This is a genomic window from Streptomyces minutiscleroticus (assembly GCF_014650875.1).
Lineage (GTDB): Bacteria > Actinomycetota > Actinomycetes > Streptomycetales > Streptomycetaceae > Streptomyces > Streptomyces minutiscleroticus.
The window spans coordinates 1-46,104 of record NZ_BMVU01000053.1 but is presented as its reverse complement, the minus strand read 5'-3'; the positions used below and the strand labels follow the sequence as shown (position 1 = coordinate 46,104).

The following is a 46,104-nucleotide window of genomic DNA, read 5'->3' as shown; positions in this document are numbered from 1 at the left end:
CGACATCAGCCACGGTGACCTGGTCCGCAACAACCCCGACCAGACCATGACCGTCGACCCCTGCAACCTGCAGTTCCTCTACCAGGGCAAGTCCCCCTCCGCGAACGGTCCCTACGACCAACTGCCCTGGCGGCCGGGTGTCCTCACTCTGCGGCGCTGACCCGTCCGGTCCGCGGTGACCGCGATGGGGTGCGGTCCGCCGACGCGTGGACGAGCGGTTCACGGCGTGGGCGCCTCCACCTGTTGACGGTACTCACCGCCTCGGGGAACCCCGGCCGTGCGCCGGCCGGGGTTGCCCGCTTTACGGGCTGTCGTCCCCGCTGAGCAGGGGCCGTCGTCCGCGCCGGCCGTGGCGGGGGCGGTCAGCCTGCCCGGATGAGGAATCGCTGGTCGGCCGCCCCGGTGCAGCGTTCCTCGACGGCTTCGGCTCCCTCGGGGGCGTGGTCGTCGGCGATGCCGATGCACCTGCCGCTGTGGACCGGGCGGAGCCGGAAGCCCTCGGCGCTGTCGGACGCGGTTGCCTCCAGCCGGAACAAGGTGGCCCGGCCGCAGTCGTCGCGCGGTTCGAGCATGCCCTTGACCGGTCCGGTAGTCATGATCGCCAGGCAGCCTCTGCCCTCCTGGGGGTGGTGCCACTGGACGCGGTGGAGGCCCGCGCCGGCCGGTTCGAGGTAGGTGCGCGGCACGGGGGCCTGGGCGCAGGGCAGGAGGGCGGCGATGGCACTGGCGTAGGCACCGTCCCGGTCGCGTCCGTCGGTCAGGCACAGGCCGGGGGCGCGGGCGGAGCGGATGGTGACCCATCCGTCGGCGGGAGCCGGGGAAGTGCCGCCCGCGGCGGTCGGTGCCCCCGGGGAGTCGTCGGGGAGCAGCCACCAGACGAGCAGGGCGAGCAGGGGGACCACGAGGGCGAGGGCGAGTGCGACCGGGCGGACGGGGGTCCGGCGTGGGGGCGAGCCGGTGGACGTCGCGGCGTGCGATGGAGACTCGGCTTCGGCTTCGGCCTCGGTCTCGGGGGCGGGTGTCGCCGGCGGCACGGTGTCGAGACGGGCGATGCGGTCCCTCGCCTCCAGCCAGGCGTCGAGGCGCCGGCCGTCGCCGCAGGCGCGGACGAACGCGGCCAGCACGTCGGGGCGTGGCAGGCTCGTGCGGCGCAGGATGTCGGCCAGTGTGCTGCGGGCCAGTACGTCACCGTTGCGGGCGGCCCGCTCCTCCAGTTGGCGGTAGGTCAGCCCCGTGTGCTTCTTGAGCTGCTGCATCGACGCGACGAAGTCCGCGGCGTCTCGGGCTTCATGCGGTGACAATTCCCCCAGGTTCCCCACGAGCATTATTTTGCTGCGCTCATGACATGAGGGACAACCGTGGATCTCGCCAGGTCCGTGCTGTCCGAACGCATCCCGGACAAGGCGCTGACCGGCCCGGACAGCAGCAGCCTGTCCGGGACAGCCCCATGCTGTTGCTCTGGCCCCGTCCCCATCGGCAACCTCTTGTGCAGCTGGTCGAGTCGACTGTCGCAGCGCAGGCCGGCTCCGGGGGAAGCCCGTCCGGGCGAGGACCGCAGGACGGTCGGGGGGCTCGTTCGGAGGGGACGGGGCGGTCGGTGTCCGCCGTGCGCAAGTGCCGGCGGACACCGACCGAAAAGAGGGGCGACACCGCGGGGCGGCCGACCGTCCGCCCTCCGGCGAAGCACGGACTGCAGCCGGTCCTGCCGAGCGTGTTGTCAAGCGGCTCCGCCCGCCGCTGCGCACTGTCACGAGACGGCGTGGACGGCCGCGTCGAGGGCGGGGTGTTCGATGGGGGTGAGGAAGTCGAGGCTGTCGAGCGGCTGGTCGGTGAAGTAGTCGGTCACGAGGCGGGAGAGCTCCTTGGGGCGTTCCAGGTTGGGCAGGTGGTCGGTTTCGCGGATGAGGGTGAAGGCTCCGTGTTCGATCGTCGCGGCGACTTCGCGGACATGGTCGGGGGTGGTGAACTCGTCGCATTCACCGGTGACGCACAGGGCGGGCACTCCGGTGATACCGCCGTCGGGCAGGCGCTCACTGGCGATCAGGCGTTCCAGGAGGGCGAGATGGCGGGCCGTGTCGGCCGGGGAAACACTGCTCATGACACGCGAGAGCACGCGGGCCACGACGGCACGGTTCCGGACGAGGCGCTCGGGGCCTGCCATCAGTGCGTTGACGCTTGCGTGGCCGTAGGCCTCCGCATTCTTTCCGGCAATGAGGTTGTCCGCCATGTCCTGAAGCCCGTTCCGTCCTTCCTGCGGGTACTCCATGGCGGCGCCGAGCAGCATGAGGCGCTCGACACGGTCGGGGTGCTGCTGGGAGAGGAGGTAGGAAATGGGGACGCCGTAGGAGGCGCCGAAGAGATTGACGGGGCCGCACACGACCTGTTCGAGAAGGTGGGCGAGTGCCTCGGCGAGGAAGGCGAATCCGTGGCGTCCCGGCAGGTGGTCGGCCATGCCCGACCCGGGCAGATCGGCGGTGATGACGGTGGCCACCTCCGTCCACGGCTTCTCCAGGCGCCGCCAGGCGTACATGTCCTGGAACGCGCCGCCCATCACCACGACGGGTTCGGTGCGAGCCGCGGGATTCTCGACGATCCGGCAGCGGTAGTTGAACCCTCTGAACATCAGATGACGCACGATCTCGTCGGGCATGAGCGGTGAATCCCTCCAGAACGGGACTGACGGCCGTTTCGATCGCTTCGGTTTTCGTGGGCGGCTCACCGGCAGGACCATAAGTTCACCCGCCCCGGGCGAGGTGCGCCGCGCAGACCGGTGACGGTGGTCTCCCGGTGCCGATCGCGATGTCGCCGACCGGCGACCGCAAGGGGCCGGCCGGAACTCCCGACGGGGGTGCCGCGGGCGGAGGTGCGCCACTGCCGGTACTGGCCGGGGTCGGACCGGGACGTCGACAGGACGCGCTCCGTCCGATGGCCGTGGCCGGTGCTGTGCGTCGGGAGGTCGTGACGCGGCGGCGTTCGGGTCATATCCCGAGGCGGCCGAAGAGCATGCTGCCCGGGGCGCAGGGGTCGGAGGAGTAGAAGAACTCCCGGGCCGCGTGGACGAACTCCCGGCGGCTGACGACGCCGGCGCCGTCGATGTCCAGCTGCCCGAACATGTTGATGGCGTACCGATCACTGACGCCCCACACCTGCAGATACCGCCGGAACTCCGCCTGGCCGATGGAATCGTCCCCATCGGTGTCCATGATGTCGAAGACGGCGTGCGGGATGCCTTCCACCATGTTGAAGCGGCTGGTGTCCAGGCTCAGTGCACGGTTCGCTCTGCGGTACTGTTCCCTGTCGAGGCGGCTGCCACCGCCGGCGTGACGCAGCAACTCGATCCAGTACATCTGGTACGCGACCACCAGTGCGTGCGCCCTGCGATCGTCCTTTCCCACCTTGTAGGTGTTCAGATAGCGGTCGATGAGCCGCTGGTGATCGCTCCAGTCGACGTGGCCGTCGCGATCGGTGTCGATGGCGTCGAACATGAGATCCAGCTTGGCGGTGATCGCGCGGGCGGTGGCAGTGGCCATGGTGGTCCTCTCACGGAAGCGGCATGAGCGCGGGGGATGCGGTGACAGGTCGGACAACCCCGTCATGAGATTTCCCGTAAAAAGCCCGAAAGGTTCAATGCGGGCGCACAGCCACTCGATGAGGCGCGGCCCGCTCAGCGGAACGCTGTCCGGCATCAGGGCGACGCGCACACCGGACGCCCGGTCCGGCCGGGACGACCGCCCCCACCCTTCCGGCGGCCACCCCACTGACACTGGGGTGCGCGAGTGGACGAGCCGACCGCGTTCGCCGCCTCGTCGTCCCCGTGGCGTACGGATGCGGGCTACTCCCGGAGCCGGACGACGCCCTGGCGGTCGACCGCCGGGTCTTCGCCGGGGCGTCCGGCACCCGATCGCGACCGGGAGGGGTTCGTGGCACGCCGGTACCCGCCGGGAGTGAACCCGGTGGTACGGGCGAAGGCGTGGCTGAAGGAGCTTTCGGAGGCGTAGCCCAGGCGTGCGGCCAGGACGGCGAGAGTGGTGTCCGATTCGCGCAGAGCCTGTTTGGCCAGATGGATCCGGAAGTGTGTCAGGTAGGTCAGCGGCGGCTCGCCGGCGACCTCGCGGAAGCGGTGCGCGAAGTGGCTGCGTGACATCCCCGCCGCGGCCGCCAGTTCGGGAAGGCTCCAGCGGCGGGACGGCTCCTGGTGCATGAGGGCCACCGCGGGACGCAGGTGCTGGTCCGCGAACAGGCGCAGCCAGCCGCGTCGGGTGAGGTTCTCGTCGTCCAGGCAGAGGCGCAGGACCTCCAGCAGGAGCAGTTGAGCGTGCTGATCGGCGGCGAAGCCCGCTCCGGGGCGCATGCCGGCCGTCTCCTGGCCGATGCGCTCGATCAGACGCCGCATTTCCGCCGCCTCGCTGCTCGACGGTCCTACGTGCGTGACCGCGGGCAGTGCCGAGGTGAAGACCTCGTCCGCCGCGGCGTCGAGCTCCACATGGCAGCCGATCAGGGCCACCTCGTCCGGTCCGCCGTCGGAGGCGAGGTCCCCGACGGCCTGCGCGGGCCGGTCGGCGCCCTCGGCCGGACGCAGGTCGGGGGACGTGCAGAGAACGACGGACCGGACTCGGTTGAGGACGACCGCGTCACCGGCCTTCAGCCTCACCGGGGATGCGCTGTCCGCGATGAGCCAGCAGGATCCGCGGACGATGGCATTGAGCTTGACCACCGTGGACTCCTGGAACCGGTACGACCACTCCCCGTGCGCCCGGAAACCCCCTGCCAGCGTGCAGCGCGCTTTGACCAGGGTGAGCATCTGCGTCAGTGGGTCCGGCGTCATCAGCGGACTCTAGCGCAAGAACCGAGGACCCTGGAGCATTCACAGTCCATCACATGGGGGAGAGGGTAGGTACTGGAGCGGCTGCACACCACATTCCCGCGTGCGCCCGGCGGCCGCTCGCCACTCCGGGCGACGCTGTAGGGACAGGCGGCCCCATGCACAACGTCACATTCAGGAACGGCGGGATCACCATGGCCGGACAGGTCTTTCTGCCCCCGGGCTTCGATGCCCGTGCGCACACGAAGCACGCCGCCCTGGTCTGTGTCCATCCCGGCAGCGGAGTCAAGGAGCAGACCGCGGGCCTGTACGCCCGGCAGATGGCGTCGAAGGGCTTCGTGACGCTCGCCTTCGACGCCTCCGGCCAGGGGGAGAGCGGCGGTGAGCCGCGGCACGCAGAGGTGCCGGCTGCACGGGTGGAGGACATCCGCTGCGCGGTGGACTTCCTGACCACACTGGACCACGTCGACGAGTCGAAGATCGGTGTACTGGGCATCTGCGCTGGTGGCGGATATGCGGTGAACGCCGCCATGACCGATCACCGGATCCGCGCGGTCGGTGTCGTGGCCGCGGTGAACATCGGCCGGGCACGCCGCGCGGGCGGACCTGACTCGGTCGCCGAGATGCTCGAGGCGGTCGGCCGGCAGCGCACGCTCGAAGCACGCGGTGGGGCTCCCCTGATCACCCGGTGGATCCCGGACAGCCCCCAGGAGGCCGCCGCGGCGGGGGTGACGGAGCCGGACGCCTTGGAAGCCGTCGACTACTACCGCACGCCACGAGGACGGCACCCGCGGTCGGACAACCGGCTGCGGTTCACCAGCGTGGCCGACGTCATCGGGTTCGACGCCTTCCACCTGGTCGAAGAACTGCTGACGCAGCCCCTCCAGGTCATCGTGGGAAGCGAGGCCGGCGAGTTCGGCTCCTACCAGGAAGGAGTGGACCTGTACCGGCGGGCGCCGGGCAGGAAGGACCTCCACGTCATCGACGGAGCGAGCCACTACGACCTGTACGACCGACCCGCATACGTGGGTCAGGCGGTGACGAGGCTGGAGAGCTTCTACGCCGAAGCGCTGTCCCTTCAGCCGCACTCCGCATGAGGCCGACATGCGCGTCGGGCCGCCACGGATCCGGTGGGGACTCCCGCCCGTGCCGGACTGAGCGGAGGCGCCGGCGTGCCCTGAGTACCGGGTCGTTCGGTTCTGCGCCGCAGGCGTCCTGCGCTCCGCATCGGGGCAGCCTCAGCAAGCGCACTGCACCCCGGCACTGAGACACCCTCGTCAAGCGCACTGCCCCGGCACTGGGGCACTGTCAACGAGCGCACCGGTCGAGCACACAGGGGCGCCCCTCTCGCGGGCCGAGCGGAGAGGGGCGCAGCCCATTGCGGTGCGAGATGCGCGTGAAACGTTTTTACCCAAGGCATTGTCGCCGTCCGGCCAACACCCTACGGTGAGGGCCGTCACCGCGTAGATCGATCTACGCGGTGCGACGAGCGGCGGGGGAGCCGTGCTCCCCAGCTCTTCTCGGGGGACGCGACCGTGGACGAGGCGCTGACGCGCATGGACGACGCCGTCGAGACCCACTGACGCCCGCGCGGCGGCCGCACGCGGCGGGAACCCCTGCGAGGGGATGACACCTTGAGGGCGTACGCGGGAGGGCCCTCCGTCCTCGGCCCGGTGCCCCGGCGAGGTACGGAGAGCCCTCCCGCCGACGACGGACAGGGTCTCCCCTTCGGCCGGCAGCGGTCCCTACGGGATCGCCGTCACGCCGGGGCGGGGTCCGGCCGGGCCGTCTCGGGCACGCGGTCCGCGGTCCCTCACCCGGTCGCGCACGCCGAGCCGTTGAGCGTGAACGACGTGGGCGCGGGGTTGGCCGTCGACGCCGTACCCGTGAAGCCGACCGTGACCGAGGAGCCCGCGGAGATCGTCGACGTGTACGACGCCGCGGCCACCGTCACGGAGGAACCGTTCTGGGCCGGGGTGCCGCCCCACATGTTGCTGACGGTCTGGCCGGCGGGGAAGGCGAAGGCCAGGGTCCAGCCGCTGATCGTCGCCGTGCCGGTGTTGCGGATGGCGATCTCGCCCTGGAACCCGCCGGGCCAGGAAGCGGTGACGCGGTAACCGACGGAGCAGCTTCCGCCGGGCGTGCCGGCGCTGGTCCCGACGGTGACGGTGGCCGAACGCGGGGACCGGTTGCCTGCCGCGTCCTTGGCGTAGACCGCGAAGGTGTACGCCGTGGCCGCGGTGAGGGAGGAGACGGTGACCGACGTGCTCGTGCTGGAGGCGGCCGTGGTCTCCGCAGTGCCGTTGACACGGACCACGTCGTAGCCGGTGACGCCGACGTCGTCCGTGGCGGCGGGCCAGGTCAGGGTGACGGAGGTGGCGGAGACGTCCGACGCGGCCGGAGTGCCCGGGGCGGTCGGGGCCCGGGTGTCGGGGGCGGTACCGCCGAAGACCGTGGCCTCGCGGGACGTCTGCGCGATGCCGTTCGCGCCGTGGAAGACGCGCTCGCCCCAGGAGCTGAGCCGCGCCGGGTCGAAGTCGATCGCGAGGTCGAGGACCGGATCGGTGTTGCCGCTCCAGGACCAGGCCAGGTAGCCGAGGCCGAGCTGTTCGGCGGCGGCCATCATGGTGTTCTCGTCCGGGTCGCCGTACTGGTCGGCGGGGCCGCCGAACTCGCCGATGACGATGGGGAGCCGGGCGGAGACGAAGGCGTCGAGGTAGTCCGTGATCTCCGCGGCGGTGTCGAAGACGCTGTACATGTGGATCGAGAACAGCAGGTTGCCGGTGGTGTCGGCGTCGTGGACGGCCCGGGCGTCGGCGCGCATGACGCCCTGCCAGTCCTGGCCCCAGTTCGGCGCGTCCACCATGATCGTGTGCTGGAATCCGGCGGCACGCAGCTTCTGGACCGCGGCGGTCGTCGGGGCGGTCCATCCGGCCGGGTCGGTGTTGCCCCAGGGCTCGTTGCCGATGTTGATGACGACGTAGTCCTCCTGGCCGGCCAGGACGCTCTTGAGGCTGATCCAGTAGTCGGCGGCGTGGTCGAGCGTGCCCGCGGCGGCGTCCTCCCCGTAGCCGGTGGTGTCGTGCACCTCCAGGACGCAGATCAGGCGGTTCTTCTTGCAGTCGGCGACGACCGCCGCGACGTCCTCCGCACTGTTCCGGCTCCAGCGGTGGCCGTCGGACAGGACGACCCGCACGGTGTTGGCGCCGAGCGCCTTGATGTCGGCCAGCGACCGGGTCTCGCCCGGGTACCAGGTGTGGGCGTGGTTGACGCCGCGCATCACGAAGTCGTTGCCGTTGCGTTCGAGCAGCCTCCCATTGCTGATGTGCAGGCCGGTGGCGGCGGCCCTTGAGGACGTGGCGGCGGCCTGCGCGGGAGGCGAGAGGAGGGTCAGCAGCCCGAGGAGTGTGGCCAGGGCCGTCAGTAGGACGGTCGCCGGACTCCTGGGTGTCGTGCTTCTCGTGGATCTCACTGCGGCTCCAGGGAGTGAGGCGGAGGAAGCGGGTGGCTGAGGGGCCTTGTAGGTGTGGGAGCGCTCCCATACAGGCACGTCAATCAGGGACACGTCAATATGGGCAGCACAACGAAAGCTCCCCGAAGCTGTCGCAAGTTTTCGTACGGCACCGCCTCGCACCGCGGGTGCCGCCGCATCGGCGATCGGTGGATCCGTCGGCTCCGGCCATGACGGGCGTGCGCACGGTCCCGCCTCCGGTCCCTGTCCGTCCTTCCTCCGCGAGCGTCGCGTCGACGGCGCGCCGCGGGGACGGGCTGTCGGGGGCCGTACGGCTCATGCGGGGCCGTCCGGCCGCGCGGCCGAGGCCGTGGTCGAGGAAGCCGGAAGGTGGCGTGCCCGGCTCCGCTGGACACGGTGTGCTCGTGAAGGGGTGGTGCCGTCGACCGCAGGGGCCGTAGCGCTCCGCCGCGGGGGCGGGGTGTGCGGGCAGTGCGTGCCGGACGAGGCCGGACGTGTCCGCCGAGGCGGGCGCCTGCCCCCGGTGTGCCGCCCCGTACGGCGGAGATGTGGTGCTGCGGTGTCTCCTGGCAGCGGTCCTTGCCCGGTCGCGCCGGACGCGGGCCGGGGTTCGGTCGCGGACCGGGCCGCCGAGGGGCGGCGGCGGGGTGGTCACACCCTCTGTGGCACGACCGCGCCCGGGCAGTCCGCGTGAGGGAGCAGCGTGTGGCGGCCGCGCCCGCCGCGACCTGAGCCGCCCGGGTACACAGGAACGGAACACCCTGCCGGCTCGCTCACGGCCCCGCCGGGCCGGGTGCCGTCGCACGCCCCCGCGGAGCGTGGAGGCAGGCGGTTCAGGACCTGCGCCGCACCGCGCGTGTCCTGTCCGGAACCCCGTCGAAGAAAACCGGCCGCACGGGCAAAGGATTGTCGCCACCTGACCGGAACATCTCCGACAGTCGGCCGGAGCGTTCCGGCCAGTCGGCGGAAGAGGACCCGCGACGGCTCCACCCCAGGACCTGTGCGGTGATACGCAACGGACAACGTACGACAACGACGAGCGGAGTGCGCGTGAGTCATGCAGGAACCGTCTACGACCCGGCCGCCACGTCCACCGCGGCACGGCCCGCCGGTGACAGGGCCCGCCGCATATACGGCCCACCGCTGGACGCCGCACTGGTGGCGGCCTCACTGGTCAACGTATGGGCCAATGTCGACGTGGAGGAGAGCCTGGCGATGGGCTGCGCCCTGCTGGCCGCGTTCGCCCTGGTCCTGCGCCGCTGCCTGCCGCTGGCGGCCTTCCTGCTGACGCTGCCCACCGCCCTGGTCACCGACGCCGTGTGGGCCGCGCTGATCGCCCTGTACACACTGTCCTCCGTCAGCCGCCACCGCGTGTTGCTGGGCGGGTGCGCGCTGGCGTTCAGCATCAGCAGCTTTCTGCCCTGGCCGTGGACGGACATCGACGCGGCGGAGCTGTCCGAGGCCTACAGCCTCGTCGAGCTCACCGCCACGCTGGCTACCGCGGCCGCGCCGGTGTTCCTCGGCCAGCTCGTCCAGGCCCGGCGCGAGCTGTCGCAACGACTGTGGGAGATCTCGCGGGCGCGCGAGCACGAGCAGCTGCTGATGACACAGAACGTGCTGGCCAAGGAACGGGCCCAGCTGGCGCGGGAGATGCACGACGTGGTCTCCCATCAGGTCAGCCTGATCGCCGTGCAGGCCGGAGCCCTGCAGGTCGGCGGCAGCGACCCGGCGGCCCGGCGCACCGCGGCCACCATCCGCCGGCTCAGTACGCAGACCCTGGACGAACTGCGGTACATGGTCAGTGTGCTGAGGGACTCGGGCAGTCGGCCCACCGAGCTGACCCCCCAGCCCTCCCTCGCCGATCTGCACCACCTGGTCGACACCAGCGGTATCGGCGCCGAGCTGGACGCCGACCTGCCCGACACCCTGCCGCCGGCCGTCCAGCGGGCCGTCTACCGCACCGTCCAGGAGGCCCTGACGAACGTACGCAAACACGCCCCCGGCGCGACGGCACGCGTGCACATCACCTGCCAGGACGGCATCGTCGACGTCACCGTCACCAACACGCCTCCCACCCGGCCCGCACTTGACCTGCCCAGCGCCCACCACGGCCTGGCCGGCCTGCGCCAGCGCGCCGCCCTCCTGGGCGGGAACGTGAGCTGCGGTCCCACCCCCGAGGGCGGCTACCGGCTCCAGGTGCGGCTTACGGCAGGCAGCACGGCATGAACGGATTCCGGCCGAGGGCTTCCCGCTCCGCGCGGCACACCGCCGCTCCTCGTGTGCAGCCGGACCGGACGCAAGCCCCGCTGCCACCCCACTGGCCAGGTGGCGCATCACGGGCGGGGGCCGGGCCGCCGGGAGGGCCGGGGCCGGTGTGGTCACCGGGTGGGGAGGGCGACAGCAAGGGTGACGACGGTGCCTGTGGCCCCGGCAGTGATGTCCAGGTGGTCGGTCAGCCGCTGGACCATCCACAGGCCCCGTCCGCTCTCGGCGGTGGCGGCGGGAGCGATCACCCGGCCGGGGAAACCGGGGCCTTCGTCGGACATCCGGCAGTACAGGGCGCCGTGGCGTTCGTACAGTCTCAGCAGTCCGTGGCCTCCGCCGTGCCGGACGGCGTTGGACGCCACCTCGTCGACGGCGAGTACGAACTCCTCGCGGCGCTGTGCGGGCAGCCCGGCACGAGCGGTCCATGCGCCGACCCGGGCCCGCACGTAGGAGAGCAGGGGGGCGGTGAAGGCGATCTCCAGTGGACTGTTGCCGGAGGACGTCCGAGCCTTCGAGGTGGTGGTCACCGCGTGTTCCCCCCTGGAGGAGGCAGAGCGAGATTGCCCAGTGCTTCCGCGCCCGTGCGCCGCAGCAGGCGCGCGTGGAAGGGCGAGCAGCGGACGTCCACACGCCGGCACTCCTGAGCGTCCGCGACCAGGCTGATCAGGGTGCGCGCGCAGGTCATGGACAAGAAGCACAGGCGTGTCAGGTCCAGCAGCAGGCGGTCGGCCGTGGCTGCCGCGGCCAGCGCGTCGTGTACGGCGGCCTGGAACTGCGCGGCCGTCGCCGCGTCGGCGTCGCCGATCAGGTGCAGGCCGTTGATGCTGTGGTGGGCGGCCAGGTCGCCGGGCCGTTCCAGTAGGGCCACCGGGTGGCCGACGCGCATCGCCTCCAGCACGTCCGGCTCGAAGCGGCGGCGGTCGTAGGCGCAGACCTCCGCGTAGCTGCGGTCGGCGAAGAGGGCGTCCGCGTGCGTCTCGCGGTACATCACCGCCTCGATGTCCATACCCCAGTCCTGGACCCACGCCATGTCGACGAACGAGCGCAGTCCCGTGTAGCCCTCGTGGCGGGCGCGCTCGGTCTCCTCCCACAGGCGGTCGATCTGGTGCTGGGCGGTGAAGCGGCGATGGGGACGGATGAGCGCGTGCATGCTGGTGATCTGCAGCTGGCCGCGGAACTCCGCCTCCTCGGCCGCGGGCGACCAGGCGGCCAGCCGCTCGAGCACCTGCGTGTCCGGGACGGCCGGATCCGCCAGGACGACGACCCTGTCCCCGTGGGCGAGCCCGAGCTGGGTGAACGCCGCCAGTGTCTCCCAGCGGACGCCGTCGTCGGCGTAGTGCGCGAAGGCGTGATCGCCCAGGCGCATCGACTCGACGGCCCTGGTGCGGGTGTCGACCGCAACCGGCATGATCCTCCCCCTCCTCGTTCCCGCCTGTCGTGGCGGCGGGCGGGACTGCCACCGCATCGCAAGAGGCTAGCCAGCTCGGGCGCACGGCCCGGCCGGCACGTCCATACCGATGGCATTTGCCATGTCGCCGTCCCGGACAGCTCACCCGGCGACTGCTTGTGTGGCGCACCGGACCGTTTTTGCCAGCATGCGGCCGACACCGGCCGCCATCCCCCTTCGTCCGGGTGCGATGCGGGACTCCTTGTGGGCGTGGGGTGTCCAACGCGGTGGTGGTGCGGACGACGCCGACGACGCCGATGACGTCGACGTCGAGGACGTCGAGGACGTCGGCGGCGGTGAGGCCGCTGCGGGTGCGCCCGGGCGCGGGTGCGCGAGCGGCTCCGCTCCCGGACGCGGCAGCCGGCCCGGCGCTCGCCGCCGTGCCCGCGTCGCAGGCGGCTCCGGTTCAGCCCGGCGCGTCCATCAGGGCGGTGACGTAGGCGTCCAGCCGCTCCTCCACGACTCGCGTCGTCAGCTCGCGCCTCCCCGCCTCCCGCCACGGCCGCGCCACCTGCCGCACTTCCTCCGAGCACGCGAGCCCGTCCCGTACCTGCCAGTACAGCCGTTCGCCCGCGGTCGCGGCCAGCACCCCGCCCGCCTCCTCGTACGCCTCGGCGAACCGCAGCCCCCAGGCAGGGCCGTGCAGCAGCGCGAGATTGGTCGAGCAGTGCGCCACGTCGAGATCCGCCGGGCCCCAGGAGGCCGCCGCCCAGTCGACGACCCCCGTGATCCGCAGGTCTGCCGACTCCGGGGGCGGCGCGTCGAACAGTACGTTGCCGGGCTGGAAGTCCCGGTGCAGGAACCGTCCCGCACAGGGCGGCGCCGGCTTGCGGATCACGTCGACCGCCGCGCCCCACACCGCCGCGTCGGCGCCCTTTGGAACCACGACGGTGTCGGCGGTCGTCAGCGTCACGTACTCCCGGGGCCGCTCGGCGGGCCGCAGCGCGTGGATCGCCACGAGCTGACGGGCCAGCAGGGGAAGGCGCGTGGGCAGTCCCTCGTCGTCGAGGACCGTCCGGCCCGCCACATGCGTCATCAGCAGCGACGGGTACGCGCACTGCGCGGCGGTCGGGTCGACCGCGACCAGCCGGGGAGCGGGGACGCCGGTCCCCGCGAGCCGGGTCAGGGCGCCGGCCTCCCGGTGCAGCCAGTCCTCGGCGCGCTCCCCGTGGAACGGGTCGACGAAACTCCGCAGCACCAGGTCACGGGTGCCTCCCTCGCGCGTGCCGATCGTCAGCCTCCGCATCTCGGCCGTGATGCCGCCGCGCAGCACCTCGATGCCGACGATCCGCTCGCCGGCCTCCAGGTGCCGGCTCACCCAGGCCAGGGTCGACGGCCGCACGGCCCCCGCTTCGTCGTAGTCGGTCACCGGGCCACCTCAGTGCCGTGACCGGAAGGGTTCACCGGCTCACGACGCCCGGCATGGCACCTCACTGCGTTGTCGGAGCCACCCGAGTACGCCCGGTACGAGGGTGGTCCTCCGCCTTGCGATGCACCGCACCGGACGCCGCGAGCCCACGGCAAACCTTTCCGGTCACGGCACTCAGCATCCGGACGGCACCGTGCGCAAAGGCTTTCCCCTCCGGTGCCGTTCAGGGCGAGCGCAGGCGGAAGGGGGGTCCGGCCCGGGCCGACGCGGACCCGGCCGCCCTTCCGGCGATCCGGATGGACGTCGCCGGTGGGCCGCATCCGGCCGGCGCCTGGTCGCGTGGACCGGGGCCAGGCAGCCGTCATGCCAGGTGGGTCTCGACCCCGGACTCCCGCAGCGCCCGGAGGGTGAGCGGACCGCTCGGATGGGTCTGCGCGTCCTCCGCCGCGGCATCGGTGACGAAGGTGCCCACCGCGCTCAGCTGCGCCACCTGGCTGAACGCTCGCACGCCGAGCTTGGTGGCGTCCGCCACCGCGACGGTGCGTGCCGCCTGCGCGAGCCCTGCCTGCTTGACCGCCGCGTCGTCGAGGGAGAACTCCGTCCAGCCCCGTTCGGCGTGGACCCCGCCGATCGACATGACGAAGAAGTCGAAGCTCAGGGCTTGCAGGGTGCGCAGCGCCAGAGGACCCACGAGCGAGCGTTCGCCCGGGCGCGAACGCCCTCCCACGATGAGAAGTTCGATGCCCGGCTTGTCCGCCAGAACCACGGCCGCCTGCAGACTCAGTACGGCCACCGTGAGGGGGGCTCGCTCCACCAGGTGCTCGGCGACGTGCACCGTGGTGGTGCCGGCATCCAGCAGCACGCTCGATCCCGGCTCGACCATCGCGGCGACCGCCGACCCGAGCCGGTCCTTGGTCGCGGCCTGCCACTCCCGTCGGGCGAGGAAGCCCCCGCCCTCCTCCCGGGGGCGCACGGGAACCGCGCCGCCGTGGACCCGGCGCAGCAGGCCCTGGCCCTCCAGCGTGTTCAGATCCCGGCGAACGGTCATCTCCGAAACGCCGAGACGTTCGGCCAGCTCCGACACGGACAGCTTGCCCGCGTTCTGGACGAGCCGCAGGGTCAGGTCAAGACGGTCTCCGACGCTCATGCACTATTTCTAACATCGTTCTGTTCGTTCGAACGAACCTGGAGGCTCGACCCGTTGCGGGGGCGTCGCACGCCCAGCCGGGTCGCCAGTGCTCAGCGCTCAGTGCGCCTGGGCATGTGATGCTCGGCGTGATGTCCCCGCTGTCCTCGCGGTGGATGACGCTGTCCCGCCGTCCCGCTCCAGCCCGACACGCGTCGCCGGGTCTGTCCAAGGTGGCGCAGGAGCGGTGACGTCCCCCGCCAACGTGCGTTCGCAGCAGCCGACGTGCAGCCTGTTCCGCCCTTGTGAACATATGGATTGTTCATACGAACAGCACTATGTTGGAAATCGTACGGGGGGTACCGGACGGTGCGCAGAACGGCACCGGACTTCCCGCGCACCCTCGTCCGAGGGTTCGAGGCGGTCACGCTGCGGCTGCGACCTGGGGTCCGGGCCGCCGAAGCGCGTCCACGAGGTGTACGACGAGCCGTTCGGCCAGGTGGTGACCGAGGGCTGGAACTATCCGCTCCGGGCCGATGCGACGGCGCGGACGATGGGGAGGCAGGTGAAGCTCACGTGCGGAGAGGCCTTCGCCTACAAGCTCACGACGTGGCGCCCCGACATCGGCGCCGAGGCGACCGACCGGTCCCGTCGAACGGGCTGAGCCGTTCCTGTCCGGCGTGCGTGAGGCCGCTGCGCCGGAGACGAGCACGGGTCACGGAACACACTGCCGGGCGGGAACGGCCCGCCGGTACGTCTCACGGCAGGAGGAGCACGGCGAACAGCACGGCACGGTCTCCTCCTGCGGGCGGACGCCGGCATACGGTGCGTCGTCCGGTCCGCCCCGAACCGTTGGGGGACGTCAGTGACACGCCTTCTGAACCGGAGCGGCCGCAGCCGGTCCAGGAAGGACGGCCGCCCCGGTGGCTCGTCCACCGAGGAGGGCCCGACCGCCTCCGCCGCGCGGGCGCTCATCGACACGGCGCCCGCATGGGCGGCGGACCGGGTGCCCGGCGCCGGACGAGCGTCACGGGTTCCGGGCCGGACCGCTGCTCCTTCCAACCGGGGTGTCGGGTACGGAAGTCGAGAACGCCTCGGCCGATCTGATTGACCGGCACACGCGGAACGTGCCGGAAAAAAGGAGGACTGACAGAGGTGGGCGTGGATACACGCTGTCCGGCTCGCGGAGCCGGCTCGGCGTGCGTGCCGTGCTCTTCCGCGTTCCGCGGGCGAGACCAGGACTTCGTAGGCACCGATCGAGGACGCTGATGGCGACGCACACCACCGAACCGGTCGCTCCGGTCCCCGCGGCGGGACGCCGCAGCAAGGGCCAAGTGATCATCTCTTGGGCGACGACGACCGACCACAAGAAGATCGGCCATCTCTACCTCATCACATCGTTCGGCTTCTTCCTGATCGGCGGAGTGCTGGCGATGCTGATCCGGGCCGAGCTGGCCCGGCCCGGTCTGCAGCTCCTCTCCGCCGAGCAGTACAACCAGTCGTTCACCCTGCACGGCACGGTGATGCTGCTGCTGTTCGCGACGCCGACGTTCGCGGGGTTCGCCAACGCGATCATGCCGTTGCAGATCGGCTCCCCGGACGTGGCCTTCCCGCGGCTGAACATGTTCTCGTACTGGCTGTTCCTGTTCGGCGGCCTGATCGTGGTGGCCAGTGTGTTCACCACCAACGGCACCGCGGACTTCGGCTGGACGGCCTACACCCCGCTCAGCGGCGGCGAGCGCACCCCCTACGTCGGCGGCGACATGTGGATCATGGGTCTGGCCCTGTCGGGCTTCGGCACGATCCTCGGCGCGGTCAACTTCATCACCACCATCATCTGCATGCGCGCGCCGGGCATGACGATGTTCCGGATGCCCATCTTCACCTGGAACGTGCTGCTGACGTCGGTCCTGGTGCTGCTGGCCTTCCCCGTGCTGGCCGCCGCGCTGTTCGCGTTGGAGGCCGACCGGCGCTTCGGCGCGCAGGTCTTCGCCCCTGAGAACGGCGGGGCCGTCCTGTGGCAGCACCTGTTCTGGTTCTTCGGCCATCCCGAGGTGTACATCCTGGCGCTGCCGTTCTTCGGCGTGATCAGCGAGATCATCCCCGTCTTCGCCCGCAAGCCGCTCTTCGGGTACACGGGACTGATCGGCGCCACGATCGCCATCGCCGGCCTGTCGGTGACGGTGTGGGCGCACCACATGTTCGCCACCGGTGCGGCGCTGCTGCCGTTCTTCTCCTTCATGACGTACCTCATCGCGGTGCCCACGGGAGTGAAGTTCTTCAACTGGATCGGCACGATGTGGAAGGGGGCGCTGTCGTTCGAGCCGCCCATGCTGTGGGCGGCGGGCTTCCTCGTCACCTTCCTCTTCGGCGGCCTGACCGGCGTCGTCCTGGGGTCTCCTCCGCTGGACTGGCACGTCACGGACACCTACTTCGTGGTCGCCCACTTCCACTACGTGCTCTTCGGCACGATCGTCTTCGCGATGTTCGGCGGGTTCAGCTTCTGGTGGCCGAAGATGACCGGCACGATGCTCGACGCACGTCTGGAGAAGGTGCACTTCTGGACGCTGTTCGTGGGCTTCCACATGACCTTCCTGGTCCAGCACTGGCTGGGCGCCGAGGGCATGCCGCGCCGCTACGCCGACTATCTGGCGGCCGACGGCTTCACCGCCCTGAACACCGTCTCGTCGATCGGCGCGTTCCTGCTGGGCCTGTCCACCCTGCCGTTCCTGTACAACGTGTGGAAGACCGCCAAGTACGGCAAGAAGGTCGGGGTCGACGACCCCTGGGGGTTCGGACGCTCCCTGGAGTGGGCGACGTCCTGCCCGCCGCCCCGTCACAACTTCACCACGCTGCCGCGCATCCGCTCCGAGTCCCCGGCCTTCGACCTGCACCACCCGCAGATCGCGCGGCTGGACCAGGCGGAGAGCAGCGGACGGCGCGACGCCGTGGACGCCGAGGGCCACAAGGGCGACCGGCCGTGATCGCGGACCGGGACGGCCGGCACCTGCGCGACGACGCGGGCGAGGCGCTCGCCGCCCGGGCCGAGGGGTACCTCATGGCGCAGTCCCACTGGCAGGAGGCGCGCCGCGAGGCCGAAACGCTGTGCGCCGCGCTGCCGTGGCTGACCGCAGCCCAGGCCGAGGAGGTGAGCCGTCACTGCGTCGAGCGGCACACCGACCTGGTCCGGTGGACGCTGCGCGGCACGGTCCGCCGGGCCGACGAACTGCGCCGGGAGTACGGGGCCCGCTGTCACCGCCCGCGACGGAGCCCGCTCAGGCGCCACGCCGCCGGTGCGTGCGGGGTCCCGGCCTGCGTCACCGGGATCAACGCGGCGCTGTGGGTATTCGTGCGGTAGGGGAGCGGACCGGACGCGCGGTGAGGGTGCCTTCCCGGGAGCCCGGGCCCTTCGGACCTGCGGTGAAGCAGAGGACGGGGAGAACGCACGCACCACGCGCGGTCCCGCGGGTTTACGCCGACCTGCGCCGCGCGTGCCGGGAGACGGGCCGGCGAGCGCGGAGCACCGGCGTACCGGCTGAGCAACCGGCGTGCACGGCCCGGGGTGTGCCTCAGGCCGTGAGCTGCTTGGGAGTGCCGCCCGAGATGGCGATCCTGCGGGGCTTGGCGTGGGCCGCCAACGGAATGCGCAAGGTGAGGACGCCGTTGCCGTAGGCCGCCTCGGCGGCTTCGGTGTCCAGGACGTCGGACAGGGGCAGGCGGCGGGCGAACCGGCCGGCGGGGCGCTCGGTGAACACGGGCCGAGCGCTGGCCGGGACCGGGCTGGGGCGCTCGGCGGTGAGCATCAGCGTGTCCTGTTCCACGATCAGCTCGATGCTGGAGCGATCCATGCCGGGCAGGTCGAACTGCAGGTAGAGCGCTTCGTCGTCGCGCCAGGCATCCACCGGGACGGCGGCGTCGGCCGAGGCGGCGGCATGTGCGAACTGGTGCGTGAGCCGATCGAGACCGTCCGAAGCGCCGGTACGCGCGAGCATTCCCAAGTCTCCCTTCGCTTCCGGGTGTCAGCTGTCACGAATGTGATCCGACGGAAGAACCGCTTTCCGTATAACGCACCGCAGGATGTTTGACAAGTTGCGACTGGATGAAGTTGATACGTGGGGGCTCAACTGCCTCCAGCGGAGGACAAGCGTTCGCCCGCACCGGCCGACTCGGCTGCGCGCCGCGCGCCTTGCACGCGAGTGTGCGGGCGAGCCGGAGGGCGCTCCCGGCCCGGATGTTCGACACCGTGCGGCCGAGCGGCGTGCTCGCGCAGCACGCCCACAGAAAACTGAGCCGATAGACGTCAGCTTTCCGACGGTGTGATATAGCAGGAGTGGAGCGAAGGGCGCGGAAACGGCGTCAAGGAGGGACGGACATGCCGATGCGTACGGATCCCTTCCGCGAACTGGACCGGCTCGTCGATCGGGTCCGGGACACGGCCGCGCATCCGGTCGGCACACCCATGGACGCACGGCGCGAGGATGCGATCTTCTGTGCGGAGCCGGACCCGCCGGACGTAGACCCGCACTCCGTCGACCTCGAGCGCAGCGTGCCGACGGTCAGGGCCGAGCGCAAGCCGGCGTACGGTGAGGGCGCCGACACGGTGATCACCGAGCGGCCCGCGGGAACGTCCAGCCGACGACCGCTCCTCGGGGAGAGCCTCGACACCGAGCGGATCGAGACCTCCTGCGGGACAGGTGCGCTGAAGCTGCGCATCCCGGTCACCGAGCGGGCCGAGCCCCGCGAGATCGCCACAGGCGGGGGACCCCGCCGCACGGTGCTCTCCGGCTGACCCGGCCTCACGAGCCGACCGACAGGTGAGGGGACGAGCATCTGATCCTCCCTGCACCCGCCCTCCGCTCCCACCGGAGCGAAGAAGCCGAAGAAGGGGGACGGCCGACGTGATCATGCGATGGGAAGCATTCCTCGACCGTGTGACGGAACGCGGCGAATACCGCAGTGAGCAGGAAGCAGAACGAGCGGCCCGCGTGGTCCTCGCCCTGCTGGGCGCACACCTGGTCGGCGAGGTACGCGCCCAGCTGGCGGCACGTCTGCCGGACGACTTCGCCCTGATCCTGCTCAACCCGCTGCAAAGCGCCGAACCACTGTCCCCGGAACGGTTCGTGCGAGCGACGGCGGCCTGGATCGAGGGAGCCACCGAGCAGACCGCGGCCTGGGACGTCAGCGCCGTCCTCAGCACGGTCGCCGACGCCGCAGGCGACGACCTCCTCAAGCAGATCCTGTTCCAGCTCCCCGCTGGCTACGACCTGCTCTTCGGCCGCCCCCAGCCCACCTGATCACCCCGCACCCGGTGTCCGCCCACCCTTCGCGGGCACCGGCACTGCGACCTCCGAGACAGAAAGGCAACGACCGCAGTGATGTCCGACCGGTGCGCACCGCTCCAGCAGCTGCCCGCGATGACGTTCGAGCAGATGCTGGAGAAGGTCCGCTACGAAGGCGCCTACCCCACCCGGGAACGGGCCGAGAAAGCCGTCCGTCTCGTCGTATCGGGGCTCGGGCGCCAGCTGACCGGCGACGAACGCGTGGACCTGGCCTCCCGCCTGCCCCTGGAAGCTGCACGCATCCTCACCGAACAGATCCCCGACGCCCTGCCCCTGACCGGCTGGGCCTTCGTCAAGGACCTCGCCGCCCGCAGCGGCGCCCCCCTGGCGTCCACCCGCTGGGACACCGGCACCGTCCTCGCCGCTGTCGCCGCCGCGGCCGGCTCCGAACTGCTCACCCGCATCCTGCGCCGACTGCCCTCCGGCTATGCGCATCTGTTCGGCCGCACCGGGCTCGTCCAGGCCGCCTGAACGGGCCGCACGGCAGCCGCGAACAGGGCGCAGGGCCGCACCGCGCGACGCTCGGGCGGCCCCGGACGTTCTCCGACGAGCGGGTTGCCGACCTTTCGCCGCCCTGGAGGCGGCGACCGGCAAGCCGGTGCGGCCACCGGCGGTCATCCGCAGTTCAGCCACCGGTACCGGACCGTGCTGCCGATCACCCCACCTCGCGCAGGCCGCTTCCGCCTACCGTGGTCCCATCCGCCGGACTCGCGCGGGCGTCCCGGCTGACACCCTGGGCACCCGTGCGAGTTCACCGGACGGAGAGCCGGCATGATCGATCCTCGTCCGACCGGCCGGACCGTCCTGGTCACCGGAGGAGCGGGAGGCATCGGCGCGGCGATCAGCCGTGCGTCCGCCGCCCAGGGCGCACGCGTGGCCGTTCACTGCCTCGCCCAGGACCCGGCCCCGCCCGCGAGCCGCCAGTGGGCCCATGTCACTCCCGCGGCCGAGAGGGCCGAGCAGTCCACGCGCCGGCTGGGCGACGACTCCTTCGCCGTCGGTGCGGATCTGTCCGGCCCCGACGCGGCCCGCCGGCCGGCCGAGGCCGTCGCCCAACGGACCGGACCGGTCGACGTCTTGGTCGACGACGCCGCACACTGCCAGACGCCGGACAGTATCGACACCCTGACCTCCGACTCGCTGGAGCGGCACTACCGGGTCGACGCCGTCGCACCGGCGCTGCTCACCGCCGAGGCCGCCCGCCTGCGCCGCGGGCAGGAGCCGCTGTCCGTCAGCAACGTCGGCACCGACGCCGCACACGCCTTCCCCGGCCGGACCGGCTACGGCACCATCTGGCGGCACAAGCACGTCACCAACGAGCGCCCGTGCAAGGTGATTGACGAGGCGAACACTGCCTGATGCGGCGCTGGTGCCGTGACCGGAAGGGTTTGCCGTGGGCTCGCGGCGTCCGGTGCGGTGCGTCGCGAGGCGGAGGACCACCCTCGTACTTGGGCGTACTCGGGTGGCTCCGACAACGCGGCGAAGTGCCGTGCCGGGCGTCGTGAGCCGGTGAACCTTTCCGGTCACGGCATTAGCTCTGGCTCTGCGGTGCCAGGGTGCGCAGGACGTCGAACTCGTTGCCCTCGGGGTCTGCCATGACCACCCAGTTTCGGCCTGCACCCTGGCCCACGTCCGTCGTGGTGGCGCCGAGACCGAGCAGCCTGGTCACCTCGTCCTCGGTGCTGCCGTCGATCGGGCTGATGTCGAGGTGGAGCCGGTTCTTCACGGTCTTGCCCTCGGGTACCCGGACGAACAGCAGGGTGGGCGGCATCTGGCGGGCCCGCACCTCTTCGACGGTCGGCACCCAGGAGCCGATCTCGACCTTGCCCTCGCTCCGGTCGATCACCTTGAAGTCCAGCACTTCGCACCAGAAGGCCGCGAGTCTCTCCGGATCGTGGCAGTCGACGGTCAACTCGGTGAACCTGCTTGTCATGACTCCCCCGGACGGTGCGGACGGGGTTCAGAGTATGCCGCCCGTCCGACGGAGCGGGGTTCTTTTCCACCAGGGACATCGGACGGGCTCGACCTGGTATCGGATACCTGTGAAGCCCCTGGCGGGTACGGGTCCGCGAAGAACGAATCCCGGACGCCGACCGCCCGCGACCATCGGATCACCCGCGCCGCCCTCGCCCTGCGCCGGACGGAACACGGTCGTACCGGCTGAACGAAGACCACCAACCGTCACGGGAGGTCGCCGGGATCACATGCTCTCTTCCCGGCGCCGACGGACGGAGAAGGCGCCCGCGGCAGCCGCCAGGACTGCCGTCTCCGCGGCCCGTTCCGGCAGGTGCGGGTCAGGGTCAGCACGCAGGAGCACCAGTTGGTGGTAGAGCGGCGCCGTGGCGGCGATCAGCAGGCTCCGCGCGTCCGTGCGCTGTGCGGGAAGCTCACCGCGCTCGACGGCGCGCTCGACGAGGATCTCGCACTGGGCGTACCGGTCCGCCCACAGCCGGGTCTGGGCCCGCGCGGCCTGTTCGGAGTGGAACGAGGCGGCCATCAGGGCGACGGCGAGCGACGGCTGTACGACCAGGGACTCCTGGATCTGCTGGTTGAGGGCCGTCAGATCGCCGCGCAGGGAGCCGGTGTCCGGTGGCTGCCAGTCGATCTCACCGGCGGCGTCGATGACGTCGACGAGCAGGCCGCCCACGTCGCGCCAGCGTCGGTAGACCGTGGTGCGGTGCACTCCCGCGCGGGTCGCGACGCCCTCCATCGTGAGTCCTTCGTGCCCGTTCTCGGCGAGTTCGGCGCACACCGCGTCCAGGACCTGGGCGCGGACGCGGGCGGTGCGACCGCCCGGCCGGCGGTCCGGCGTCGTGGTCGTGGGGTCTGTCATCGGCAGTCAGTATCCGGTTGATCAAGGCGGCAGGGCTGTGCCAGCATCTTAACGCGACAGTTGTCGCTCTAGGCCTACTGAAGAGGAACCGTCTCCGCGATGCCGCCTGTTCCCGCCGACCCCACCGTGCTCCACCCGATGCCCGAGCACCCGCGCGTCGTCCTGCTCAAGCCGTTGGTGAAGTCGCCGCTGATCGAGGTCGGCGACTACTCGTACTACGACGATCCGGACGAGCCGACCGCGTTCGAGACGCGCAACGTGCTGTACCACTACGGGCCCGAGCGGCTCGTCATCGGCAAGTACTGCGCGCTGGGCACGGGCACGCGGTTCATCATGAACGGCGCCAACCACCGCATGGACGGCCCGTCGACGTTCCCCTTCCCCACCATGGGCGGTTCCTGGGCCGAGCACTTCGACCTGATCACCGATCTGCCGGGCCGGGGCGACACCGTCGTCGGCAACGACGTGTGGTTCGGGCACGGCGCCACGGTCATGCCCGGTGTACGCATCGGCCACGGCGCGATCATCGCCGCCGGCGCCGTGGTCACCGGCGACGTCCCCGACTACGGCATCGTCGGCGGCAACCCCGCCCGTCTCCTCCGCACCCGCTACGACGCCGCGGACGTCGCCCGGCTCCTCGCCGTGGCGTGGTGGGACTGGCCCGTGCAGCACATCACCAGGCATGTGCGGACGATCATGTCGGGGACCGTCGCCGACCTGGAGGAGGCCGCCGCGCAGGCCGACCGGTCCTGACACCGCGTCCTCGCCGCGACCGCCCGTACCCGCCCCGCGCCGGCAACGACTGGCCTGCCGATCCCATCGCCGCGGCGGGTCTCCAACCCGACGCCGCCGCCCAGGCGCTCCCGCAACTGCACGCCGCCTTCGGCGACCTGCCCGGTCAGCACGTCGTGCTCCGGATCGGCAAGTACGCCGGCCCCGGAGAACTCGGTGCCGTCCCGTCTGACGTCGAAGTGCACCCCGGGCCCCGCGGCGGGCGATCCTGGAACAGGCCGACGCCTTCGTCACCCACGCCGGCACGGGCGGCCGCGGCGAGGCGCTCCTGGCCGGCGTTCCCGCGATCGTCGTACCGCGGGGAGCCGAGCAGTCCATGAACGCCGACCGGCTCGTCGAAGTCGGCGACGGCGGTGGTGGAGGCGGAGGGCAGTCGCTGCGCAACGGTGGACAGGCCGTCTTCCGTCCCGAGTCACAGCTTGCCGCCCTCGGCATGGTTCTCGTAGACGTAGAAGGCCGCAAGGTCCTCGATGCCGTCGCCGTCGAAGTCCCCGCGCACGGTGGTGGCACGGCCCGCGGCGGTTGCGGTGCCCGCGACGACCGGCACGCCGAACGTGCCGATCAGAGCGGCGGCCACCGCGGTCGACACGGGAAGGCGGCGGATACCCACAAGTCCTTCGGCAAGCGCGCGGCTCACAGGCCGCCTAGGGGTGACATTCGCCCGGCAGCCCCACGGCGACGGCTGATGGTTGCGCGGTGAACAGAACATGAACCGTCGGCGTAGGGCACGTCAGTGCGGTCTGCCCGGGTCCGGTGGAGCAGGGTGCCGGAAGACGGACCGATCCGGCAGCCTGCGGAGCCCGTCATGCCCCGCAGTCCATCCCCGGGCCACGGTACTTCTCGAAGACACGACGCCCCCGGAAGACGACTCGAGGCCATTGCGTGACGGCCCGTGATCGCCGACGACACCGAGCGCCTCCTCGGCGGCCTGGTCGGCGTTGATGCCTCCGCCTCACCGCCGTCCAGCAGCAGGCCACCCGCGACTTCGGAACTGACGATGCCAACGGCAGCCTGCCCTGTACCTGTGACCTGCTCGGGCATGGCCTCCTGCGGCACGTATCAGGCGGATTCCGCATGACCGGCGAGGTGGTCCTGGACGATCGACAGAAAGCTCGGGTCGGGTTCCAGACCGAGTGCGGCGGCGCGCCGGTTGTCGAAGACGGCCGGCCACGAGCCCACGAGTGCTTCGACGGCGGCGTCGGGCTCGATGGTGACCAGGTCGGCGGCCGCGTCACCGGCGACCTGCCGCAGCGTGGCGAGCATCTCGGCGACGGAGACGGTGAGTGCGGGCAGGTTGACCGGCAGTCTGCCGTCGAGCTGCCCGGGCCCGGTTCCTCGTCCGGCCTCCGCGATACGCAGAAGTCCATGGACGGTGCGGCGTGGGGAGGCCAGGGCCACGCGAAGGCCGGGGCGGACCGGGCAGGTCGCCGGGGATCCGGCGAGCGGCTCGCGGATGATCGACGACAGGAAGCCGGAGGCGGCCGCGTTCGGTTTGCCCGGCCGCACGGCAACGGTCATCAGGCGGGCGACGCGTCCGTCGACGAAGCCGCGGCGGGTGTACTCGGTGACGAGGTGTTCGCAGATGAGCTTCTGTACGCCGTAGCTGGACTGCGGCAGGGCACAGGTCGTCTCGCTGACCAGCGGCGGCAGGGACAGCGCCGGGTCGGAGCCGTACACGGCGAGACTGCTGGCGAACACCACCCGCGACAACGGTCCACCCGCGGCCGACTGTGTGCGGGCGGCATCCAGCAGGGCCCGGGTGGTGTCCACGTTGCTGCGCATGCCGAGGTCGAAGTCGGCCTCGCATTGGGCCGACACGGCGGCGGCCAGATGGAACAGCACGTCGACCGGTTCGGCGAACAGTTCCCCGAGCCGGTCGGTGAGGTCACCGTGCACGATGTCCACGATCGGGTCCGTCGCCAGGCCGGAGCCGGGCTGCACGACGCGGTCGGCGAGCACCAGCCGCCGGATCGGCGCGCCGCCCCATGTCCGTCTTTGCCGCAGTGTCTTGACCAGCCGACGTCCCAGAAACCCGGATGCGCCCGTGACCACCACGCGCATGTGCCACCTCCTGACGAGTCCGCCGATGTCGGCTGCTGTCGGCGCGGCGTCGTGCTCCGGCGTGTCCATCACCGGCAGGGCGCGGCGGCATGCCGTCGGCCAGCCGGGCGGTACCCGCCCGGACGGCGCCCGGCAGCCGTGCCTGCCCCGCTTGAGGCGCAGGTTACAGGCCGGGTCCGGTCAGCTCCACTGAGAGCGTCTGCATCGGCGCCTCGCCCTGTTCTGCGGCGCTGAGAACCGTGTGAGCGGTTGGCCAGGGCATCCACCGCCTGCCCGCCCTGTGCCGCCCGTCCACGCCGGCCGCCAAAGCGCGGGGCGAGGGCGCGGCCTGGCCACCCGCGCGGTCATCCTGGTCTCCCGATGTGCGACGGGTGAGGGAGTGAAGCAGGCTGTGATCCGGGTAGAGCCGGAGAACGCTGCCTCTTCCGCAGTCGCCCGCAGGGCGGGCTTCACCCCCGGCAAGCACACACACGGCGCGGACGGGACACGGCTCGACTGGTACATGAGGGATCTGTGCATCGATACCCGGTGACGACCCTGGCGCTCGCGAGCCGGCGCGGAGTTCGGCGGCGCATGACCAGCGATTACGGGACAACCCTTGGCACTCCAGCCGTACTTCGGTGTCCGGGCCGGTCAGCGGCCTGCTGGTGTGGAGTGTAGCGGGGTGTCCGAGGCTCAGGACGGACTTGTGCACGGTGTCCATGAACGAGTGCGTCTTCTGCATGTTCGTGAGCTGGTTCGAGCAGGTCACGGACATGTTCGACGAGTCGCCGATGAGCGCGTGGGACGGGGAGCCGGAAGAGCTCTTTTTGCGGATCGGGGGCCGCTTCGGGCGGGCCGGGCCGCGCAGGCGGGTGCGGGACCACGTGCGCGGGTTCATGCCGTGCTCCTTGTGCTTGCCGGAGCAGAAGGGCCGGTCCGCGACGGTCCGGCCGGTCGGCAGCAGCGCCCCGTCCAGCAGGACGAACGCCTTCGACGAGGCGGTCCGTACTGCTTCGGCAAGGCTGGGAGCGAGCGCGGCCAGGGTTTCCACGGTCTCGGTGATGTACCGGTAGGCGGTCGTGGTTGCGATGCCGAACCCGGCCGCGAGCTGGGCGTACGGGTGGCCGTGGCGCAGGTGGGCGAGCGCGGGCAGGGCCTGGCGGCCGGCGTCCGGCCGACGCCACCGGCTGCCGATCGCACGGTGGTGTTCACGCAGACGGGCGGTGAGGAAGCGAAGATGCCGACCGGACGGGTCCAGTCCGGACGGGTGGACAAGCCGGGAAGCCTCTGACGGAATGGGTGATCCTGGTCGTGAACCCGTCCACCAGAGGCTTCGCTCGTCTGTCACACCAGCCGCCGGACTGCGTCAGCAGGCCGGGAGGGCGCGTCATGGGCGGCCAGCAGCTACCGGAGGACATCGGCCGGGGGCACCCACGCCAGGTGTGATCTCTCGGTTTCATGACAGCGATGTGAGAGACAGCGGAGCTTCGTGGCGTGGTGCTGATCAGCGGCTGCCTCGGTGGGTGTGGGGACGGTCCTGATGCGAGAGTTCCGGTGTGTTCCCGCTGTCACCAAGCGATGGATGTGCAGGTCGTGCACTGACGTGAAGCTGGGAGAGCGCACCCTGGGCGCAGGGCTGCGACTGCAACGGTGCCGGTCGCAGCGTGGCCTCGGCCGCTTGCCGGACCTCCCTCGTGCTGAGATCGGTCCGGCTCTCGGCATCGACACGCTGGACCGATCTGGACGAGGGACATCACTCGAACGCCGGCTGACCTTCTCGGGTCATTCGGGCGGCTCCTCGATGTTCCACGCCTCGAGCACACGGTCGTCGGCTTGGGCCGGGCCGTCGGCCTCACCCACATAGTCCTCCCAGTCCATGTTCGCGATCCACAGGTTGATCGCTATCTCCACGATGGCGGTCGGGGTGGCGCGCGCGCTGTCCACCAGGGCCTCCGGGTCCGTCGTGACCATCAGCATGTCGCGCCCGGACGAGGCCATGGTCCGGGCGTCCGCCACGACGAACATGGGCCAGTGCACGCTTTCCGGGACGAGAAGTGCCAACTGGTCCGACGTCAGGCCCGCGTAGCGGCGGTCGTCGATCGGTGTCACGTCCACCGACCAGGTGTCGCCGTCGTCGTCGTACTCCGCGCTCACCCGCGCCACCGCATCCTCCCAGGCGGCGTCGTCGGAGAAGTCGGTCCGGATGACCGGCAGCTCCTCACCCGCAGGCAGCAGGGGCACGTCCGGAGCCGGCCGGGCTTTCGGCCGCTCCGCCCGTGGCAGGCGCTGCCTGGGCGTGTGTGTGAACGCAGGCGTCATGCTCCACAGGACGGTGCCGTCGCCATCGGTGATCACGAGGCGCCCGTCGTCGGTCACCGACATCTCCGCCGCGCCCCTTTGGGCCAGTGCGGCGGCGGCGGAGTCGGATATCCCGAGCGATTGGGCGGGACGTTCCTCGCCGCCGGGGCCACGCGTGACCAGGCGGCCGTCGCCGGTCAGTGCGTAACCCTCCTGGGGGCGCAGGCCCACCGTCCACAGGATCCTGCCGGCGGTACGGCACAGACAGGCGGCGCCGCCCCCCTCGACCACGAACGCGTATGCGCCGTTGTCCGACACCAGGGACCCGCCGCGCAGGCACTGCCCGCGCCGCAGCCGCCTGCCGTCCGTCACGCGGTTCCAGCCGTCCCACCGCAGGGGGGCGTAAGGGCTGGCCCACGCAATGGTGTCCTCTGCGGTCCTCAGCACAAGCCTGCCGCTGTCCTGGATCATCAGGGCGACCGTCGACCGGCCCGTCGTGCCACTGGCCCACAGCGGCTGGCCCGTCGAGGAGTACACCACCAGATTGCCGTCCTCCTGCAGTACCAGGCGCCCCGGCCGGCCGAAGGCGCGGTCCAGATCGTGATGCTCGAGAGCCTCCGAACCGTACACGGAAGGCTGGAAGTCGGTCCCGGTGGCCCAGACGGCGCAGTGGTCCGCGTTCCGGTACACGACGACATTGCCGTCGTGCTGGTGCACCACACCGTATTCACCCGAAGGGCAGCTCACGGCCCGGCGGACCAACTGCTCACCCGCCCGTAAGACGACTGCGTACTCATGTTCTGCGATCACGGACGCAGTCTCGCAGGCCCCTCCGACAACGAGGGATGCAACAAGTAGGTCAGACACTCCCCGCCGCGCTGGGATGTGTGTGGCTCTTCGGAGTGACGAAGGCCGCCGTGCGAGGACCTGGTGTCGCAGGGATGAGAGTGACGGACGGCAGGTGGCCCGAACGGGGCGCCGATGCCGGGTCGGTCGTGCGGACGTTTCTGCCGACGCTGCCGGCGCGGCCGACGCTACCGACGCGGCCGTACGTGGACACCTCCGGGCCGGCCCGGGTGTCGCTCACGGCGTACGAGGCGGTGGACGTGGCGATCCTGCTGCGGCTGCCGGCCACCGCCCTTGTCATCGGCTCGGGGCCCTGCCGGCGGCGCCGGTGGGGAACGCGGGTGCGGGGGCCAAGCTGTCCCCCGCTGGTCTCCCCGCCGCTGGCACTGCTGCTCCACGGCCCGGGCAGTCACTGCGCGAGCTGGAGGCGGACCGTGTCGGCGCTGCCCGCCGTCGTCGTGCTGGGGCGCGGCCGGGCTGTGGCTGAACCCGATGAGGGACGGCGGCGGATGCCGAACTGTTCCCCTGCCCCGGCGACAGGCACCTGTTCACCGGCAACGGTGGCAGTGCGGGCAGGGACGGAGTGCCCCGGCTGCGGCTGGTCGTGGTCACCAGCGGCTGCACCGTGCTGCCGAAGAGGTGGCCGGTGGAGTGCACGTCCGCTCGGCCGACGCACTCACGCCGGCCGGCAGTCATCCCGCTACCGTGCGAGGGTCAGGCCCAGCGAATGCTCCAGACCTGCGATCCCCTTCTCGGTCACATGGACCACGCGCGGCGCCGCACCCCAGCGCACCCAGTCCAGTTCGAACAGCCGGGCCGTCAGCGCCGCACCGAGTCCGCCGGCCAGGTGGTGCCGGTGCTCGCTCCAGTCGACGCAGTAGCGCACGGCGGGGCGGCGCGGGGGCAACCGGTCGGTGTCCACACCGAGCTCGCGTAGCTGCGCCCGGCCACTGTCGGTGAGGGCGTAGTGGATGTCGCGTCCGTAGGAGGCGGGACGGTCGCGCACGGCCTGCTCGGGGCGGTGGACGCCGTCGTAACCGGTCAGCACACCGCGGTCGAGCAGCGCGCCCATCAGACCGGTGCCGAGCTGTCCGGCCAGGTGGTCGTAGCAGGTGCGGGCGCGGTGCAGGGCGTTCGTGCGGTTGCTCTGCTTCAACGAGGTGATGGGCAGCGGCGGGGCGATCAGCGCGAGGGCCTCCAGGGCGGCGGAGATGTCCGGACCGGCCAGGCGGTAGTAGCGGTGCCGGCCTTGCCGACCGACCGTGACGAACTCCCCCTCGACCAGCTTGGCCAGGTGCACGCTGGCGGTGGCGGCGCTGACACCCGCCTCACCGGCCAGTGCACTCGCGGGCAGGGCGCGGCCGTCGGCCAGGCACTTGAGCATCCGGGCCCGCGACGGATCGGCGATCAGCGCGGCGGCGCGGGCGATGTCGGTCTGCTGCTTGAGCGGCTCGTCCATCATGATCACAGCGTACGACGTCGACACTTTGACGTACGACGAAGTGTCCGGCTTCGATCATCTCTCCATGAGAGCAACGCACCTCGCCGCCCGCAGTGGGCCGACCACGGGGCCGACAGCCGGACGGGCCACCGACGCCCGTCGGCCCGCGCTCGCCATGGCTCCGCTGATTGCACTCAGCCTCGGCTATTTCCTCGTCATGCTCGACGTCACCGTCGTCAACGTGGCCATCCCCGACATCCGCACCTCACTCGGCACCGGCGCCACCGCCCTGCAGTGGATCGTCGACGGCTACAGCACCCTCTTCGCCGGTCTGCTGCTGCTCGGTGGCGCGCTCGCCGACCGCGTCGGCCACCGCCGGACGTTCCTGACCGGACTCGGCATCTTCACCGTCGCCTCGCTGGCCTGCGCCCTCGCCGGATCACCGGCACCGCTGATCGCCGGCAGGCTGGCGCAGGGCGCGGGTGCGGCACTGCTGGTGCCCGCATCCCTCGGCCTGCTCCGGGCCACCCATCCCGACCGTGCGGTACGCGCCCGCGCCGTCACCGTCTGGGGCGCGGTCGCCTCGGTCGCCTTCGGCGCCGGGCCGGTGGCCGGCGGACTGCTGGTCGCGGCCAGTGGCTGGCGCGCGGTGTTCTGGCTGAACCTTCCCGTCGCCGCCCTCGCGGTCGCTCTGACGCTGCGGCACCTCCCGTCTGCCTTCCGGTCGCGACACGAGGCACCGAAGGCGGACCCGCTGGGCCAACTCCTCGTCGTCGTCGGCCTCATCGCGCTGGCCGGCGGACTCAACGAGGCGGGCACACGCGGCTGGGCCTCACCCCTGGTGCTCTCCGCCATCGGCCTCGGCATCGCCGCGCTGGCCGCCCTCGCCGCCGTGGAACGCGCCCTCGAAGCACGTCTCCCCGCAGGCGGCCGACGCGCACCGCTGCTCCCGCCGTCCCTGTTCCGCGCCCCCTCCTTCACTCCCACCGCGGCCATCGGCCTGCTCATCAGCCTCGGCTACTACGGCATGCTGTTCCTGACCACCCTGTACTTCCGGCAGGAGCGCGGCTTCAGCGCCCTGGCCACGGGGTTCGCCCTGCTGCCGTCGGTGTGCACGGGACTGATCGCCGCCCCGCTGTCCAGCCGGATCACCGCCCGCACCGGCCCGTACCCGCCCATGGCCGCCGGCCTCGCGCTGGGCGCACTCGGCTTCCTCGGCTGGCTGCCGGCCGGGCCCCACACCCCGTACCCCGTGCTGCTGTTCGCCTTGATCGCCACTGGCCTCGGCCAGACGCTGACGGCCCTCTCCGCCACCGCCGCGATCGTCGACACCGCACCCGCCGCGGGCGTGGGCATCGCCTCCGCCGTCTTCAACGTCGCCCGGCAGGTCGGCAGCGCCGTCGGAGTGGCCTTGTTCGGCACCCTCGCCACCACGGCGTCGGACTTCACCGAAGGCCTGCGGCTCTCGGCATGCCTCGCTGCGACGGCCTTCGCGACCGGAGCCCTGCTCGCGCTCCCCGCCCGCCGCCGAACCACCACCCCCACCACGGGGGAGACTGACCCGCCCCGTCACCCGGCAGACCTGCAAGTAACCCGGCAGGAACCCCACTGAGAGGATGATCACCATGGCGAACTCGACGACGGAGACCACCGTGACCGAACCGGCCCGCCTCCTGACCGCCGAGGTGCTGCACTACACCGCCTTCACCACCAGCCCGACCGGTGGCAACAAAGCCGGAGTCGTCCTCGACGCCTCTTCCCTCGCCGACACCCAGATGGTGGCGATCGCCGCCGAACTCGGCTACTCGGAGACGGCCTTCGTCACCCCCGGGCCCGACCCGGACAACGGCCGGTCGTTCACGCTGCGGTTCTTCAGCCCCAAGGCGGAAGTGGGCTTCTGCGGCCACGCCACCGTGGCCACCGCGGTGGCGCTCGGCGAGCGCATCGGCGAAGGCGACCTCGACTTCCACACCGCCGCAGGCCACGTGCCTGTCACCGTCCGCAAGGAGGACGGCGTACTGAAAGCCACCCTCACCAGCGTCGAGCCCCGGGTGTACGGCACCGCCCCGGCCGACGTGACGGAGGCTCTGGCGGCGCTCGGCTGGCAGGCCGGCGATCTCGATGCCTCCCTGCCCCCGAGGATCGCCTTCGCGGGCGTGCGCCACCTGGTCCTTGCGGCCGCGACCCGTGAGCGACTGGCCGACCTCGAGTACGACTTCGACCGACTGACGAAGCTGATGCAACGGCTCGACCTGACGACCGTGCAACTGGTGTGGCGCGAAACAGCGACCGTCTTCCATGTCCGCGACCCGTTCCCGGTCGGCGGTGTGGTGGAGGACGCCGCGACGGGCGCCGCGGCCGCGGCGTTCGGCGCCTACGCCCGCGACCTGGCCCTCGTCCCGGCAGACGCGAACCTCACCCTCCACCAGGGCCACGACATGGGCCGCCCGTCACTGTTGGAGGTCGACATGGTCCCCGGCGATCCACGGGTACGCGTCACCGGAGCCGCGATCGGCATCCGGCCGGCGATGGCGCCGCGGTCGTAGCGGGGCAGCCGGGGGCGGCGCGCAGAGTGTGCCGCCCCGGGCGAAGAGGCCGTCCAGTGGCTGGAGGGGTGGCGGTGAACGCGTCGGCGTCCGCGCGTTGATTGCGCTGGGCGAGGCATCCGTCGATGACGTCGCTGCGGTACCGCGGCGCGAGGAGACGGTGCCGCACGGGGCCGGGGTGCAGCACCTGCTGCCGAACGGCCCGTCCGGGTCGTTCTCCATCAACGCGACCAACGCACCCGGCGCCCCCCTGCTGTTCGGTGTCCGCATCGATGGCACTGAGCCTCTTCCGACCTGACGGGTGGTTGGACCGGTGCCCCGGTGGGGGTATGAAGAAAGCTCCTGGTAGACGGGTTCACGACCAAGATCGCCAGTTCGCCAGGAGCTCTCGTGCTTGTCTGCTCGTCTGCCATCGATCCCATCCAGCCGCACCCTGCAGCACCTCGCTGGTCTGCTCGCGGGGCACCGGCGGCGGATCGGCTCCCGCCGGCGCCGCCTCACCCGCGGCCGGCAGGCTCTGCTCGTCCTCGCGCACCTGCGCTGCGGTGACACTCCCCAGCCTCCGGCCGGGGGCACCCCCGATGCCCGCCTGGCCGCGGGTTTCCGCATCGGGATCGCGACGGTCTGCCGCTCCATCCGCGAGGCCGTCGACCTCCTGGCCCCGCTCGCTCCGACACTGGAGCAGGCCATGGGCACGGCCCGCAGCAAGGCGTACGTGATCCTCGACGGCACGCTCCTGCTGACCGACCGCATCGCCGCCGACCGCCCGTACTACTCGGGAAAGAAGAAGCACCACGGCATGAACGTGCAGGTCCTCGCCGACCCGGCCGGACGCCTGATCCGGGCATCGCACGCACTGCCGGGAGCCGCCCACGACCCGACCGCGGCCCGCACCCACGACATCCCGGCCGCTCTGGCCGCCGACAGCATCAAGTGCTGGGCGGACAAGGCGTATCAGGGTGCGGGCCCCGCCCTCCGCGTCCCGCTCCGCGGCAGGAACCTGCGTGGCCGGCGCCGGCGTCACGACCGGGACCATGCCGAGATCCGCAGCCTCGGCGAACGCGCCATGGCGGTCCTCAAGGGCCGGCGGCTCCTGCGCAAGCTCCGCTGCAGCACCACCCGGGTCACCGCCATCGTCCGAGCCGTCGTCGCCCCCTAACCCGCCAACTGATCAAGATGGAAAACCTTCAGTGTGTCCGTGTCGCACGCAACGAGGCTCCGGTTGTTCTGGGTGACCTTCCCAAGTCGCCTGGAACCACCGGAGCCTCGATGTGCCGCCGGTCTGCCACGATCTGCTTGATCACATCGTCCATCCACGCCCAGCGGTCTGTGCCGCGCGTCGTCGGCCGGCTGACCGCGCTGGTTGACCCGCGTGAGCGGCGCGGGCGTCGGCACTCGCTGGTGTCGATGCTGCTCACCGCGTGCTGCGCGGTCCTGGCCGGCGCCCGCTCCTACGCCGCCGTGGGCCAGTGGGCGGTCCAGGCTCCGCAGGACGCCCTGGCCCGGCTCGGCGTCCGCGCCACCGGCCCGTTCGCCCTGCACCAGGTCCCGGTCACCTCCACCATCCGGCGGGTGCTGCAGCTGACCTGCCCCGGCGGGCCGGCCGACCTGCTCGGCCGCAGCCCGGCCGGCGCCCGGCAGCTGGCGGTGGACGGCACGACCGCCCGCGGCTCGCGCACCTCCACCATCCCGGCCGCCCACCTCCTCTCGGCCGTGCCGTCCGGCGGGCACACGGTCGCCAGCTGCCGGTGCCGGACAAGACCGCCGCGGTCACCGGCTTTGCCGCGCTGCTCGCCCGGTTCGGCCTGACGAAAGTGACGGTGACCGCCGACGCCCCGCACACCGGCCGCGACCACGCGACATGGCTGGTGCAGAACGAGAAGGCGCACTATCTGTTCGTCGTGAAGCGCAACCAGCCGCACCCGCACGCGGCGTTGCGCTCACTGCCGTTCCAAGCAGGTCACCGCCCGTCGCTACGGGCGCGCAGACGGCCACGGCCGACGCGAGACCCGTTCGGTGCGCACCCTGACCGTCACCGGCCTCCACCCGGACCTCCCGCACGTCATCCAGGCCGCGAAGACCGTGCGCCACCGCGTGAACACCAGGACCGGAAAGATCACTCGCAAAACTGTCCACGGGATCACCGACCTGCCTTCCACCGCAGCGTCCCCGCAGCTCATCGCACAACTCGCGCGCTCCCAGTGGGGCATCGAAGCGGTGCACCACGTCAGGGACACCACCCATGCACCTCGATGATCTGGCTCAGGGACCTCACCCGAGCCACCCCCTTGATCGGAACTCAATACGATCCCTGGAGGTACCGTCCGTGTCCCCTGCTGGGGCCGCAGGGAGAAGCTCTCCACAGGTCAGCGGGCCGTCAACCGGTTCCACGCGAAGATCCGGGCTCTCGTCGAACCCGCCATCGCGGCCCTGAAGGCATGGCGCCTCCTCCGCAGACTACGCTGCTCGACCACCCGCATCACCCACCTCGTCCAGGCAGTCCTCACCCTCCACCTCATCAGCACCAATTGAGGTCGGAGAAGGTTCAGCGAATCGAGCCGAACCCTCCATCGGAACCGGAGTGGTTCACTGCCGACACGGACGGGGCAGGTGAACGGCTGGTTAACCAGACATTGTTCAGGGGTGGCTAGGGGGTGTCTAGGGGGTGTGGGCGACGATCGCCCGGACCGTAGAGTCGCTCGTGGGATCTTCCTGCGGGCAGCTGAGCCCCGCTCGGTGAGTACTCGGGAGCCGTGGCCGGGCGGGTTGAACGGCCGACCGGTCAGGGATCCCCCGAAGGGCAGCGAACGACAGGCGTTGCACCATCCACCGAGGAGCGCTTCAGTTCATGAGCGAGATGACTCCAGTCCAAGGGCTGCCGACCCAACGCAGCTGCCCTTATGACCCGCCGGACGACTACGCGCGGCTGCGTTCCGAGGCGCCTGTCGCGCCGATCGTGTACCCCGATGGCAACCAGGGGTGGTTGCTCAGCCGGTACGAGGATGTCAGGACCCTGCTCACGGACCCCCGGTTCAGCTCGGAACGGTCGCGCTCGGCAAGAACCCGGCACCGGGACACCAAACCCGCCATGCCCCCTGGCGCGTTCATCAGCATGGATCCCCCTGACCACACCCGGTACCGCAGACTGGTCGCCGGCCGTTTCACCACGCGGAAGATGCGTGAGCTGGAGCCCCGGGTCGAGGCCTACGCGCAGCAGTTCCTGGACCGGATGGAGGCGCAGGGCGGGCCTGTCGACCTTGTCGACGCCTACGCTCTGCCGATTCCCGCACTGGTCATTTCGGACCTGCTCGGTGTGCCTTCCGACAACCGTGCGGACTTCCAGCGCTGGTCGGCAGACGTCCTCAACGTCGAACTGCCTCTGGAGCAGATCAAGGCGTCGATCAACGAGTTTTCCCGCTTCATGCAAGATCTGATCGACTCCAAGAAGAAGGAGCCCGGCGACGACCTGATCAGTGACCTGGTCCATCCCAAGAGCGAGGCGGACCGGCTCACGGACGACGAGGTCGCCGGGCTGTGCACGCTCATGCTGATCGCCGGGCATGAGTCGACGTCCAACATGTTGAGCCTGGGTACCCTGGTCACCCTGCAGAATCCGGAGCAACTGGCCGCTCTGCGCAGTGACCCGGAACTCATCGACAGCGCCATCGAGGAGTTGCTGCGGTACCTGTCGATCGTCCAGTTCTCCTTCACCCGCACCGCGCTGGAGGACGTCGAGATCGGTGGCCAGCACATCGAGGCCGGGCAGACCGTGGTCGGCGCGATGGTCTCCGCCAACCGCGATGCCGAGTACTTCCCGGACCCGGACCGGCTGATCTTCGACCGGACGAACGCCAGGAACTTCGCTTTCGGCGCCGGCATCCACATGTGTATCGGACACCAGCTCGCCCGCGTCGAGATGCGGGTGGCCTTCCGACGGCTTCTCGAACGCTTTCCGACGCTGCGTATCGCCGTTCCGCACGACCAACTGCGTTTCAAGACCGACTCCGTCGTCTACGGCGTCTGGGAACTCCCTGTCACCTGGGACGCGGCTGGCTGACGCCGTAACGGACCACCGAAGTCACTGCACGAGGAACAAGAACAGGACGTCACCGCATGCCCGTTTTCGAAGCTCTGCCGGCCGCCCCCGAGGACGGCGAACTCCCTCTGGTCCGCTGGGGGGAGGGGAGCTGGTCGGTGCTCCCCTGGGAGCGGGAAGTCGCCGATCAGGGCTACAACTCTCATACCTGGCAGGTCGCGAACGGCGAACGGCGATACGTGCTCAAGGCCGTCCCGAAGAGTCACGGTGCCGGCTTCGCGGCCGGTCTCGGCGTCGCCCGCGGCGTTGCCGAGCAGGGGATCCTCAGCGGCACCCCGAACACCACGACTACCGGTGACCTGGTGGTCCTGGAGGGTGACTGGTGCTGGGGTCTGCTCGACTACATGGACGGCGAGCGCGTCGACAGGACCGACGCCGAGCAGATGCGCATCGTCGGCGGCACGCTGGCCGCCATTCACCGGGCGCTGGTTGATCACCCCGTACCGGCCGGGGTGATCACCTGGCCGCAGATCGACTGGTTGCTGGCCGAGAATGAGGCCCTGAAGCCGTATCCCTGGATCCAGCGCGCCATGCGTGAGGCGCTCGAAGTGATCCCCGACGACCTGACCCTGGGCGTCGTGCACGGCGACCCGCGCGTCACCGAGTTCCGCATCAAGAACGGCACGGGCGGGCTGCTCGACTGGGGCGAGGTGATGTACGGGCCGCATGTCTTCGACGTCGCCAGCACCCTCATTTACCTGGACGACGAGGCCGACAAGGAGTCCTTCCTGAGGGGCTACCTGGCCACGTCCGTCATCGACGCCTCCCAGCTCGCCTACGTCGACGTCATGCGTAAATTCCGGTACGCCGTCGAGGCTTGGTTCTTCGCCCACCGCGAGAGCCTGCAAATCACCCTCGGCCAAGAGGCCGGCGAGCACACCAACGCCTCGATCCTGAAGATGAAGCACGAGGACATCGAGGCCGTCGACGCCGGCCGGACGAAGACTTCGATCCCCACGGTCTGACGGGCTCAGGAAGGACAGCGTGACCGTTTACAGTCCCCGAAGGGCCGACGCCTGGCTCGTCTCGTACGGGGAACGGCCCGACGCCGCCTTCCGCGTGGTGTGCTGCCCGCACGCCGGAGGTTCGGCCTCGTACTATCCATGGCTGCGGACGGCGGTCCCCTCCGACGTGGAACTGCTGTGCCTGCAGTACCCCGGCCGGCAGGAGCGCCGCCGGGAACCGGCCATCACCCGGTTCCCGGCGATGACCGAGGCCGTTACCGAGGTACTGCGGTCCGTGGCGGACCTGCCACTGGTGCTGTTCGGGCACAGCATGGGCTCGCTCATCGCCTTCGAGACCGCCCGGGCGCTGGAGCGCGAGGGCTGTACCGTTCTGGGACTGGTGGTCTCCGGCCGCCGGGCCCCCTCGGTACGGCCGCCGGACGGCGTGCGGAAGATCGACTTCGCGGAGACTCTCGCGGAGACCCGCGCCCTGGGAGGCACTGACCCGGCGCTGCTGAACGATCCCGACTTCCTCGAACTGATGCTGCCGGTGCTGCGCGCCGACTACCAGTTGGCCGCGTCCTACCGGCCCGAGCCCGAGGCGGCGGTCTCCTGTCCGCTGACCATGTTGACGGGCGACGCCGACCCGCAGGTGGACCGGGCCGCCGCCGAGGCATGGCGTCGACACACGACGAGTGACTTTACCCTGCACGAGGTCACCGGAGGGCACTTCTTCTTCAACGACGACAGGCCCACGGTCGTCAACCACCTCAGGTCGGCTCTGGCCGCCCTGCATCCCGGCGCCGCCGATCGGCAACTCCGGTAGCGCACACCGGACCCCGGCGGTCCGGTCCGCTGGGAGACCGTCCCGGCCACCCAGACCGACCCGCCCCCAGCCAAGGAGAGACACACAATGTTCCGGTCGTTGCGAGCGCTGTCAGGGGTGCCGCGCCTGCGGAGCTTGCTGTCGCTGTCGTTGCTCGCTCGTATCCATATGAGCGCGCTGCCGGTGGCACTGTCGTTCCTGGTAGCAGATTGGACGGGCTCGTATGCGAGCGTCGGTCTGCTGTCCGGCGCCATGGCGGTCGGCCAGGCTGTGGCCGGGCCGGTACGGGGACGGATCGCCGACCGTGACTCCGCGACCTCCGTGCTCTTCAAGACCGGCACCGGCTACGCCGTCGGGCTCGTGCTGCTGGTCGTTCTGGCTGGGCTGGCGCCATCAGGGCTCTGGCCCGTCGCCGTCGTCGTCACCTTCTTCACCGGGCTCATGCTGCCGCCGGTCTCCCAGCTGTCCCGGTCGATCTGGCCCCGGCTGGTGGGGGGCGAGCAGCGGCAGGCCCTGTACACACTGGACTCCACCGGTTACGAGGTGATCGCCACGATCGGCCCGCTGCTGGCGACGGCCGTGGTGACGCTGTCCAGCGGGGCGGTGGCCGTGGGGGTGTGCGCCGCGCTGGCCGCCGGTGGCGCGATGGTCTTCGGCCTCGCCCTGCGGTCGGCAGGATTCGAGCGCGCCGAGCCGCCCGCCGCGGCCGTCTCGAGCAAGCCGGCGGATCGGCGTTCGCTGCTGCGGGACGCCACCTTCCTGCGGGCCGTTGCCGTTCCGTTCTTCCTGATGGCGGCATTGTTCTCGGTGAACCTCTCGCTCGTCGCATGGGGCCGCACCAACGACACGCCGAAAACCGCCGGTGTGCTCATCGCCCTGTTCAGCCTGGGAGCAGCCATCGGCGGCCTCGTGGTGGTCAGCAGGGGGCTCAAGCCGCACAGCGGACGTACCACCAGCGGACTGGCCGCAGGGCTGATCGTGCTGGCCCTGCTGCTGCCGCCGGTCAGTGACCACACCCCGGTATGGGCGTTGGTCGTGGTCACGCTGCTGACCGGTTCGGCGGTGGCCGCCAGTCTCGGGTCGAGCAACTCGCGCATCGGTGAACTGGCTCCGCCCGAACGGCGCGCGGAGGCGTTCGGCTGGCTCGCCACGGCGACGACCAGCGGTGCGGCCCTGGTGTTGCCGCTCACCGGGTGGCTGCTCGACCTGCAGGGACCGGCCGCGTCGCTCGGCGCCGGCGCGGTCGCCGCGGTGCTCTCCGCGGGCCTGGCGTTCAGCCTCCCGGCCCGGGCTGAGGAGAGCGGCGCCAAGGAGAGCGACGCCAAGAGCGACGGCTACGGAAACACGCGTGCCGACGGCGACGGCACCGGCGACGGCAGGACGGGCAAGGGCGGCGCCGATGGCGACGACGACTCCGCATCCGAGTCGACGGCCGAGGTGAAGTGAGCATGCGGGTCGTGATCCTGGGCGTGACGACCGGTCTCGGCGCCCGGCTGGCGGAGTCCCTGCTCGGCCGCGGAATGACACCGGTGGGCCTGGTCCGCAGCGCGGAACACACGGAGGCGCTGAAGGAGGCCGGAGTCGAACCGGTCGTTCTCGACACCCACAGTGCCGAGCTCCGCTCGACCGTGGTGCGCGCGCTGACCGGTGCGGACGCGGTGGTGCTGGCCGCCGGGACCGGGACCGGTCCGGGTTCGCTCGGCGCGGCCACCGCCACGGCCTCTCCCGCCGCCCTGCTCAGCGGCGCGGCGGAGCGGGTCGGTGTCCGGCGCTTCGTCCTGGTGAGCGCCCTGTTGCCAAGCGCGGCCGACCGGGCGGCGCTCGGCAACGACCTGCCGGCCTACCTGCGGGAGAAGGCCAACGCCGAACAGGCCCTGGCGGAGAGGGACCTGGACTGGACCGTGCTGCGGCCCGGCACACTGCGGGACGCGGCTCCCACCGGCCGGATCCTGCTGCGCTCCGGCGCGGACCCCGGTCCCGAGGGCGAGATCGGCCGTGCCGATCTCGCGACCACCATCACATACACCCTGACCGCGCCCCGGACGGTGCACCGAACACTGGCCGTGTCGACCGGATCGTGCGAAATCTCCACGGCGCTAGCGGGAATTGGTACATGAGCCGCTAAAGCTCTGACCCGTCAGACAAGAACGGCTCGCACAACGCGGGTCCGGTGACGTACGCCACCGGGCCCGCGTTTCTTTTGCGTTTCCCGGATGTATTTATGTCGCGACGTCCGGCATACATGAAGGAATTGCCGGTCTGTCCTCCGGGCGGCCCTTGGATAAAGGTGCGGGAGGCGCCGGTGAGTGAAGAGGCGGGCGGCCGGGCCGAGTAAGGGCTGGCAGTTTCGGAGATCGCAACCGTAGCGAGGACCGAGTCGGCGGTAGCAGGTCAGCCAGCAGATGCTCCGCTCGATCCCCGCAGGCGCGGACCGGCCGTCGGCTGGACTCGATGCCGCATAAGTGAGGGCCGCGAAATGAGGACTTGCCACATGGGTCGCAATCTCAGATTTGTCTCACGTGGTGGCGGAAGTGCGGCATGATGTCTTCCATGAGTGGTGGTCTGTCGAAGCGGTTGGTGCCTGACGGGTTGTGGGCGCTGGTGGCTCCGTTGCTTCCCTCGTTCGCGGCGCGTCCGCAGGGCGGGGGCACGGCCCCGCGGGACGAGCGGGGTGTGTTCACCGCGGTGGTGTATGTGCTGACCAGCGAGTGTGCCTGGCGGCAGCTGCCCTATACCTTCGGCGTCTCTCCTGCCACCGCGCACCGGCGGTTCGCGATGTGGACCGAAGCGGGGGTGTGGCGGCGGCTGCACCGGGCGGTGCTGGATGGTCTGGGCGCGCGCGATGAGCTGGACTGGGCATCGGTGATCGTGGACGCGGCTGCGGCCCGGGCCAGAAGATGACGTGCGGGAGGGGCCTCCTCGGCTCATGGGCTGATCGCTCCGAGGGGAGCACGACGCTCGGTGGGCGACTGTCTTCGGGAACGTGAGGAGACCCCTGACGGCCGTCGTGGGGGGGGGCTGGACATCCATCGCGGACGGATCACCTTCGACCGCCTTGACAGCGACAGCGGACAGGTCGGCCGGGGACGGATCGTCCCCGCGGCACGCCACCGGTTCCGTGCCTGGCCGCAGGAGTTGCCGCGGTCGGCGGTGGAGGGCCGCACCGGCTGGCGGTTCATTGTCGAGGAGTGCCGGGCGGCCGGAATGGACGTGCGGTCGGCGCGGCCTCGGACGGGCCCGGGCGCCGGGCCGGGACCGGCCGCGCCGGCGCGGCCAAGGCCCGCCACCTGAGACCACCCGTGCTGCGCCGGGTCGTGTTCGGGGCGGCCACGCGCGCCGCCCGCCCCAGCGCCCCCGACTATGCCTACTACCAGCAGGCCAAGGACCGGTGCGGCGGCAACCGGACCGCCCTGCCGGTGGCTTGCAGACTCATCCGCCGGGCCCGCCACCCCCTGCGGGCCCCGGGCGACTCGCTGATGCCGGGAGCCAGGCCGCTCCAGCGCTCTCCTGGCCGGACCCCACGACATTGAACAGGCGGTGGCGGGACCCGGACGGACGGCCGCGGAGCGTGGCGGCCTGCGGAAGCCGCTGGGCGGTGCGTTCTCCGGCAGCCCGGCCCCGTCGAGCCCGGAACGCGTCAGGTGCCCGCCCGCCGCGCTGCAAGGAGTTCGCCGAATTCACCACGTGAGACAAACTCTTATTAGGGGTGTTTAGGGGCGTGACTGGGGGGTGCCGGAAGAATCAGCGGTCTGTTGTGATGTGCGGCAGGGATTTCCATGTCCTTCAGTCGCCAACTCGGCTTGACCTTACCGGGAGTTACCAGAATGGCAGACGATGTCCGCGCAATTGTGCTCGCCGGTATCGCTCGATTCAGTGATCGGGCCGGCGAAACGGTGGCCGAACTCGTCTGGGGGGCGATCGAGGACGCCGCAGCGGTTCCTTCACCGGAACAGCCCGTGGCCGTGTTCGCCGCCGGCGACCCGGGCGGTCTGGACGGTCTGGACGGCATCGCGGGTGTGACCGTCCGTGCCGTCGGTGACGCCGACCCGTTCCTCTCCGCGGAGCAGGCCCTGGCCGGGCAGGAAGCCGCGCTCGCGGTGGTCCTCGACCCCGACGGGACGTCCGCCTTCGCTCTTGCCGCCGAGGCCTCGGGGTTCGACGACCGCCCCCGCGTCGACCCGCGCGACGTGGCCGCCCGTACGGCCGGGCCGGCCGAGGCGGTCCCCTCGCACACCGACACCGCGGACTCCTCGGAAGCGGCGGACGTCGGCACCGCCGTACCGCTGCTGCTGTCGGGGCGCAGCGAGAGCGGACTGCGCGCGTACGCCGCGAAGCTGGCGGACCACCTCGTCGAACACCCCGCTGCCGGACTCACCGACGTGGCGCACACCCAGGCCACCGCCCGCACCCTGTGGCCCCACCGTGCCGTCGTCCTGGGCGGCGACCGCACCGAAACCGTCGGTGCCCTGCGTTCGCTGGCCGCCGGCACGCCGGTCAGGGGCGTGGTGCAGGGCACTGCGATCGCCGGGGGCAAGGTGGCCTTCGTCTTCCCCGGACAGGGCGGTCAGTGGCTCGGCATGGCGAACGAACTCGCCGAGTCCGAACCGTACTTCCGCGAGAAGCTGTCCGAGTGCCTGCGGGCGCTCCGCCCCCACGTGGACTTCGAGCCGGCCGACGTGTTCTCCGGCACCGTCCCTCTGAAGGGCGTCGCCGTCGTCCAGCCCACCCTGTTCGCCGTGATGGTCGCGCTGTCCGAGCTGTGGCGGTCGCACGGTGTCGTACCGGACGCGGTGGTCGGCGAGAGCTTCGCCGAGATCGCCGCGCTCACTGTCGCCGGTGGTCTGTCGCTCCGGGAGGGCGCTCAGCTGGTCGCCGCGTTCGCCAGGGGCGAGGGGCAGATCGGCGGTGAGGGGGGCCTGGTCGCCGTGGGACTGCCGAGGGCCGAGGTCGAGGCACTGCTCACGGAGCAGGAACTCGAACTGGAGATCGCCGTCGTCAACGGGCCGCGCTCGACCGTGGTCGGCGGCACCCCGCAGGCATGCGCACAGGTTCTCGAAGAGCTGGCCGCCCGCGGCGTGTGGGCCCGGCAGGTCGGCATCGATGTCGCCGCCCACACCGCGCAGATCGAGCGCACCCGCGACTTCATGCTGCGCGAACTCGCACCGGTGCGTCCGCACACCGCAGACGTCCCGGTATACACCGCTGCGACCGGCGGTGCGGTCGACACCGCCGCCCTCGACCCCGAGTTCTGGTACCGCAGCGCCCTTACGACCGCCGACTTCCAGGGCGCCGTCGAGACCATGCTGGACGACGGCTACCGCCTGTTCATCGAGATGAGCCCGCACCCGGTGCTGACCATGAGCATCGAGGAGACCGCCGCGCACCGCGGCGTCGAGGCGGTGGCGGTGGAGACCATGCGCCGTGACGACGCGGGTCTCGCCCGCCATCGGCAAGCGGTGGCCGTCGCGGCCCTGCACGGAGCCACCCCGGACTGGACCGCTGTTCTCGGCCGGGCCCGCACCATCCCCCTGCCGGTGTACCCGCTGGGCGCCGACAGCGGCGACACCATCGGCCAAGCGCTGCGCGCACGCCTGGAGGCGCTCACGCCCGAACGCCGTCTGGAGGACGTGCTGGGCCTCGTCGTGAAGCAGTTCAAGGCGCTGCCCGGTCACGAGGACGACGCGGCCGTCGCCACCGACCAGGCCTTCCGGGAGCTGGGGCTGGACTCCGCCGGCGCACTCGCGCTGCGCAACCGGATCAGCGACGTCACCGGGGTGCGGCTGCCGCCCACGGTCACCTTCGACCACCCCACTCCGCAGGCCCTGGCCCGCGAGGTGCTCCGGCTGGTCCTCGGCGACGACTCGGAGGCCGAGACGGACGACGCCCCCGGCGGCTCCGCCACGGCGGACGAACCGATCGCGATCGTCGGCATGGCCTGCCGACTGCCCGGCGGCGCCGACTCCCCCGAAGCACTGTGGCAGATGGTCAGCGAGGGACGCGACGCCGTCACCTCCTTCTCCGCCGCACGCGACTGGAACCTCGACACCCTCTACAGCTCCGACCCCTCCGACCCCGGCACCTTCTATCAGCAGGAAGCCGCTCTGCTGGCGGATATCGACCGGTTCGACGCCGAGTTCTTCGGTATATCCCCGCGTGAGGCGGTCGCGATGGATCCCCAGCAGCGGCTGCTGCTGGAGACCGCGTGGGAGGCGCTGGAGCGGGCCGGGATCGACGCGGCCGGCGTCCGGGGCAGCCGCACCGGCGTCTTCAACGGTGTCATCAACCTGCCCTACGGCCAGCCACTGCACCAGGCCCGGCCGGACCTGGAGGGCTACGTCCTGACCGGCACCACCACCAGTGTCGCCGCCGGACGGGTCTCCTACGTGCTGGGTCTGGAGGGCCCGGCGATCACCGTGGACACGGCCTGCTCGTCCTCGCTGGTGGCACTGCACCTGGCCGTGCAGTCGCTGCGCAACGGCGAGTGCGACCTGGCCTTCGCCGGCGGTGCCACCGTGCTGGCCGAGCCCGGCATGTTCATCGAGTTCAGCCGACAGCGCGCGCTGGCTCCCAACGGACGCTGCAAGTCCTTCTCCGCGGACGCCGACGGCTTCGGTATGGCCGAGGGCGTGGTGACGCTCGTCGTCGAGCGGTTGTCCGACGCGCTGCGCAACGGCCACGAGGTGCTGGCCGTCGTCCGTGGCTCGGCGGTCAACCAGGACGGCGCCTCCAACGGTCTCACCGCCCCCAACGGCAAGTCGCAGCAGCGCGTCATCCGCGCCGCCTTGAGGAACGCCGGTCTCGGCGCTCACGAGGTCGACGTCGTCGAGGCCCATGGCACGGGTACGCGGCTCGGTGACCCCATCGAGGCCCAGGCCCTCATGAACACCTACGGCAGGGCGCACAGTGACGACAACCCCTTGTACCTGGGTTCGCTGAAGTCGAACATCGGCCATACCCAGGGTGCCTCCGGTGTGGCGGGTGTCATCAAGATGGTGATGGCGATGCGCCACGGTGTGATGCCGCGCAGCCTCTACGCCGACAACCCCACGGGCGAGGTCGACTGGGACGGCAGCGGCGTGCGACTGCTCGCTCACGAGCGCGCCTGGACGGGCCACGACCGTCCGGCCCGCGCGGCCGTCTCGTCGTTCGGCATCAGCGGCACGAATGCCCATGTGATCGTCGAGGAGTTCGTACCGGGGTCCGTCGAGGAGGTGGCGGTGCCGGTGGTGCCGTCGGTTCCGGCGGTGGCCGGTGGTGTGGTGCCGTTGGTGTTGTCGGCGAAGTCGGATGCGGGTCTGGCGGGTCAGGCGGCGGCGCTGCGTGATCATCTGGCGGCTCGTCCTGAGCTTGCTCTGGTGGACGTGGCGCGGTCGTTGGTGACGACGCGGTCGGTTTTCGACCATCGTGCGGTGGTGGTGGGGGAGCGGTCGGAGGTGTTGGCCGGTCTGGATCGGCTGGCGGGTTCGGTTGTGAGTACTCCGGGTTCTGGTGCTCGGGGTCGTGTGTCCGCGGTGTTCTCGGGTCAGGGGTCGCAGCGTGTGGGGATGGGGCGTGAGCTTGCTGCGGGGTTCCCGGTGTTCGCGGAGGCGTTGGACGAGG

41 protein-coding genes and 3 pseudogenes are annotated in these 46,104 nt (G+C 71.1%); 27 read left to right on the top strand and 17 right to left on the bottom strand.

What is annotated here, in order from left to right; translation table 11 throughout:
- A partial coding sequence (locus IE271_RS32985) for a non-reducing end alpha-L-arabinofuranosidase family hydrolase (protein ID WP_268256249.1) occupies positions 1–160 on the top strand: 160 nt, incomplete at its 5' end.
- A gap of 202 nt (positions 161–362) precedes the next feature.
- On the opposite strand, the gene IE271_RS32980 is transcribed toward IE271_RS32985, so the two are convergent.
- The 4 genes from IE271_RS32980 to IE271_RS32965 all read right to left on the bottom strand — a co-directional run bounded on the left by IE271_RS32980 (position 363) and on the right by IE271_RS32965 (position 4,825).
- Positions 363–1,301, bottom strand: coding sequence for an RICIN domain-containing protein (locus IE271_RS32980; RefSeq protein ID WP_190194158.1), 939 nt, complete (start codon positions 1,299–1,301; stop codon positions 363–365).
- Positions 1,302–1,747: 446 nt separating this feature from the next.
- On the bottom strand, positions 1,748–2,650 hold the full coding sequence (locus tag IE271_RS32975) for an alpha/beta fold hydrolase (RefSeq protein WP_190194157.1): 903 nt from the start codon (positions 2,648–2,650) through the stop codon (positions 1,748–1,750).
- A 328-nt stretch (positions 2,651–2,978) separates the two neighbouring features.
- Positions 2,979–3,530, bottom strand: a complete 552-nt coding sequence (locus tag IE271_RS32970) for an EF-hand domain-containing protein (protein WP_190194156.1) — start codon at positions 3,528–3,530, stop codon at positions 2,979–2,981.
- A 302-nt stretch (positions 3,531–3,832) separates the two neighbouring features.
- Entirely contained in the window at positions 3,833–4,825 is a 993-nt protein-coding gene (locus IE271_RS32965; RefSeq protein WP_190194155.1) for an AraC family transcriptional regulator, read from the bottom strand.
- Between the two features lie 155 nt (positions 4,826–4,980).
- Between IE271_RS32965 and IE271_RS32960 the strand changes: the two genes are divergently transcribed.
- A complete protein-coding gene (locus IE271_RS32960; RefSeq protein ID WP_190194154.1) occupies positions 4,981–5,919 on the top strand; it encodes an alpha/beta hydrolase in 939 nt (312 codons plus the stop codon).
- A gap of 716 nt (positions 5,920–6,635) precedes the next feature.
- On the opposite strand, the gene IE271_RS32955 is transcribed toward IE271_RS32960, so the two are convergent.
- On the bottom strand, positions 6,636–8,294 hold the full coding sequence (locus tag IE271_RS32955; protein WP_190194153.1) for a cellulase family glycosylhydrolase: 1,659 nt from the start codon (positions 8,292–8,294) through the stop codon (positions 6,636–6,638).
- Between the two features lie 1,143 nt (positions 8,295–9,437).
- Here IE271_RS32955 and IE271_RS32950 point away from each other — a divergent pair.
- Positions 9,438–10,520, top strand: a complete 1,083-nt coding sequence (locus IE271_RS32950; protein WP_229919710.1) for a sensor histidine kinase — start codon at positions 9,438–9,440, stop codon at positions 10,518–10,520.
- Between the two features lie 152 nt (positions 10,521–10,672).
- Here IE271_RS32950 and IE271_RS32945 read toward each other — a convergent pair whose 3' ends face one another.
- The 4 genes from IE271_RS32945 to IE271_RS32930 all read right to left on the bottom strand — a co-directional run bounded on the left by IE271_RS32945 (position 10,673) and on the right by IE271_RS32930 (position 14,522).
- Positions 10,673–11,086: an ATP-binding protein gene (locus tag IE271_RS32945; protein WP_190194152.1), complete on the bottom strand. Its 414-nt coding sequence runs from the start codon at positions 11,084–11,086 to the stop codon at positions 10,673–10,675.
- Positions 11,083–11,967, bottom strand: a complete 885-nt coding sequence (locus IE271_RS32940; RefSeq protein ID WP_190194151.1) for an MEDS domain-containing protein — start codon at positions 11,965–11,967, stop codon at positions 11,083–11,085. Before IE271_RS32940 ends, IE271_RS32945 begins: the two co-directional genes overlap by 4 nt.
- A 445-nt stretch (positions 11,968–12,412) precedes the next feature.
- Positions 12,413–13,375 (bottom strand): phosphotransferase family protein, encoded by a 963-nt coding sequence (locus IE271_RS32935; protein WP_190194150.1) that lies wholly within the window; start codon positions 13,373–13,375, stop codon positions 12,413–12,415.
- 361 nt (positions 13,376–13,736) lie between these two features.
- A complete protein-coding gene (locus IE271_RS32930) occupies positions 13,737–14,522 on the bottom strand; it encodes a DeoR/GlpR family DNA-binding transcription regulator (RefSeq protein WP_190194149.1) in 786 nt (261 codons plus the stop codon).
- Between the two features lie 454 nt (positions 14,523–14,976).
- Between IE271_RS32930 and IE271_RS32925 the strand changes: the two genes are divergently transcribed.
- From IE271_RS32925 to IE271_RS32915, 3 genes are all read left to right on the top strand, one after another.
- Positions 14,977–15,165 carry a hypothetical protein gene (locus IE271_RS32925; protein WP_190194148.1) on the top strand — a complete coding sequence of 63 codons (189 nt, stop codon included), beginning with the start codon at positions 14,977–14,979 and terminating at the stop codon, positions 15,163–15,165.
- A gap of 604 nt (positions 15,166–15,769) precedes the next feature.
- Complete coding sequence (gene ctaD / locus IE271_RS32920; RefSeq protein ID WP_190194147.1) at positions 15,770–17,485, top strand: aa3-type cytochrome oxidase subunit I; 1,716 nt, start codon at positions 15,770–15,772, stop codon at positions 17,483–17,485.
- Entirely contained in the window at positions 17,482–17,859 is a 378-nt protein-coding gene (locus IE271_RS32915; RefSeq protein ID WP_229919708.1) for a hypothetical protein, read from the top strand. The genes ctaD and IE271_RS32915 overlap by 4 nt, the downstream gene beginning before the upstream one ends.
- 211 nt (positions 17,860–18,070) lie before the next feature.
- Here IE271_RS32915 and IE271_RS32910 read toward each other — a convergent pair whose 3' ends face one another.
- Positions 18,071–18,493: an Hsp20/alpha crystallin family protein gene (locus tag IE271_RS32910; RefSeq protein WP_190194146.1), complete on the bottom strand. Its 423-nt coding sequence runs from the start codon at positions 18,491–18,493 to the stop codon at positions 18,071–18,073.
- Positions 18,494–18,873: 380 nt separating this feature from the next.
- Between IE271_RS32910 and IE271_RS32905 the strand changes: the two genes are divergently transcribed.
- From IE271_RS32905 to IE271_RS32890, 4 genes are all read left to right on the top strand, one after another.
- Positions 18,874–19,290, top strand: a complete 417-nt coding sequence (locus tag IE271_RS32905; RefSeq protein WP_190194145.1) for an Hsp20 family protein — start codon at positions 18,874–18,876, stop codon at positions 19,288–19,290.
- 109 nt (positions 19,291–19,399) lie between these two features.
- Positions 19,400–19,795: a DUF2267 domain-containing protein gene (locus IE271_RS32900; protein ID WP_190194144.1), complete on the top strand. Its 396-nt coding sequence runs from the start codon at positions 19,400–19,402 to the stop codon at positions 19,793–19,795.
- A gap of 78 nt (positions 19,796–19,873) precedes the next feature.
- A complete protein-coding gene (locus IE271_RS32895) occupies positions 19,874–20,311 on the top strand; it encodes a DUF2267 domain-containing protein (RefSeq protein WP_190194143.1) in 438 nt (145 codons plus the stop codon).
- Between the two features lie 300 nt (positions 20,312–20,611).
- The gene (locus IE271_RS32890) at positions 20,612–21,199 is read left to right on the top strand and encodes an SDR family NAD(P)-dependent oxidoreductase (RefSeq protein WP_190194142.1); all 588 of its coding nucleotides are present in this window, start codon (positions 20,612–20,614) and stop codon (positions 21,197–21,199) included.
- A 172-nt stretch (positions 21,200–21,371) separates the two neighbouring features.
- Here IE271_RS32890 and IE271_RS32885 read toward each other — a convergent pair whose 3' ends face one another.
- Positions 21,372–21,773 carry a VOC family protein gene (locus tag IE271_RS32885; RefSeq protein ID WP_190194141.1) on the bottom strand — a complete coding sequence of 134 codons (402 nt, stop codon included), beginning with the start codon at positions 21,771–21,773 and terminating at the stop codon, positions 21,372–21,374.
- Between the two features lie 267 nt (positions 21,774–22,040).
- Positions 22,041–22,673 (bottom strand): TetR/AcrR family transcriptional regulator, encoded by a 633-nt coding sequence (locus IE271_RS32880; RefSeq protein WP_190194140.1) that lies wholly within the window; start codon positions 22,671–22,673, stop codon positions 22,041–22,043.
- Between the two features lie 99 nt (positions 22,674–22,772).
- On the opposite strand from IE271_RS32880, the gene IE271_RS32875 reads away from it, so the two are divergent.
- On the top strand, positions 22,773–23,426 hold the full coding sequence (locus tag IE271_RS32875) for a CatB-related O-acetyltransferase (RefSeq protein ID WP_190194139.1): 654 nt from the start codon (positions 22,773–22,775) through the stop codon (positions 23,424–23,426).
- 113 nt (positions 23,427–23,539) lie between these two features.
- Positions 23,540–23,811, top strand: a pseudogene (locus tag IE271_RS42495) (nucleotide disphospho-sugar-binding domain-containing protein); the annotation flags it as partial.
- Between the two features lie 66 nt (positions 23,812–23,877).
- Here IE271_RS42495 and IE271_RS42490 read toward each other — a convergent pair.
- Together IE271_RS42490 and denD are read right to left on the bottom strand one after the other, a co-directional pair.
- A complete protein-coding gene (locus IE271_RS42490) occupies positions 23,878–24,054 on the bottom strand; it encodes a hypothetical protein (RefSeq protein ID WP_229919711.1) in 177 nt (58 codons plus the stop codon).
- A gap of 470 nt (positions 24,055–24,524) precedes the next feature.
- A complete protein-coding gene (denD, locus tag IE271_RS32865; RefSeq protein ID WP_190194161.1) occupies positions 24,525–25,526 on the bottom strand; it encodes a D-erythronate dehydrogenase in 1,002 nt (333 codons plus the stop codon).
- A gap of 241 nt (positions 25,527–25,767) precedes the next feature.
- Here denD and IE271_RS32860 point away from each other — a divergent pair, with 241 nt between their 5' ends.
- A complete protein-coding gene (locus IE271_RS32860; protein WP_308435231.1) occupies positions 25,768–26,058 on the top strand; it encodes a GNAT family N-acetyltransferase in 291 nt (96 codons plus the stop codon).
- 342 nt (positions 26,059–26,400) lie between these two features.
- Here the strand turns inward: IE271_RS32860 and IE271_RS32855 are convergent.
- The 3 genes and pseudogenes from IE271_RS32855 to IE271_RS32845 form a co-directional block, all read right to left on the bottom strand.
- Positions 26,401–26,805, bottom strand: a pseudogene (locus tag IE271_RS32855) (transposase family protein); the annotation flags it as partial.
- Positions 26,806–27,290: 485 nt separating this feature from the next.
- Positions 27,291–28,616, bottom strand: coding sequence for a DUF6924 domain-containing protein (locus tag IE271_RS32850; RefSeq protein ID WP_190194138.1), 1,326 nt, complete (start codon positions 28,614–28,616; stop codon positions 27,291–27,293).
- A gap of 736 nt (positions 28,617–29,352) precedes the next feature.
- Complete coding sequence (locus tag IE271_RS32845; protein WP_190194137.1) at positions 29,353–30,114, bottom strand: ArsR/SmtB family transcription factor; 762 nt, start codon at positions 30,112–30,114, stop codon at positions 29,353–29,355.
- A gap of 64 nt (positions 30,115–30,178) precedes the next feature.
- Between IE271_RS32845 and IE271_RS32840 the strand changes: the two genes are divergently transcribed.
- The 14 genes and pseudogenes from IE271_RS32840 to IE271_RS32775 form a co-directional block, all read left to right on the top strand.
- Positions 30,179–31,705, top strand: coding sequence for an MFS transporter (locus tag IE271_RS32840; protein WP_229919707.1), 1,527 nt, complete (start codon positions 30,179–30,181; stop codon positions 31,703–31,705).
- Between the two features lie 13 nt (positions 31,706–31,718).
- Entirely contained in the window at positions 31,719–32,639 is a 921-nt protein-coding gene (locus IE271_RS32835; protein WP_190194136.1) for a PhzF family phenazine biosynthesis protein, read from the top strand.
- A 97-nt stretch (positions 32,640–32,736) separates the two neighbouring features.
- Positions 32,737–32,937 (top strand): hypothetical protein, encoded by a 201-nt coding sequence (locus tag IE271_RS32830; protein ID WP_190194135.1) that lies wholly within the window; start codon positions 32,737–32,739, stop codon positions 32,935–32,937.
- 96 nt (positions 32,938–33,033) lie between these two features.
- The gene (locus IE271_RS32825) at positions 33,034–33,798 is read left to right on the top strand and encodes a transposase family protein (protein ID WP_190194134.1); all 765 of its coding nucleotides are present in this window, start codon (positions 33,034–33,036) and stop codon (positions 33,796–33,798) included.
- A gap of 137 nt (positions 33,799–33,935) precedes the next feature.
- The gene (locus tag IE271_RS32820; protein ID WP_190194133.1) at positions 33,936–34,448 is read left to right on the top strand and encodes a transposase family protein; all 513 of its coding nucleotides are present in this window, start codon (positions 33,936–33,938) and stop codon (positions 34,446–34,448) included.
- Positions 34,449–34,655: 207 nt separating this feature from the next.
- The gene (locus tag IE271_RS32815; RefSeq protein ID WP_190194132.1) at positions 34,656–34,895 is read left to right on the top strand and encodes a hypothetical protein; all 240 of its coding nucleotides are present in this window, start codon (positions 34,656–34,658) and stop codon (positions 34,893–34,895) included.
- Positions 34,896–34,952: 57 nt separating this feature from the next.
- Positions 34,953–35,171: pseudogene (locus IE271_RS32810) on the top strand (transposase family protein); the annotation flags it as partial.
- Positions 35,172–35,487: 316 nt separating this feature from the next.
- Positions 35,488–36,696, top strand: coding sequence for a cytochrome P450 (locus IE271_RS32805; protein ID WP_190194131.1), 1,209 nt, complete (start codon positions 35,488–35,490; stop codon positions 36,694–36,696).
- Positions 36,697–36,752: 56 nt separating this feature from the next.
- Entirely contained in the window at positions 36,753–37,700 is a 948-nt protein-coding gene (locus IE271_RS32800; RefSeq protein WP_190194130.1) for a phosphotransferase enzyme family protein, read from the top strand.
- 19 nt (positions 37,701–37,719) lie between these two features.
- Positions 37,720–38,505, top strand: a complete 786-nt coding sequence (locus IE271_RS32795; protein ID WP_190194129.1) for a thioesterase II family protein — start codon at positions 37,720–37,722, stop codon at positions 38,503–38,505.
- Between the two features lie 87 nt (positions 38,506–38,592).
- Positions 38,593–39,951 carry an MFS transporter gene (locus tag IE271_RS32790; RefSeq protein WP_268256248.1) on the top strand — a complete coding sequence of 453 codons (1,359 nt, stop codon included), beginning with the start codon at positions 38,593–38,595 and terminating at the stop codon, positions 39,949–39,951.
- A 2-nt stretch (positions 39,952–39,953) separates the two neighbouring features.
- Positions 39,954–40,622: an NAD(P)H-binding protein gene (locus IE271_RS32785; RefSeq protein ID WP_190194127.1), complete on the top strand. Its 669-nt coding sequence runs from the start codon at positions 39,954–39,956 to the stop codon at positions 40,620–40,622.
- Between the two features lie 433 nt (positions 40,623–41,055).
- Complete coding sequence (locus IE271_RS32780) at positions 41,056–41,406, top strand: transposase (RefSeq protein WP_190194126.1); 351 nt, start codon at positions 41,056–41,058, stop codon at positions 41,404–41,406.
- A gap of 923 nt (positions 41,407–42,329) precedes the next feature.
- A partial coding sequence (locus IE271_RS32775) for a type I polyketide synthase (protein ID WP_190194125.1) occupies positions 42,330–46,104 on the top strand: 3,775 nt, incomplete at its 3' end.

Bases quoted from the DNA above. Each gene is read 5' to 3' on its own strand.
- IE271_RS32790 (WP_268256248.1), top strand. From the start codon at position 38,593: ATGTTCCGGTCGTTGCGAGCGCTGTCAGGGGTGCCGCGCCTGCGGAGC.
- ctaD (WP_190194147.1), top strand. From the start codon at position 15,770: ATGGCGACGCACACCACCGAACCGGTCGCTCCGGTCCCCGCGGCGGGA.
- IE271_RS32965 (WP_190194155.1), bottom strand. From the start codon at position 4,825: ATGACGCCGGACCCACTGACGCAGATGCTCACCCTGGTCAAAGCGCGC.
- IE271_RS32975 (WP_190194157.1), bottom strand. From the start codon at position 2,650: ATGCCCGACGAGATCGTGCGTCATCTGATGTTCAGAGGGTTCAACTAC.
- IE271_RS32940 (WP_190194151.1), bottom strand. From the start codon at position 11,967: ATGCCGGTTGCGGTCGACACCCGCACCAGGGCCGTCGAGTCGATGCGC.
- IE271_RS32835 (WP_190194136.1), top strand. From the start codon at position 31,719: ATGGCGAACTCGACGACGGAGACCACCGTGACCGAACCGGCCCGCCTC.
- IE271_RS32905 (WP_190194145.1), top strand. From the start codon at position 18,874: ATGCCGATGCGTACGGATCCCTTCCGCGAACTGGACCGGCTCGTCGAT.
- IE271_RS32840 (WP_229919707.1), top strand. From the start codon at position 30,179: ATGAGAGCAACGCACCTCGCCGCCCGCAGTGGGCCGACCACGGGGCCG.
- IE271_RS32780 (WP_190194126.1), top strand. From the start codon at position 41,056: ATGAGTGGTGGTCTGTCGAAGCGGTTGGTGCCTGACGGGTTGTGGGCG.
- IE271_RS32885 (WP_190194141.1), bottom strand. From the start codon at position 21,773: ATGACAAGCAGGTTCACCGAGTTGACCGTCGACTGCCACGATCCGGAG.
- IE271_RS32890 (WP_190194142.1), top strand. From the start codon at position 20,612: ATGATCGATCCTCGTCCGACCGGCCGGACCGTCCTGGTCACCGGAGGA.
- IE271_RS32930 (WP_190194149.1), bottom strand. From the start codon at position 14,522: ATGAGCGTCGGAGACCGTCTTGACCTGACCCTGCGGCTCGTCCAGAAC.
- IE271_RS32880 (WP_190194140.1), bottom strand. From the start codon at position 22,673: ATGACAGACCCCACGACCACGACGCCGGACCGCCGGCCGGGCGGTCGC.
- IE271_RS32845 (WP_190194137.1), bottom strand. From the start codon at position 30,114: ATGATGGACGAGCCGCTCAAGCAGCAGACCGACATCGCCCGCGCCGCC.
- IE271_RS32960 (WP_190194154.1), top strand. From the start codon at position 4,981: ATGCACAACGTCACATTCAGGAACGGCGGGATCACCATGGCCGGACAG.
- IE271_RS32875 (WP_190194139.1), top strand. From the start codon at position 22,773: ATGCCGCCTGTTCCCGCCGACCCCACCGTGCTCCACCCGATGCCCGAG.
- IE271_RS32970 (WP_190194156.1), bottom strand. From the start codon at position 3,530: ATGGCCACTGCCACCGCCCGCGCGATCACCGCCAAGCTGGATCTCATG.
- IE271_RS32785 (WP_190194127.1), top strand. From the start codon at position 39,954: ATGCGGGTCGTGATCCTGGGCGTGACGACCGGTCTCGGCGCCCGGCTG.
- IE271_RS32910 (WP_190194146.1), bottom strand. From the start codon at position 18,493: ATGCTCGCGCGTACCGGCGCTTCGGACGGTCTCGATCGGCTCACGCAC.
- IE271_RS32800 (WP_190194130.1), top strand. From the start codon at position 36,753: ATGCCCGTTTTCGAAGCTCTGCCGGCCGCCCCCGAGGACGGCGAACTC.
- denD (WP_190194161.1), bottom strand. From the start codon at position 25,526: ATGCGCGTGGTGGTCACGGGCGCATCCGGGTTTCTGGGACGTCGGCTG.
- IE271_RS32805 (WP_190194131.1), top strand. From the start codon at position 35,488: ATGAGCGAGATGACTCCAGTCCAAGGGCTGCCGACCCAACGCAGCTGC.